Origin of the sequence: Pseudomonas sp. NPDC087358 (assembly GCF_044900785.1) — a bacterium.
Classification (GTDB): domain Bacteria; phylum Pseudomonadota; class Gammaproteobacteria; order Pseudomonadales; family Pseudomonadaceae; genus Aquipseudomonas.
On sequence record NZ_JBJDOA010000010.1, the window covers coordinates 179,073 to 221,131 of the forward strand.

Consider the following 42,059-nt stretch of genomic DNA (forward strand, 5'->3'; position numbering starts at 1 on the left):
GAGAAGTCACCGACGGCCTGCTGGTCATCGCCACAGGGGTGGTCTCGGCCAACGTCCCGGACGGCAACAGCATGATCGAGGCCGGGCGCATGGGTCCGGGCGAAGTCATGGGTGAGCAGAGTGTGTTGGCCGACACCCCTTCCGAGGCACGCTTCAGCGCCCTGACCTCTTGCGTGGTCTACCGGATCGAAAAGGCCGCCACACGCAAGGCCATGGAGCAACGCGCCGACATCACCAGCGCATTGAACAAACTGCAGGCCATACGTCAGCAAAGCGCGCAGCACACGTTGCTGCGCAAGCCGGTGGTGATCAAGAAAAACAACTTTCTGGGATGGTTGCAGAAGCGTTAAGTCTTTGCCCCGACAGACATTCACCGCTCTAACCTATCACCCCACGGGAACCGGCTTGCTGACGGAGCAAAGTGCTCATCGGCAAGCCGTTAAATCCAGTCGCTCTAACCCTCATGCCAGATAACGCTTAAAAACCGTGTTCGCAATAACCGGCCGGTTTTTAAAGCACGATGCGTATAAAAACCAGCTTGAGCACAGCCGCCGATTAACTAGCCTCTAATCATGGCCCTGCTCCAGTGAGCGGAAACGGGCACGCAGCACATACCGTGATCAGGGAAGATATTATGCAATCCGCTCCACTGCCTAATACATGGCTGGTTCAATTCAAGATCGAGCGCACCTCAGCCAGCGACTATCTGTATGCCAACACTCGTCAGCAGGCAGAGATCAGCCTGGTGGTGCAGGCCCGGGAAAACATGGCGCTGTCGGACACGGAGTTCGAGAGTCTGTGTATCGTTGAGCTGGACGACAGTGGCAACTATGTACCTGTTCCGCCCTCGCAACGCGGGGACTGGTGGTATTCGGCGCAGCGCAATGAATACGACTATTACTCGGCCGCCATTCAGCACGCTGATTCACCTGACGGCAATCAGACTTGCACCCGCGAACTGTTGCATAGCATTAGAAGCTGGCTCGAAGCAGTGGGCACTTCACTTCGAATGGGCGCGCCTCAAGCGCAACCGGTGCGGCGTAAAAGACTGTATATGATGACCGCCGCCCCAGGTGGCACCACAAAGAAACTCTTTGCCCGCATCACCCGGGACACCGGCGATATTTATGTGACCGATAACATCTTTGTGTCGGACGTCACCCTGGTAGCGGTGCAAGTGCCCCGTTACTCCGCCGCGCTGGATTATCTGATGGACAGGATTCTGGTCAGCGGCTCGGAAGCATCGGGCATCTTTCTCTACGAACTGCATCTGCAACACCGCCTTGCCAGGTTTCACTCCGCAGGCATGAATCCGATGGGCATGATCCAGTGGGATGACCGCGACCCCGCCGAAACCCATGCTTCCAACGTCGGGCACGCCGGGCCTGGAGAAGCCTCGGTCAAATACAACGAATCCATTGTCCTGGGTTCGGCGTTTCAAAGGGCAGAGTTGATCAGCAACATCAGCCCCGGCAAGCTCACGCTGGTGCTTCAGGGCGATCTCAACATCCCCTATCACAGCGCCAGCGCGCTTACCCACAACGGCCCCTGCACGATCAATGCGATTGACTTCAATGGCAATGAGCATGCGTTGCGGGTCGCATTCATGGGTGAGTCCGGCTTCGAGGAACGTACAACGCTCGTTCTGCTGGATGGCTGAGCGAGCACCACCAGCAGACCGATCATTTCCAAGGAGCGTGGATCGTGAGCAAGCAGAACCCGAATGCAACATCAGCCCAGCCAAGCGCCAACGGGCCACACACGGCCGGACCTGCTCTGCGTGGGAATACCTCCCCGGACGCTCGGCGTCCAGCCGCGATGGACGCAGAGCGCCCAGACCGGCATTTTCCACACGAAGCGTGGCAACGATCAGGCAAAAAAACGCCACGACTGGGCGTGGCGCTTTTTCTGTTGAAGGCTGCGACTCAACGAGTCAGCAGCACTTGGGCCCTGCCTTGCCGCCGTAGCGGGCGTCCTGGCGTTCGCGGAAGAACACCTCGTAGGACATCACCGGCAGGTCCGGGTGGGTCTTTTGCATGTGTTCGACATAGTTGTCGTAATCCGGCATGCCCACCATCAGGCGGGCCGCCTGGCCCAGGTATTTGCCCAGGCGACTCAGGTCATTGAACATCAGCGCGCGTCCGGCATGGCCTGGAACGGTGCTTCCTTGTCGCTGCGCTCCTTCTTGACCCATGCCGCACGGCCGACCTTGACTGCGTAGAACAGGATACTCAGGACCACGAACAGGAACAGCGTGGTCAGCGCGGCGTTGGTGTAGGCGTTGAAGATCACATGCTGCATCTGATCGACAGTCTTGGCCGGCGCCAGGATCTGACCGGCATCAGCGGCAGTGCTGTATTTCTTCGCCAGCGCCAGGAAACCCACCGCAGGGCTCGGGTCGAACAGCTTGATGAAGCCGGCGGTCACGGTGCAGATCAGCAGCCAGGAGGCTGGCAGGATGGTGACCCATACGTACTGCTGACGTTTCATCTTGATCAGCACCACGGTGGCCAGCATCAGTGCGATACCCGCCAGCATCTGGTTGGAGATGCCGAACAACGGCCACAGGGTGTTGATCCCGCCCAGTGGATCGATCACGCCCTGGTACAGCAGGTAACCCCACAGCGCCACGCAGCCACCGGTGCCAATGATGTTGGCGGTCCAGGACTCAGTACGCTTGAGTGCAGGCACAAAACTGCCGAGCAGATCCTGGAGCATGAAGCGACCGGCACGGGTACCGGCATCGACCGCGGTCAGGATGAACAGCGCCTCGAACAGAATCGCGAAGTGGTACCAGAACGCCATGGTGTTCTGGCCCGGCAGCACCTGATGCAGGATCTGCGCGATACCCACTGCCAACGTTGGAGCACCGCCGGCGCGAGCCAGCACGGTGTTCTCGCCGATGTCCTTGGCCACCGCCGTCAGGGTTTCAGGGGTAATCGCAAAACCCCAGCTGGTGATGGTCTGTGCCACGCTGACCACGTCACCGCCGACCACGGCTGCCGGGCTGTTCATGGCGAAGTAGACGCCCGGGTCGATGACCGATGCCGCGACCATGGCCATGATCGCCACGAACGATTCCATCAGCATGCCGCCGTAACCGATGTAACGCGCGTTCTTCTCGTTATCCAGCAGCTTGGGCGTAGTGCCCGAAGAGATCAGCGCGTGGAAACCCGACACCGCACCGCAGGCGATGGTGATGAACAGGAACGGGAACAGTGCGCCCTTCCAGACCGGGCCGGTGCCATCGGTGAACTGGGTCAGGGCCGGCATTTTCAGCTCGGGGGCCAGAATCAGGATGCCGATCGCCAGGGCGACGATGGTGCCGATTTTCAGGAAGGTCGACAGGTAGTCACGCGGTGCCAGCAGCAGCCACACCGGCAGCATGGCGGCAACGAAGCCATAACCGACCAGCATCCAGGTGATCTGCACACCCGTGAACGTGAAGGCGTGCGCCCATTCAGGGCTGGCTGCGACCTGACCACCGGCCCAGATCGACAGCAGCAACAACACCACGCCGACGATCGAGATCTCACCGATACGACCCGGGCGGATGTAGCGCATGTACACGCCCATGAACATCGCAATCGGGATGGTCGCCAGGACCGTGAACATGCCCCATGGGCTCTCGGCCAGGGCCTTGACCACGATCAGCGCCAGCACCGCTAGGATGATGATCATGATCAAGAAACAGCCGAACAGGGCGATGGTCCCGGGCACGCGGCCCATTTCCTCACGCACCATGTCGCCCAGTGAGCGACCATTACGGCGGGTGGACAGGAACAGGATCATGAAGTCCTGGACCGCACCGGCCAGGACCACACCGGCGATCAGCCAGAGGGTGCCGGGCAGGTAGCCCATTTGCGCGGCCAGCACCGGGCCGACCAGCGGGCCTGCCCCGGCGATGGCGGCGAAGTGGTGACCGAAAAGGATGTGTTTGTTGGTCGGAACGTAGTCCAGGCCGTCATTGTTGACCACCGCAGGGGTTGCCCGGGTCGGGTCCAGTTGCATGACGTGATTGGCGATGAACAGGCTGTAGTAGCGGTACGCAACCAGATAGATGGCGACCGCGGCGACCACGATCCAGAGTGCGTTGATGGCTTCACCGCGGCGCAGCGCGACGACACCCAGGGCGCATGCCCCGAGGGCTGCGACGGCGAACCAACCCAGATGTTTGGTCAGTCGGGTCATTGTGGGTCTCCTGCCCAAGCTCATGGCTTGTGGCGTAATTGTTATTGTGTGCGCCGGGGTAACGGAGCGTCGCCACTATCCACGCTGTTGTCAGCAAGAGAAATGGGTACTACTACGGTCACTGCTACGTAGAACTACGTAGCAGCAGGTATTGCCAACCCCTGTAGGAGTGAGCTTGCTCGCGATACGCCAGGCCGGACGCTGCAAACCGGGCAGATGCACCGCTATCGAGAGCAAGCTCGCGCCAACACGACCGATAAGGTTGGCCGGAGCAGCGCAAGACAGATACTGCAGTTAACGTGTCTAATACCGCCCACAACAGCACCCGCCCGCCGGACGCCACACACCATGCAACTCAAATACAAGATCGTCGCCCTGGGCATCCTGCCGCTGATTCTGGCCGTGTGCGTGATCTGTGCGCTGGTCATCGTGCAGAACCAGCGCCTGGGCGAGCAGCAGGCACAGCTGATCGAAGACAGCATTCTGGCCAGTAAACGCGCGGAGCTGAAAAACTACGTGGAAATGGCCATGAGCGCCCTGACCCCGATCTATGACAGCGGGCGCAACGACGAACAGACCAAGCAGCAGGTGCTCGAAGAACTGTCCAAGCTGAGCTTTGGCATCGATGGCTATTTCTTCGTCTACGACCAGAACGGCCGCAATCTGATGCACCCGCGTCAGGCCGCGCTGGTGGGCAAGGACTTGTGGAACATGACCGATCCCCAGGGCCTGCTGGTGATCCGCGCATTGCTGCAAAGCGCGCAATCGGGCGATGGGTTCCAGCATTACGCCTGGGAAAAACCGTCCACCGGTCAGGTCACCGACAAACTCGCCCATGTGGTCATGCTCAAGCGCTGGGGCTGGATGCTGGGGACCGGGATCTATCTGGAAGATGTGGAACGCGCGACCCAGCAGGCACGCCAGGAAGTTGCCCGGGGCATCTACGCGACCATGCTCGACATCGGCGCCGTGGCCCTGATTGCGGTGCTGCTGGTGTTCGTCTGCGGCCTGACCCTCAACGCCAGCGAACACCGCCTGGCCGATCGCAAGCTGCAGATGCTCAACCAGCGCATCATGAACCTGCAGGAAGAGGAGCGCTCACGCCTTTCCCGCGAACTGCATGACGGCATCAGCCAGGTGCTGGTGTCGATCAAATTCCAGTTCGAGCTGGCCGGGTTGCAACTGGAAGGCAACGACCAGCGCGGCCTGGATACCCTGCGCCAGGGCACCGAGCGCCTGGGAGAGGCCATCGGCGAAATCCGCACCATCTCCCATGATCTGCGCCCTTCGCTGCTCGACACCCTGGGCCTTGCCGCGGCAGTGACCCAGCTGGTGGCCGAGTTCGAACAGCAGACCGGCCTGAACATTCATTACACGCACAACCTGAGCAAGCTGAAACTGGCCGAAGGCGCACCCGTGGCACTGTTTCGCATTCTTCAGGAGGCGCTGACCAACATCGAGCGCCACGCTCACGCGCAGAACGTCTACATCGATCTGCAGGGCAGCAAGAAACAGGTGCAACTGACTGTTCGCGATGACGGTGTCGGCTTTCGGGTCAATATTGAGCGCTTGCAGGAGATACAGGGGGGCATCGGTTTGCGTAACATCCGCGAGCGCGTCGAGCATTTCCATGGTCAGCTCGATCTGTACTCGGCACCGGGGCACAGCGAATTGACCGTGACCATGCCGGTCAGCGTGGCCGCATGAGCACCCTCGCCCACACAGGAAGCTTCTACCGATCATGAGCGCCAGCCAGACTATCCGTATCGCCCTGGTCGACGACCATTCGCTGGTCCGCGACGGCGTGCGCGCCTTGCTCTCCACGCGACCGCTGTTCGAGGTGGTGGGCGAAGCCGAGAACGCCACTCAGGCATTGGCGATGTGCGAGCAGGTCGAGCCGGACATTCTGTTGGTGGACATCGGCCTGCAGGACATGAACGGACTGGAGTTGACCCAGCTGATTCGTCAGCGTTTTCCAGCGATCAAGATCGTCATGTTGAGCATGTACGACAATCAGGAATACGTCGTCACCTCGATCCGCGCTGGCGCCAGCGGCTATGTGCTCAAGAACGCGCCGTCGCGGGAAATCGTCGCCGCCATCGAGGCCATTGCCACTGGCGGTACCTTCTACAGCGCTGAAGTCACGCTCAAGCTGGTGTCGAAGAAGACCGACGAAAACGAACTCACGCCGCGCGAAGTGCAGGTGCTGGTCGGCCTGGCCAAGGGACTGGACAACAAGACCATTGCCCGTGACCTGGCAATCAGCGTCAGGACCGTGGAAACCCACCGTCTGAGCATCCGCCGCAAGCTCAAGGTGGACAAGCCGGCAGGGTTGGTCAAATACGCCATGGAGCACGGGTTGTTGTTGCCGTGAGGCGGATAAACACCACACATTTCTGTAGGTGAGCTGGCGATTTCCTCTGTAGGAGTGAGCGTGCTCGCGATGGCATTTTTTCAGTCACTGTTGAGGTGTCTGACACCACGCAATTGCGAGCAAGCTCACTCCTGCAAAGTCCTTACCCCTGCGGCAACGCCCGCTCCGCCGTCTCCTGATCAATGGGCAAGGCAAACCTGAAGGTCGCGCCCTGCCCTGGCACATCCAGCAGTTCGACCTTGTGCCCGTGTAACTGCAGGATCTGGTGCACGATGCGCAGCCCCAGCCCGCCATCGCGCCGTGCGCCGCCGATGTTGAAGGGGCGCAGGAACAGCCCTTCGCGCAACTCGGCGGCAATCCCCGGACCGCTGTCGCTGACCGTGACCTCGACAAAGTGGCCTCTGGGTGAAAGCGATACCTTGATCTCGCCGCCGCTGGGCGTGTGCCGCAGAGCGTTGTCCAGCAGGTTGGTGAGCACCCGTTCGATCAGTCCCAGGTCGGCGTGAACACCCGGAATCGACGGCGCGAAGCTCGGCGTCAGGCTCACCGCCTTGGCCTCGGCGCTCAACTCGAACTTCTGGAAAATATCCTGCACCAGGTCGGTCAGCGAAAAACGCTCCACCACCGGCACCACGAAGCCATGCTCCAGTCGCACCAGTTCCAGCAGGGACTGCGCCAGCCCGCCGACCTTGCGGCTCTGATCCAGCGCAATGCCCAGATAACGCCGGCGCTCCTCGGGACTGAGGCTGGCGTCCTTGACCGACAGCACTTCCAGATAGCCATGCAACGAGGCCAGCGGCGTACGCAGGTCGTGGGAGATATTGGCCACCAGCTCGCGGCGATCCTGACTCTGTCGAGTGAGGGTCTGCCATTGTTCGCTCAGACGGTTCTGCATCTGTTTGAAGGTCGCATCGAGCACGGCGATTTCGTCATCGCCATGACCTGCACGCTCAAGCCCCGCCGGCGCCAGAGCGACCGGTGCGGCATTGATATCGAACTGCCCGACCGATTCGGTCAAGCGACGCAACGGCCGGGTAATCCAGCCAAACGCAGCGAGTCCCGCCAGCAGGCAGAGCAAGGCGATCAGGCCGATCGACCACAGGGCAGTGTTCAACGCTTCGCTGGTCGCCCCACGTTCGGCAAAACGATCATGGGCTTCACCAAGCAGCACCACATAGAGAAACCCCGCCGGTTTGCCCATGACCATCAAGGGCGCGGCGCTGAACACCTTGCGCGCGTCCATGCTGCGTGGGTCGTCGCCGAGGATCGGCAAGGGTTCGCCCGCCAGCAGCCTGCGTACCGGCGCCAGGTCGATGCGATCACGCAGCACGCGGTCCCTGGGCGCGGCATCACCGACAATCCGCCCATCGCCATCGAGCAGGTACACCTCGACACTGGGATTGACGAGCATCAACTGGCTGAACAGTTCGCGAACCGCATCGGGCTTCAGGCCATTGGCGTCCATCAGTTGGGTGTCGCGGGCAATGTGCTGGGCAAGGTCTCGGGACAGACCCTGGACCACCTCCAGCTCATGCATCTTGTTGGAGCGCACCTGCAGCCATACCGAGGTGCCGCAACAGACCAACAGCAACAGGGCGAAGACCATCGACAAGCGTTGGCTAAGGGTCATTCTCACGACGGATCCCCCAGCGCCGCGCCGGGTTCGGCGAACTTATAACCCCGGCCCCAGACCGTGAGGATGCGCAAAGGCTGCGCGGGGTCTGCCTCGATCTTGGCGCGCAGGCGGTTGATATGGGTATTGACGGTGTGTTCGTAGCCTTCGTGGTTGTAACCCCAGACCGAGTTGAGCAGGTCCAGCCGGGAGAACACCTTGCCGGGCTGACGGGCAAAAAAGTACAGCAGGTCGAACTCCCGCGGCGTCAGGTCCAGCGCGCGCCCCTCAAGCGAGGCCTCGCGGGTCAGCGGGTCGATGAACAGTCCGGCGCTGGACAGGCTGCCGGCGTCCATCTTCAGATTGCGCGCCATGGCATCGACCCGGCGCAGCAACGCCTTGACCCGCGCCACCAACTCCATCATCGAGAACGGCTTGGCCAGGTAATCGTCGGCGCCCAGTTCCAGGCCCAGGATGCGGTGCATCTCGCTGGAACGCGCACTGGTGATGATGATCGGCGTGTAGCGGGTCATGGCCCTGGCCCGGCGGCAGATTTCCAGGCCATCGACGCCGGGCAGCATCAGATCGAGGATCAGCGCATCCCAGCCGCCCTGCTCGAGCAAGCGCAGGCCTTTTTCGCCATCGGCGCTGTGCACCACTTCAAAATGCTCATCGCGCAGGTGCAGGCAAATCAGGTCGGCGATATGGCTATCGTCCTCGACCACCAGAATGCGTTTGGGCTGATCCATTGAAAGCAAACCTTACGGGCGCATCGGTCGCGCAATGTGGCCATTGTGCCGACTTTGACGGCGGGCAGTTATCACGAATTGTTTAACTCTCGGTGAGGATTCGGGGAACAGCGCGCGCCTAGTCTTGCTTCATCGCATCACAGGCCGGCCTCGGCGCTGCCCCAGGAGATCGCTCATGCTTTCAAGAAGACAGTTCATGGTGCTCAGCGGCAGTGCCGGTGTGGCCGTCATCGCGCTCGGGGTTCTACCCAAGTTCGCCGATGGCCAGAGCATGACCCCGCAGGACGCGCCAATCGGCACCTTCGAGGTCAGCCACAGCGAGGCGCAGTGGCACACGCTGCTCAACGACGAGCAGTTTCAGGTGCTGCGCCGCGAAGCCACCGAACGTCCCTACAGCAGCCCGTTGAACGACGAACATCGCAGCGGCACCTTCGCTTGCGCCGGTTGCCAGTTGCAGCTGTTTTCATCGAGCACGAAATTCGACAGCCACACCGGCTGGCCGAGCTTCTGGGTGCCGCTGGACAACGCCACCGCGATCCGCACCGACACCTCGTTCGGTGTGCTGCGCAAGGAAGTCCACTGCCGTCGCTGCGGCGGGCACCTGGGGCACGTGTTCACCGACGGTCCGAAACCCACCGGCCTGCGCTATTGCATGAATGGCGTGGCGATGACCTTTTCAGAAACCACCGGCTGAACACTATAGGAGTGAGCTAGCTTGCGATCGCAATTTTTCCGTCGGCCCAGCTGTATCCGACTCACCGCCATCGCGAGCAAGCTCACGCCTAAAGGGATTGGCTGTCAGGCCTTACGTGCAACGTCCAGATATCTTGATCCATCTGAAGGGAATTAACCCATGCTCCTGATCATCCTCGCCTACCTGGGCGGCGTACTGACCATCGTCAGCCCATGCATCCTGCCGGTACTGCCATTTGTCTTCGCCCGCACCGGCCAGCCGTTCGTGCGCAGTGGCCTGCCGTTGCTGGTGGGTATGGCGCTGACCTTTGCCCTGGTCGCGACCCTCGCTGCGGTCGGTGGCGGCTGGGTGGTCCAGCTCAACCAGTATGGTCGCGGCCTGGCGCTGATCTTCGTCGCGCTGTTCGGCCTGACCCTGCTGCTGCCAAAGCTTGCCGAACGACTGACCCGTCCGCTGGTGGCCGCCGGCAGTCGCCTGTCGCAGAACGCAGGTGTGGACGCCCGCCCAAGCCCTTGGGCGTCCTTCATGATCGGGGTCGCTACAGGGTTGCTCTGGGCGCCTTGCGCAGGGCCGATATTAGGCCTGGTGTTGACCGGCGCCGCGCTGCAAGGCGCAAGCGTCGGCACTACGCTGTTGCTGTTGGCGTATGCCGCCGGTGCGGCGACTTCATTGGCATTGGCGCTGTTGCTGGGCGGCAAGGTGTTCAGCGCGATGAAGCGCTCGCTGGGTGCCGGTGAGTGGATTCGCCGAGGTCTGGGGGCCGCGATGCTGGCGGGTGTGGCCGCCATTGCACTGGGTCTGGACACCGGCATTCTTGCGCGGTTTTCCACAGCTTCCACCGGCGGTCTGGAACAGTCGCTGGTCGGACGGCTGACCGGCAAGGTGCAACCTGACAGCAATGTGATGCAAGGCGGCGCGATGATGGCGCAGAACACTGCCGGGCACGACGAAGCCGGCGCCAGCATGCAGGCATCGGGCGCGATGATGATGGCGGCGAAAAACACGACCTCCAGCCTGCCGGTCGAAGGCCAGTTGCCCTCGCTCAGCGGCGCGGTGCAGTGGCTCAACTCGGCGCCGCTGAGTGCCGAACAGCTCAAGGGCAAGGTGGTGCTGGTGGATTTCTGGACCTACTCGTGCATCAACTGCTTGCGTACCCTGCCCTACGTCAAGGCCTGGGCCGACAAGTACCGCGATCAGGGGCTGGTGGTGATTGGTGTGCATGCGCCGGAATTCGCCTTCGAACGCGACGTCAAGAACGTCAGCAAGGCTATTGGCGATCTGAGCATCAACTACCCGGTCGCCATCGACAACGATTACAAGATCTGGCGCGCCTTCGACAATCAGTACTGGCCCGCCCATTATTTCGCCGACGCCAAGGGCCAGATTCGCTATCACCACTTCGGTGAGGGCGCCTATGACGAATCCGAGCGGGTCATTCAGCAACTGCTGCGCGAGGCAGGCAACAGTCAGATCACCAGCGACCTGATCGATGCCAACGGCCACGGCGTGCAACAGGCGGCGGACATCAATGACGTCAAATCGCCGGAAACCTACCTGGGCTTCGAACGCGCCGAGAACTTCGTCTCCCCTGGCGGCGCCAAGGGTGATCGGGTAGCCAGTTACAGCACGCCGCAGCCCTTGGCGCTGAACAGCTGGGGACTGGACGGGCAATGGAACATCGGCGCCGAACGCGCCAGCCTCAATGCGCCCAACGGCCGGATCGTCTACCGCTTCCATGCCCGTGACCTGCATCTGGTGCTCGGCCCTGGCAGCGACGGCAAACCGGTGCGGTTCAAAGTCATGATCGACGGCCAGGCCCCCGGCGATGCGCACGGCATGGACGTCACAGCGGACGGTAGCGGCACCGTCACCGAACAGCGCCTGTATCAACTGGTGCGCCAGCCCGGTGATGTCGCCGATCACACCTTCAGCATCGAATTCAGCGACCCGGGCGTGTCCGCTTACGCCTTCACTTTTGGTTGATCGAGCCCAGGCTCAGGAGTGTCAGACATGAACATGCTCAGTTTCGGCCGCATCACCTTCGCCCTGCCTCTCTGGAGGCGCCATGGGCTGCGCCTGCTCCTGGGGGCCGCCGTGCTGCAAACCGCGGCCTGCTCGTTTGCCGGTGAGGACGCGGTGAGCATCGCTGCGCCGGTCAAAGACGAGGTGGTCAGCGCATCAGGCAGCGAAACAGCGGTGCTCGCCGGCGGCTGTTTCTGGGGTGTCCAAGGGGTTTTCCAGCATGTGCAGGGAGTGAAAAAGGTGGTATCCGGTTACACCGGTGGCAAGGCCGATACCGCGCAATACGAACGGGTCAGCGACGGCGATACCGGGCATGCCGAGTCGGTGGAGGTCACCTTCGACCCCGCTCAGGTGAGCTACGGCAAACTGCTGCAGATCTTTTTCTCGGTGGCGCATAACCCCACCGAGCTCAACCGTCAGGGCCCCGACCACGGCACCCAGTACCGTTCAGCGATCTTCCCGCGAAGCCATGAGCAACAAGCCGTGGCCCAGGCCTACATTGCTCAGCTGGATGCAGCGAAGTCGTTCAATGCGCCCATCGTGACAAAAATCGAGCAATACAACGGCTTCTATCCGGCCGAGGATTACCACCAGAACTTCCTCACCACCCACCCGACCTACCCGTACATCGTGATCAACGACCTGCCCAAGGTTGGCCAGTTGAAGCAACTGTTCGCCAATCGCTACAGCGAACAGCCGGTGCTGTTGAAGACCGCTCAATAACGGCTCGCTATAGGCCTTCGGCCAGAATCAGAGGCAGTCGGCACCAGCTCCTAGGGCCTTCGGTCAGAATCAGAGGCAGATCTGCAAACGCCTCTGGTTCCGGCGGACCGCCTTTCTGTAGGAGCGGGCTTGCCTCTGGGCCGCACTCGGACGAGCTGCCGGGCACCGACAGTCAAACCAGACGCCCTCGTCCTGTCAGATAGACCGCATCAGCGTCTGCGGGTCTGCCACTGTTCACTTGAAATCCCGGCTGCGCACATCAAGTCCGGTCAGCAGGGGCGTCAGGTCGAACAGCCTTTGCGCGATGATGTGGCGTACGCCCTTCTGGTATTCGAACTTGCCGAACACCTGCATCAATTGCGAGCCCACCAGCACCTTGCGCTGACGTTCGGCCAGGTCGCGCCAGACCACCACGTTGATCATGCCGTGCTCGTCTTCCAGGGTGACGAAGGTCACGCCACTTGCCGTACCGGGTCGCTGTCGCCCCACCACCAGGCCGGCCACGCTGAAGTTGCGCCCGTGCTCTTCGTGCAACAGATCCTTTGAGCTGCGAAAGCGCTTGGCCGCCAGCTTGTTGCGCAGCAACGCCAAGGGGTGCGGGCCCAGTGTGGTGCCGACGGTGTCGTAGTCAGCCATCAGATCCTGGGCCACGCTGGGAAGCGGCAGCGCCACTTGCGCTTCCTCGCCAAAACAATCATCACCAAACAGTGGACGCTGCATTTCGACCCCGGCAACCTCCCAGCGCGCCCGGTGACGATGCCCCACCAGCCCGCGCAAGGCGCCGGAATCGGCCAGCGATGCGCGGGCGCGGTTGTCCAGATCGGCACGCAGGCACAGGTCGGTGACGTCCTTGAACTCACGTTGAGCTCGTGCCTGTTCGATGCGCCGGGCATCCTCTTCACGAAACCCGCGGATCATGCGCAGGCCCATACGAATCGCCAGGTCCTGCGTGTACACCCGCCCTTCAACCGGCTCCAGCGAGCAATCCCAGTCGCTGAAGCGCACGTCCACCGGGTGCACATCGATCTGATGCCGACGGGCATCCTGGAGCAATTGGTCCGGGCTGTAGAAGCCCATGGGCCAGCTGTTGATCAACGCACAGGTGAAGGCCGCAGGCTCGTGGCATTTGAGCCAGCAACTGGCATAGGTCAGCAGCGCGAAACTGGCGGCATGGGATTCGGGAAAGCCATAGCTGCCAAAGCCCTTGATCTGTTCGAAGATGCGGTGAATGAATTCGTCCGGGTAACCCTTTTCCTTCATGCGCTCGCTCAGCCGGATGCGATGCGGCTCCAGCCCGCCATGACGTTTCCAGGCAGCCATGGAGCGGCGTAACTGGTCGGCTTCGCCGGGCGAATAATCAGCCGCGACAATCGCCAGTTGCATTACCTGCTCCTGGAACAGCGGCACCCCCAATGTGCGCTCGAAGACTTCCTTGAGTTCATCGGAGGGATAGGTCACCTCCTCTTCACCATTTCTGCGCCGCAGGTACGGATGCACCATGTCGCCCTGAATCGGCCCCGGTCGCACGATGGCGACCTCGATCACCAGATCGTAAAAGGTCTTGGGCTTGAGCCGCGGCAGCATCGACATCTGCGCGCGCGACTCGATCTGGAACACACCGATGGTGTCGGCGCGGCTGATCATGTCGTAGGTGGGCTTGTCTTCACTGGGAAGGGTGGCGATGGTCAGGTCGTAACCCCGATAGCGCCTGACCAGATCGAAGGTACGACGCAAGGCGCTCAGCATGCCCAGCGCCAGGATGTCGACCTTGAGCAGCCCGACCAGATCCAGATCGTCCTTGTCCCACTGAATGATGGTGCGCTCGGCCATGGCGGCGTTTTCCACCGGCACCAGGGTTTGCAACGGATGCTCGGAAATCACGAAACCGCCCGGGTGTTGCGACAGGTGCCGGGGAAAGCCGATCAATTCGCCGGTCAACGCCAATACCCGGCGCAACACCGGGCTGTCAGGCTCGAAGCCGCATTCGCGCAAGCGCTCGGCGGGCGGAATATTGTCGTTCCAGCGCCCGCAGCAGTCGGCCAGGGCGTTGATCTGGTCGGGCGGCAGACCGAGCACCCGCGCCACATCCCGAATCGCACCGGCGCCGTGATAAGTGCTGGCTACGGCGGTCAATGCCGCCCTGCCCCGACCATAACGGCGAAACACATACTGCAGGACTTCCTCACGCCGCTCGTGCTCGAAATCGACGTCGATGTCCGGCGGCTCGTCGCGCTCCTCGGAGATGAAACGTTCAAACAGCAGATTGCTTTTGGATGGGTCAAGTTCAGTGATGCCCAAGGCAAAGCACACTGACGAATTAGCAGCCGAACCACGGCCCTGACACAAAATACTCTGATCACGGGCGAAGCTGACGATGTCGTGCACGGTGAGGAAGTAACTCTCGTACTTTTTCACCGCGATGATTTTCAGCTCCTTCTCGATATTTGCCCTGGCCATGCCGGGCACACCTTCGGGCCAGCGCCGGCGTGCGCCCAGCTCGGTCAGGTGCCTCAACCAACTGCCGGGGGTGTGGTCGGCAGGCACCAGCTCGTGGGGATACTCGTAGCGCAACTGGCCCAGGTCAAAGGTGCAACGCCGGGCGATGTTCAGGGTTTGGGCCAGCAACGGCGCCGGATAAAGGTCAGCCAGCACAGCTTTTGGACGCAGATGCCGCTCGCCATTGGCAAACAGCCTATGCCCGGCCTCGGCCACGGTGGTGTGATGGCGGATGGCAGTCATGGTGTCCTGCAAGGCGCGGCGGCCTCGGGCATGCATGTGCACATCGCCAGTGGCGACGGCCGGGATGCCCAGAGCGCGGGCCAGGGCCAGCAACATCGTCATGCGCTTCTGGTCGTCCGGCCCGCAATGCAGCTCAACGCTCAGCCAGAGCGTCTGCGCAAAGATGCCGCGTAGCCATTGCCCGTGTTCCAGACGTACCTGGGCAGGTTGATCCAGGTCCGGCACCCATAGCGCCAACAGGCCTGCCACCGGGTGTAGAAAATCTTCACGCAACAACCGGTACTCGCCTTTCTTGCTGCGCCGCCGACCCTCGGTGATCAACCGGCACAAGGCCTGGTAGCCGGCGAGGTTCTCTACCAGCAGCACCACTTTCGGGCCGTTTTCGATGGTCATCTCGCTGCCGATGATCAAGGGCAGCTCAGACTCGCGGGCGGCCTGCCAGGCGCGAACGATGCCTGCCAGTGTGCATTCGTCGGTGATGGCCAAGGCCTGGTAGCCATGCAGCTTGGCCCGATCGAACAGCTCCTTGGCGCTGGACGCCCCGCGCTGAAAACTGAAGTTGGACAGGCAATGCAGTTCGGCATACTCGCAGCTCATGCGAACCAGCCATGCAGCGACAGGCCGCCGTCATCACCCACGCTGCGATAGGCCCAGCCGCGCTGGCCACTGCGGGTTTCGATGAGGTAGTAATCGCGGCGTACGTCACCACCGTCCCACCAGCCGGACTCGATCCGCTCAGGCCCGGCGAGCACCCGTACGCTGGACTGGCTGAGCGATTCGGGCTCAGGCAACAGCCAGCCCGGACGCGGCACAGGCCTGATACCCGACGCCACCTTGCTCACCGTGCCCGGCAGCCAGGCGCATTCGGGGCGATGATCGGCATGAAAGCTCAAGCCACTGACCGCCTCATCACCCAACCGCGCCCGTAGCCGTTCACGCAGTTGCTCCCAGGGCATGCTCTGTTGCGGGCGCTCATCGAACAGCTCGCGATGGGTTGGCACGAATGCCGGCAGGTCCCTGGCCTGCAATCTCAAGGCTCGCACCGGCGAGGGCACGACCACCTGCTCCAGCCGCCCGCGGGCCAGTTCGAACAGCATGTTGGCTTCACGCTCGGCACTGAGCAGACCCACCGGAATCTGCGTGTCCGGCGCCACACCGCCAACCCCGGGCACATGCTCAAGATGAATGATGAAGCGCTGTACGCCGCTGTCCCGCCCGCCCAGAAACAGCGCCAGGTCGGCGATCATGCGTTTGAGCGGGAACAGCAGCGCCTGATGGGATTCGACGTCGAAATTGAGCTCGATGCGCGTCTCGAAATGATCCGGCGGCACATAGCATTCCAGCGGCGCCGGCCTGCGTCCGGTCAAGGTATCCAGATGCGTCAGCACGTGAGCGGGAAAGCGCCGGGCCAGGGTATCGCGGGGCAAGGCCAATACCTGGCGCAGGCGATGCAGGCCCATGCGGGCAAATGCCGTCGACACCTCTTGCGGCAGACCGATGCGATTGACCGGCATCTGCTCCAGCACTTGGTTCAGGTTGTCGTTGCAGGTCAGCGCCATGCTGTCATGAGCATTGGCCAGCATACGCGCCGCCACAGGGTTGGGCGCCACGACGATACGATGGCTGAAACCCAATGCCGTCAGCTCCTGACGCAGGCGCGCCTCGAACACCGGCCACGGCCCGAACAAGCCAAGGCTGGATTCGACTTCCATCAGCAGCACGCGCGGATATTTCAGGCTGACCTGCGAGCTGAAGCGATAGGCCCATGCCGCCAGCAATCGGTGCCAGCGCTCGGTCTCGGCCGGGTCGTATTCAACCGTGGCGAATTCACGGGTCATGGCGTGGGCGGCTGTCAGCGATTGACCGGCACGCAAGCCCAGTTCGCGGGCAGCGGCATTGACCGTTTGCAGGACACGGCGCTGAGCCGTACCACTGATCAGCGCCAGCGGTTCTTCAGGATTGGCGCGACGACGCATGACGCCGTCCAGCGCCAGTTGTGGCAGCAGGACACAGGCCCAGAGCATGCAGACCTCAGGCGTCGGTGGTAAAGGGGATGGGTGAGGAAGGCGCAAGCCCGCCGCGGCATTTGAGCACCCGCAGTTGACTGGGTCGCACATCAATGGCGATGCGCAAGGCGGCCGGAGACGGATTGGCCGCCGCGTATTGCCCACGGCAGGCGAATGCCAGGGTCTCGCCGGTTTCCGCGGCGACCTGCAAGCGGCGCAAGGCGCGGTCGTCGACCTTGTTCGGCCAACACAACACCGCGCCGCAACTGCCGGAACGCAAACACTGCTCCACTGCCCACAGCGCGTCGCGCTCACTCGCCTGGATCACCGACAGTTGCCGCAAGTCGACCCCTGCCGCGTGCCAGGCCTGGGGGTAAGGCACGTAGGGCGGCGCCACCAGGACGATCCGCTCGCCACGCTCGGCCAGCCGCGCCAGGGTCGGCCACATCAGCCGTAGCTCGCCGCTGCCATTGGCGGCAATCAGGATTTCCGTGAGCGCCGCAGGTGGCCAGCCACCAATGGGCAGAGCCGCGTCCAGCAAGGCATGCCCCGTGGGTTGGGTGGCAACCGGCTGGACCTGCGCACGCCCTTTCCAGACCCGGCGCTCGTCCAGCAGCGCGTCGAGGCTGACCACTGCGCCCATCATTCGCGGCGCACCAGCCCGCAGAACACCCCTTCGATGGCGAAATCCTGATCGGGACGCACCACGATGGGCTGATAAGCCGGGTTGCGGGGCAGCAGACGAAGTTGGTTTTCAGCGCGCTCAAGGCGTTTGATGGTCACTTCGCCATCGAGCCGGGCGACGATGATCTGCCCGTCACGGGCCTCGGCACTTTGCAGGATGCCGACCAGGTCGCCGTCGAAAATTCCGTCTTCGATCATCGAGTCGCCCTTGACCCGCAACAGGTAGTCGGGGACGCGCAAGAAGGTGCGGCTGTCCAGGGTGAAGGTGTCATGGAGGTCGATGTCAGGGCCGATCGGGGCACCGGCGGCCACCCGGCCCAGAACCGGGATGTCGAGCATTTCGGCACGGCGTCCGGTCTGCACCAGTCGAATGCCCCGCGCCTGATTGGCAGTGACCTCGATATAGCCGGCCTCGGTCAGCGCCAGGATGTGCTTGCGGGCCACGCTGCGCGAGGCGAATCCGAAGGCTGCGGAAATTTCCGCGAGGCTCGGCGGCTGGTCATTTTGGGCGATGCGGTCACGGATGAAAGTGAGGATGGCAGCGCGTCGGGGGGATAGAGTCGTCATGGAGCACATTTGTACTCTTTTCGGATAATTCTGGCTAGCGCCGTTTATCAAGTGCTTGGAGAACGCTCAAAAGCCCGGGGTGGTGCAAGCGTGTGTAGCCGCACGGCTGGCCGGCGGTAGCGGTTTTCCGGACGCCAACGCCGGTAAGCCGGACTGCTACGCAGAGTTTGGATGATCCACCGCTCGACTGGGCGTCACCCGCAAGTCGTTTTTCGACACGACTTCACACAAACCACTTGCACGAACAATCTTATGGTATACCATCAGACCAAATACAAACCCGCATCAACAATCTGACCAAGAACCCGGGAGCCATTCATGAGTTTCGAAATTCGCAAGATCGTCAGCTACCTCGAAGAAACCCTGATCGAAGGCGGCAAGCCTACTGACACGCCGGTGACCATGGTCGGTCTGGCGGTGGTCATGAAGAATCCGTGGCTGGGTCGCGGTTTCGTCGAAGACCTCAAGCCTGAAATCCGCGCCAGCTGCTCTGACCTGGGCGCCATGATGGTGGAGCGCCTGACTGCCCTGATCGGCGGCGCAGACAAGATCCAGGCCTATGGCAAGGCTGCAGTGGTGGGCGCCGAGGGCGAGATCGAACACGCCTCGGCGGTCATTCACACCCTGCGTTTTGGCAACCACTACCGCGAAGCCGTTAAAGCCAAGAGCTACCTGAGCTTCACCAACAAGCGCGGTGGTCCGGGCACTTCGATCCAGATTCCGATGATGCACAAGGACGACGAAGGCCTGCGTTCGCACTACATCACTCTGGAAATGCAGATCGAAGACTCGCCGCGCGCCGATGAAATCATCGTTGTGCTGGGCGCTGCCAACGGCGGCCGTCTGCACCCGCGCATCGGCAACCGCTACATCGACCTGGAAGAACTGGCTGCTGAAAAAGCCCAGTAATGACACCGGCCAAAGCTGACGCGGTGTGGCACCGATCCAACCTCTGCAGCAGCACGGCTTGCCGGCGGCCGCGGTGGGTCATCCGACAAATGTGTTGCAGACCCACCGCAGCTGCCGGCAAGCCCGACGGCTACGCACGTGCGACGCTGCCAGACAGCGCGGATACTAATAAGGTTTGCAGGAGCGATTCACATGATTCGGCTCAGCGCTGAACGCACCCCGGCCGGCACCAGTTATCTGGCGACCGGCCAAGGCCAGCCCGTGGTATTGATCCACGGGGTTGGTCTGAACAAGGAGATGTGGGGAGGACAGATCGTCGGTCTGTCCCCGCACTATCGAGTCATTGCCTACGACATGCTCGGCCATGGCGCCAGCCCGCGCCCGGACCCCGAGACCGGGCTGCCCGGTTACGCCGAGCAACTGCGTGAGTTGCTGGAGCACTTGAACCTGCCCAGCGCCACGGTCATCGGCTTTTCCATGGGCGGTCTGGTGGCACGCGCGTTCGCCCTGCACTTCCCTGAGCACCTGTCGGGGATGGTGATCCTCAACAGCGTGTTCAACCGCAGCGCCGAGCAACGTGCAGGCGTCATCGCGCGCACCAGCCAGGCCGCCGAGCATGGCCCCGACGCCAACGCCGCCGAGGCGCTGACGCGCTGGTTCAGCCGTGAATACCAGGCGGCCAATCCGGCGCAGATCGCAGCGATCCGGCAGGTGCTGGGCAGCAATGATCCGCAGGGTTATCTGACCACCTACCAACTGTTTGCCACCCAGGACATGTACCGCGCTGACGATCTGGGCCAGATTCGTGCGCCGACACTGATCGCCACCGGTGAGCTGGACCCCGGTTCAACCCCGGACATGGCCCGGCAACTGGCAATGCGCATTCACGGTGCACAGGTGCAGATACTGGCCGAGCAGCGGCATATGATGCCGGTGGAATCGCCACGCCTGGTCAACCAGATGCTCCTGGATTTCCTCAAGCAGGCAGACGCGCAAAACACTTCGGCAAAGGGGATCGTTGCATGAGCCTTACCCGTTTCCAGATGTGCATCGACGGCCAATGGGTCGATGCGTTATCCGGCAAGACCTTCGAAAGCCTCAACCCGGCGCTGGCCCAGCCCTGGGCCGAACTGCCAGACGCCGATGAAGCCGATGTCGAGCGCGCCGTACAAGCGGCTCAAGCGGCTTTCGAGAACCCGGCCTGGCGCAAACTGAGCGCCACCGCGCGTGGCAAACTGCTGCGCCGGCTGGGCGATCTGATTGGCGAAAACAAGGAACACCTGGCGCAGCTGGAAAGCCGCGACAATGGCAAGCTGATTCGCGAGACCCGCGGCCAGGTCAGCTACCTGCCGGAGTTTTTCCATTACACCGCAGGCCTGGCCGACAAGCTCGAAGGCGGTACGCTGCCGCTGGACAAGCCCGATCTGTTTGCCTACACCGTGCACGAACCCATGGGCGTGGTGGCCGGGATCATTCCCTGGAACAGTCCGCTGTACCTGACCGCGATCAAACTGGCGCCTGCCCTGGCGGCCGGCAACACCATCGTCCTCAAGCCCTCCGAACATGCCTCGGCGACCATTCTGGAGCTGGCGCGCCTGGCCCTTGAAGCCGGCATTCCGCCGGGCGTGGTCAACGTGGTGACCGGCTATGGCCCGAGTACCGGCGCCGCCCTCACCCGCCATCCGCTGGTGCGCAAGATCGCCTTCACCGGCGGCGCGGCCACGGCCCGGCATGTGGTGCGCAGCAGCGCCGAGAACTTCGCCAGACTGTCGCTGGAACTGGGCGGCAAGTCACCGAACATCATCTTCGCCGATGCCGATCTGGAGAGCGCGATCAACGGCGCGGTTGCCGGGATCTACGCCGCCTCGGGCCAAAGCTGCGTATCCGGCTCGCGCTTGCTGGTGCAGGACGAAATCTACGACGAGTTCGTCGAACGCCTGGTGGCACGCGCCCAGCGTATTCGCATCGGCAATCCGCAGGATGAAGCCAGCGAAATGGGCCCGATGGCCACCGCCCAGCAACTGGCGGTAGTCGAAGGGCTGGTCGCTGATGCCCTGGCCGAAGGCGCGCGCCTGCGCACTGGCGGCAAACGTGCGCAACTCGATTGTGACGGCTGGTACTACGAGCCGACGCTGTTCGAGTGCGACAGCAATTCGATGAAGATCATGCAGGAAGAAGTCTTCGGCCCGGTCGCCTCGGTGATCCGCTTCAAGGATGAAGCCCAGGCGCTGGCCATCGCCAACGACTCGCAATTCGGCCTGGCCGCCGGGATCTGGACCCGTGATCTGGGGCGTGCCCATCGCCTGGCTCGGGACGTGCGCTCCGGCATCATCTGGGTCAACACCTATCGCGCCGTATCGGCCATGGCGCCTATCGGCGGTTTCAAGAACAGCGGCTATGGTCGCGAGAGCGGTATCGATTCGGTACTGGCCTACACCGAGCTTAAAACGGTGTGGATCAATCTCTCGCAGGAACCGATGCCCGACCCCTTCGTGATGCGTTAAGAGGTTTTCGACATGATCGAACCCGGGATCTACAAAGACGTCATGGCGTCCTTTCCCTCCGGTGTCACGGTGGTCACCACCCTAGGCCCGGATGGCGGCATCGTCGGCATCACCGCCAGTGCGTTCAGCGCCCTGTCGATCGATCCGGCGCTGGTGCTGTTCTGCCCCAACTACGCCTCGGACACCTACCCGATATTGCGTGACAGCAAGCAATTCGCGATTCACTTGCTGTCGGCCGAGCAGACCGCCGAAGCCTACGCCTTTGCCGGCAAAGGCAAGGACAAGGCCAAAGGCATCGAGTGGCATTTGAGCGAACTGGGCAATCCGCTGCTGGCCAAGGCCACGGCGATCATCGAGTGCGAACTGTGGCGCGAGTATGACGGCGGCGATCACGCCATCATCGTCGGCGCGGTCAAGCACCTGATCCTGCCGCAGGAGCCGGTCACGCCGATGGTCTACCACCGCGGCAAACTGGGGCCATTGCCGGTTCTGGCGTGATATTCGCTGATCAAGAGTAGAATTGCGGCCCATCCTGGCGATGGGCTTGCTGGTTGGCGGCACACAGCGTGATAAACTGCGCAACGTTTTGGCCCATTCGGCCACCCCAGTCAACTACATGGCTGCCTGAAATGACTGCGTGCTTGAGCATCGAGCCGCTTTTTTCGCACGGACAGCCATCTTCAGAGCGGACTCCATGAAACGCCTGCCACTCGACGACAGCTTCAAGGTCAATCGCAACCCCGTGACTCTTCGGGAAATCGTGCTGGATAAACTGCGCAGCGCGATCATGAATTTTCAATTGCTGCCCGGTGATCGCCTGGTCGAACGCGATCTGTGCGATCGCCTCGGCGTCAGCCGCACTTCTGTGCGTGAAGCCCTGCGCCATCTCGAATCCGAAGGCCTGGTGGAATTCGCCGATGCCAAGGGCCCACGCGTGGCTATCATCACCCTGGAAGACGCCTGCGACATCTATGAGCTGCGCTGCGTGCTCGAGGGTCTGATCGTCCAGCTGTTCACCCTGCGCGCCAAGGCCAAGGACATCCGTGCCCTGGAAAAAGCCCTCAACGAAAACACCAAGGCGCTGGAAGAAGGCGAGTTGCAACAGGTGCTGGACTCGGTACAGGGCTTCTACGACGTGTTGTTCGAGGGTTCCGGCAACCACGTTGCGGCCACCCAGCTACGCCAGTTGCAGGCCCGTATCAGCTATCTGCGTGCGACCTCGGTGTCTCAGGAAAACCGCCGCGGTGCGAGCAATCAGGAAATGGAAAAAATCGTCGCGGCGATCAAGAGCGGCGACCCGCTGGCAGCGCATCAGGCGTCGGTCGATCACGTGCGCAGCGCGGCCAGGGTGGCCCTCGATTACCTCAAATCCAAACAGGACGACGGCAGCAAAGTGCGCGCCATCGTCGAACCCGTGGTTCTGAAGGAACCGCGCATAGGACGCTGACATGCCCGCCCCGCGCTTTTGTCCGCAATGTGGCAGCTCTGACCTGGTGCAGCGCATTCCTGATGGAGACACACATGCGCGGCTGATGTGCGGGGCGTGTCAGCACATCCACTACGTCAACCCGAAGATCATCGCCGGCTGCATCATCGAGCGCGACGGCAAATACCTGTTGTGTCAGCGCGCGATTCCACCGCGCCCAGGCACCTGGACTTTGCCGGCAGGTTTCATGGAAGCCGGTGAAACCACCGAGCAGGCGGCATTGCGCGAGGTCTGGGAAGAAAGCGGCGTACGTGCCGAGATCATCTCGCCCTATTCGATCTTCAGCGTGCCGCAGATCAGCGAGGTGTACATCGTGTTCCGCGCCATCGCCCTGGACATCACCGGGCAGTTCGGCCCGGAAACCCTGGCCTGCCAGTTCTTCGCCCCCGAAGACATCCCGTGGGACAGCATCTACTACCCGGCCATCCGGCAGATCCTGGAGCGCTACATCACCGAGCGTCAGGCCGGGGTGTACGGGATTTACGTGGGCAATGACGATACCGGAAAGGTGCATTTCATTCGGTAAAAGTTCATCGCATCGCTGATTGATCGTCCCCCGCTCTGCGTGGGAATGCCTCCCCGACGCTGAGCGTGAGAACGATCAAAAGCGCATCGTATGACCACCGCTGCGCTGTTGGTCGTCGGCATTCCAGACTCCGACGCCCTGCGGGCAGAATCAAAAAGCACGGGCTACGCACCCTACCCCGCAAACGCCTCGACAATCACGATCTCGGCTTGGGCCACGTCCTGCCTGTAACTGATTGCTTGCTGATACTCGGGCGAGTGATAACAGGCCAGCGCCTGCTCGTAGGATTCGAACTCGATGACCACTGTGCGCTGCGGGGTCTTGCGGCCCTCCAGGGCTTCGGCGCGGCCCCCTCGTGCCAGAAACTTCCCTCCGTATCTGGCGAATGCCGCAGGCCCGCGCTGGGTGTACTCGGCGTATTGCGTCGGGTCAGTGATGTCTACATGGGCAATCCAGTAAGCCTTCATCGCACTCTCGCTCATTAATCCAGTTTGTGGTTTCAAACCGGTGGAAACTGTGAAATATTCTGTCTTATGGTATACCACTATTTTCCATCTTATAAAACAGAGATCCCGAGTATGGCGTTCGACCGCATCGAAGACATCATCGAAGACTACCGCCTGGGCAAGATGGTCCTGCTGGTCGATGATGAGGACCGGGAAAACGAGGGCGACCTGCTGCTCGCGGCCGACCGCTGCACGCCACAGGCCATCAGCTTCATGGCCAACCAGGCGCGCGGGCTGATCTGCCTGACCCTGACCGACGAGCATTGCCAGCGTCTGGGCCTTGAACAAATGGTGCCCAGCAACGGCAGTGTGTTCTCCACCGCTTTCACCGTATCCATCGAAGCGGCAACCGGAGTCACTACCGGCATTTCCGCCGCCGACCGGGCGCGCACCGTGCAGGCGGCTGTGGCTGCAGATGCCACCGCTGAAGACCTGGTGCAGCCTGGGCACATCTTCCCTTTGCGTGCTCGCGAAGGCGGCGTGCTGACTCGCGCCGGGCACACCGAAGCCGGTTGCGATCTGGCACGCCTGGCCGGTTTCACAGCCGCCTCGGTGATTGTCGAGGTGATGAATGACGATGGCAGCATGGCCCGGCGCCCGGATCTTGAGCGCTTCGCCGCCAGGCATGGGATTCGCATCGGCACCATCGCCGATCTGATCCACTACCGCCTCAGCACCGAGCACACCGTGGTGCGCATCGGCGAGCGCGAACTGCCCACCGTACACGGCACCTTCCGGCTGATCAGCTATGAAGACCGCATCGAAGGTGGCGTGCACATGGCCATGGTCATGGGCGACATTCGCCGTGAAGAATCAACCCTGGTGCGCGTGCATGTGGTCGACCCGCTGCGCGACCTGGTTGGCGCCCAATACCACGGACCGGCCAACTGGACCTTGTGGGCCGCCCTGCAAAAGGTCGCGCAGGAAGGTCGGGGCGTCGTCGTGGTGCTGGCCAATCATGAGTCCTCGCAAGCGTTGCTCGAACGCATACCGCAACTGACCCAGGCACCGCGCCAGTACACCCGTTCGCAGTCCAGAATCTACTCGGAAGTGGGCACCGGGGCGCAAATCCTGCAAGACATCGGCGTCGGCAAACTGCGTCATCTGGGCCCGCCACTGAAATACGCCGGGCTCACTGGCTATGATCTGGAAGTGGTTGAAAGCATTCCCTTTCCTGACCCTGCACAGACGCTCGCCAGCTGATTCGTTTCACCGGTGAATCGGCGTTTGGCCCTGTAAACACAGGGCCTGTGCTTACAAAAAAATCAAAAACAGGACGCTTTAATAACGGCAAAGTGCTTGCGGAAAGTTTGGAATACCATAATATGACATTCCGTAGGCCGCAGCTTTTTTCAGCCAGGGACGCCCGCAAGGGACAGCACAAACAACAGCCTCTGGCCGGCCCCGATTTTCAGATCCAGTGGATCCACTGTCCCGACAAGCGGGCGATGACAGCCCGCTCAAAACACAACAAATGAGGGCGTGAAAATGGTGTTGATTCAACGTGCAACAGCGGTCCTGACAGCAAGTGTGTTGGCGCTCTCGTGTCACGCAGCCATGGCTGCTGATAGCGTCAACTTCGTCAGTTGGGGCGGCTCTACCCAGGATGCGCAGAAACAGGCCTGGGCCAACTCGTTCAGCAAAAGCACCGGCACCGCGGTGGTTCAGGACGGGCCTACCGACTACGGCAAGCTCAAGGCCATGGTCGAAAGCGGCAACGTGCAGTGGGACGTGGTCGATGTCGAGGCCGACTTCGCGCTGCGGGCCGCCAGCGAAGGGTTGCTTGAGCCTCTGGACTTCTCGGTGATCAAAAAGGATCGCATCGATCCACGCTTTGTCTCCGAGCATGGCGTCGGTTCGTTCTACTTCTCCTTCGTACTGGGCTACAACGAAAGCAAACTGGGCAAAGCCAAGCCCGATGACTGGACGGCACTGTTCGACACCAAGACCTACCCCGGCAAACGCGCGCTGTACAAATGGCCAAGCCCGGGTGTGCTGGAACTGGCCCTGCTGGCCGACGGCGTTGCGCCAGACAAGCTCTACCCGCTGGACCTGGATCGCGCCTTCAAGAAACTCGACACCATCAAGAAAGACATCGTCTGGTGGGGCGGCGGTGCGCAGTCGCAACAGTTGCTGGCATCCGGTGAGGCCTCGCTGGGTCAGTTCTGGAACGGGCGCACCTATGCATTGCAACAGGATGGCGCGCCGGTGGGCGTGAGCTGGAAGCAGAACCTGGTCATGGCCGATTTCCTGGTGGTGCCAAAGGGCGCCAAGAACAAGGACGCGGCGATGAAGCTGATTGCCGAGGCCTCCAGCGCCAAGGGTCAGGCGGACTTCTCCAACCTCACCGCCTATGCGCCGGTCAACCTGGACAGCGTGCAGCGCCTGGACTCGACCCTCGCGCCAAACCTGCCGACCGCCTACGCTAAGGATCAAATCACTCTCGACTTCGCGTACTGGGCCAAGAACGGTCCGGCCATCGCGACACGGTGGAACGAATGGCTGGTCAAATAAAAATGACGGCCATCGCGTCCCGTCAATCCAACCCGGCCGGTGGTGCGTCCAGCACCGCCGGCGCGGCACCCGCCCAGGCCGTGACAATGAAACAATCGCAGCGCCTGTCACAACGCTGGAAAGGCAGCCGCAACCTGCTGCCTGCCCTGCTATTCCTCGGCCTGTTCTTCTTCGCGCCACTGATCGGCCTGTTGCTGCGCGGCGTGCTGGAGCCTACCCCCGGCTTTGGCAACTACGAGCAACTGTTCGCCAACTCAGCCTATGCCCGCGTGCTGTTCAACACCTTCTCGGTGGCGGGTCTGGTGACGTTGTTCAGCCTGCTGCTGGGCTTTCCGCTGGCCTGGGCCATTACCCTGGTGCCGCGTGGCTGGGGCCGCTGGATGCTCAACATCGTGCTGCTGTCGATGTGGACCAGCCTGTTGGCGCGCACCTACTCCTGGCTGGTGCTGCTGCAAGCCTCCGGGGTCATCAACAAGGCGCTGATGGCCATGGGCGTCATCGATCAGCCGCTGGAAATGGTGCATAACCTGACCGGTGTGGTGATCGGCATGAGCTACATCATGATCCCGTTCATCGTGCTGCCGTTGCAGGCAACCATGGCCGCCATCGATCCGATGGTGTTGCAGGCCGGTTCCATCTGCGGCGCCAGCCCCTGGACCAACTTCTTCAAGGTCTTCCTGCCACTGTGTCGCTCGGGGCTGTTCTCGGGCGGGCTGATGGTGTTCGTGATGTCCCTGGGGTACTACGTGACCCCCGCGCTGCTCGGTGGCGCCCAGGACATGATGTTGCCGGAGTTCATCGTGCAGCAGGTGCAGTCGTTCCTCAATTGGGGCCTGGCCAGTGCGGCCGCCGCGTTGCTGATCGTGATCACCCTGGTGCTGTTCTATTTCTACCTCAAGCTGCAGCCGGAATCCCCGGTCGGCTCCAATCACGCGAGGTAATCCGCCATGCTCCTGACACCCAATGCCATGGGCCCACGCCTGCGCTGGGGGCTGTATTCGGTCACTGGCCTGATTGCGCTGTTTCTGCTGCTGCCGATCGTGTTCATCGTGCTGCTGTCGTTCGGTTCGTCCCAGTGGCTGGTGTTTCCACCGCCCGGCTGGACCCTGAAGTGGTACCAGCAGTTCTTCAGCAACCCGGAATGGATGGCCGCGGCATTCGCCAGCCTGAAGGTCGCCGTGCTGACCACGATTTTTGCCGTGGCCCTGGGGCTGCCGACCGCGTTCGCCCTGGTGCGCGGGCGCTTTCCCGGCCGCGACATGCTCTACGGCATCTTCACCCTGCCGATGATCGTGCCGCTGGTGATCATCGCGGTGGCGGTCTATGCGCTGTTTCTCAAGCTCGGCTACACCGGCACGCTGTTTTCCTTTGTGGTCAGCCACGTGATCGTCGCCCTGCCGTTTACCATCATCTCGATCATCAACTCGCTCAAGCTGTTCGATCAATCGATCGAGGATGCTGCGGTGATCTGCGGTGCGTCGCGGATCCAGGCAGTGATCAAGGTGACCTTCCCGGCCATCCGCCCGGGCATGGTCGCCGGCGGCCTGTTCGCGTTTCTGGTGTCGTGGGATGAGGTGGTGCTCAGCGTGATGATGGCCAGCCCCAACCTGCAGACCCTGCCCGTCAAGATGTGGACCACCCTGCGCCAGGACCTGACCCCGGTGATCGCCGTCGCCTCGACGCTGCTGATCGCCCTGTCGGTGCTGGTCATGTTTATCGCCGCGACCCTGCGTCGCCGCAACGAAGCGAGGATGCCTTCATGAGTGCCGTGATCAAAGACGCTGCACAACCGCAACAAACCCTGGTCAGCCTGCGCAACCTGAACAAGCACTACGGCGACTTCGCTGCCGTGGACGATATCTCCCTGGACATTCAGGACGGTGAGTTCCTGACCTTCCTGGGCTCCAGCGGCTCGGGCAAGAGCACCACGCTGTCGATGCTGGCGGGCTTTGAAACGCCAAGCTCCGGCGAGATTCTGGTGTCCGGCAAGTCGCTGGTGAACGTGCCGCCACACAAGCGCGACATCGGCATGGTGTTCCAGCGGTACTCGCTGTTTCCGCATCTGTCGGTGCGCGACAACATCGCCTTCCCGCTGGCCATCCGCAAACTGGCCGCGGCCGAACGCAACAAGCGCGTCGATGCCATGCTCAAGCTGGTGCAGCTGGATCAATTCGCCCATCGCCGCCCTTCGCAACTGTCCGGCGGCCAGCAGCAACGGGTGGCCATCGCCCGGGCGCTGGTCTACGAGCCGCGCATTCTGCTGATGGACGAGCCGCTCGGCGCACTGGACAAAAAGCTGCGTGAAGACCTGCAGGACGAACTGCGTCAATTGCATCGGCGCCTGGGCATCACCATCGTCTACGTGACCCACGATCAGGAAGAAGCCATGCGCCTGTCCCAGCGCATCGCGATTTTCAGCCACGGCAAGATCGTCGGGTTGGGCAGTGGTTATGACCTCTATCAGAACCCGCCGAACGCGTTCGTGGCTTCGTTTTTGGGGAATTCCAACTTTCTCAAGCTCAAGGCGCAGGGCAATGGTGTGGCGACGTTCGAAGGCCAGTCGCTGTCGATCCGCCTGACAGCGGGGCTTACCCGCGATCAGGACGTGCTGCTGATGATTCGTCCGGAGAAAGCCCAGGCACTGAGCGTTGATCAGGCCGCTGCGCAACCGCTGCAGAGTGGCTGGAACGAAGTCAGCGCCAGGGTCGGGGAAGTGCTGTTCCTCGGTGAAAGCCAGACCTGCACCGTCGCCACTCAAGGCGGCACCAGCATGACGGTCAAGGCGCTGTCTGCCGCCGGCATGCCGCTCAAGACCGGTGATCAGGTGCGTGTGCGCTGGGCCACGGCGGATGCCTGTGTGTATACGCAATGGGCGGAGAGTGATTTGAACAAGGCGGCCGGGGCGCATTGAGTTTGGGGTGGAGTCGTTACGTCAATAGTATTTGAACTGCTCAATCGGTGGTGCGGGTGGAGGCTCTGGCCGACGCCAGACCTGTTTCGCCTTCGGCGAGTTACTTGAAAAGACACCCAGTAACCCAGTGTCCTGGCTCCTGGTTTGGCCTGCACCCATGTCGCATTTTGTGGTGCATGGACGATCGCGTTAAACCAACAAAAGCCAAATCAGAAGCAAAAACCCCGGATCAGCGCTCTGCTGTTGATACACATGCGCGATCGTTCCCACGCTCTGCGTGGGAATGCCTTACAGGACGCTCCGCGTCCCAATGACGCGGAGCGTCATGCGCTGCGTTACCACGCAGAGCGTGGGAACGATCATGCCGAGATGTGTGAACGACACAAATTGCGACTTTGGGAGGCCGCGCGCAGGTATTGCGCAGGGGGGCAGCGCCGGAGGGAGGGGACTCGACGAAGTCGGGGCCGGACACGCAGCCCGAACCCTGGTTACTTGAGGTCAGCAAGTAACTCACCGGAGGCGAAACAGTCCTGCCGCCAGGCACGATCAGAAACCCAGCGCCTATACGCACACCAGATCGACCCCGTAACCCGGCGCCAACGCACAACGCCCCACCAAACTCACCTATGCTCATACGACTCGCGCCCCGCCCACGTGCAGTCCAGGAGCTCTCCTCATGAAAACACTGCCCGGTCTGTGCGCTGTACTGCTGACTGTTTTTTCTACCTGCTCGATTGCCCGGGACTGGCAGTTGGCCAAGGACGAAGACGGCATCAAGGTTTACCTCAATCGCGTCCCCCACTCGCAATACCAGAGCTTTCGCGGCGTCGCGCTGATCAAGGCTGATGTACCGACCCTGAGCCATCTGCAGGAGAACCTGACCATCGCCTGCAAGTGGCTGTACGCCTGCGCCGACATGCGTCTGCTGAAGATCGAGGGCGACAGTACCTTCGTCTACCTGACCACCGAATTGCCATGGCCGGCCAACACCCGGGACATGGTATTGCGGGTGCGGACCGAACAGACCGACGACGGCGGCGTGGTGCGCCATTTGAGCGCGGTCAACGGCATGCAGCCAGAAGTACCTGGGGTGATTCGCGTCGAGCAGCTCGAAGGCGTCTGGCAGATGGTGCCCAAGGGTGAGCGGGAAACCGAGGTGACCTATCAACTGCAGGCCGAGCCCGCCGGAGATATTCCATCGTGGCTGGCCAACCGTTTCGTGATCGATGCGCCGATGGTAACGCTCAAGACATTACGCGCGGTGGCCGAGCATCAGGGTGGACACTCGGCAGATGTAGAGGGAGGCGGTCGTACACCGTGAAGCCGGACTGGAGGCGCAACCTGTGGGAGTGAGCTTGCTCGCGATACGTTTGGCCAATCAACGTTGAATTGACAGGTCTGACGTTATCGCGAGCAAGCTCACGCCTACAAGTCTTGATATCGGTTCGCAGCCTCACTTATTCAGCAAACCTCAACCGGGCCACCCGGTCCTGCGCTACCCGCCCCCGCGTCGCCAGACAGTAATACAACGGGCAGGTCACCAGCAGCCCCACCAGCCACGACAGATCCACCCCTTCCAGGTAGTTGGCGTACGGTCCGACATACAGCGAGGTATTGGCAAACGGCAGTTGCACGATGATGCCGATGAAGTAGGCGATGATCGCGTGCGGGTTGAAGCGTCCGTAGATCCCGCCGTCGCTGCTGAAGATCGAGGCGATGTCGTAGCTGCCGCGTTTGATCAGGTAAAAGTCGATCAGATTGATCGAAGCCCACGGCACCAGCACGATCAACAGGGTCAGGATCAGCCCGATGAACTGACCGATGAAACCACTGGAGGCGCCCACCGCGGTGATGCAGCAACCGGTCAGAATCACGGTCGCCAACATCACGCGCACCTTGATGCTCGGCGTCCAGTTCCCGGCGAAGGTCTGGATCGAGGTGACGATCGAGAGCACCGCGCCGTACAGGTTCAGGGCGTTGTGGCTGATGATGTTGAGCAGGAACAGCAGCATCAGGATCGGGCCGAGCACGCCGGTCGCCTGCTTGACCGCCACCATTGCCTCGGTGCCTTCAGGCGTCGCCAGTACCGCTACTGCGCCGAAGCTGAACGACAGAATGGTGCCCAGCGTCGCGCCAAAATAAGTCGCCCAGAACGGTTTGGCAAAACCGATATCGCATGGCAGGTACCGCGAATAATCGGAGACGTAGGGCGAGAAACTGATCTGCCAGATGATCCCCAGGCAAATCGTCGCCAGCCAGCCGGAGAGGTTGAAACTGCCCCGGCTGAAGAAGTCCAGCGGCAATTGGCTGCTGAAGATCATGATGAAACCGGCCAACAGGGCTGCGCCCATCACCCAGGTGCCGATGCGGTTGAGGGTGTGGATGAAGCGATAGCCGATCACGCCAATGGCCGTTGCGCTCAAGGCGCCGATGACCACACCGGCCGGCAACGGAACCGACGGCAGCATGCCATGGATCGACTGGCCGGCCAGGACGATGTTGGAGATGAAAAACCCGACGTAGATCAGCGCCGCGAAAAACACGATCAGCAGCGCGCCGAAACGTCCGAACTGACCACGGCTCTGGACCATTTGCGGGATGCCCATGCGCGGCCCCTGAGCCGAGGCAAGGGCAATCACCACCCCGCCAATCATGTGGCCCAGGGCAATGGCGACAAGGCCCCACAACAGGTTCAAGTGGAACACCTGAACCACCATCGCCCCGGTGACGATGGGCAGTGGCGCAATGTTGGTACTGAACCACAGCGTGAACAGATCCCGTGCCTTGCCGTGGCGTTCAGCCAGCGGCACGTAGTCAACGGTGTGGTTTTCAATCAATGGAGCGGCATGGCTGCCGTGGGAATCGGAAGTAGTCATCGTCTCGCCTGAGTGCTTGTCTTTGTTCTTGTGTTCTTGCCGAGCTGAAACCAACAAGCGGCTCGCTGGCCCACAGGCTCTGGCGGCACGCTTGAACATCGTAAACACTTCCCTGCACTCACGAACGACGCCACCATATTATGGTATGCCAACAATTTACAACCGTCAGATGTCGTTTTTCTGATGCGCCGCAAGGCTCAGATAGCGCTTGAAAAAACGGTTCAGCAGCGTCTGGAATGCCCCTCTGCGCCAGTCAAAGTCCCCCCACTGATATTTCAAAAGCACGCCGCTCATGAGAAAAACTGCTTGCACGAAGAGTATTACGGTATACCATCAGACACACAAAACTCATCACCTTCGGCAGTGACCGCAGAGGTAGCAAAATGATCGACGCAAACGCTTATAAGAACGTCATGGGCTCCTTCCCTTCCGGCGTCACGGTGATCACCACCCTCAATGACGACGGTGAAGTGGTCGGCCTGACTGCCAGCGCTTTCAGCTCGCTGTCGATGGACCCGCCGCTGGTGCTGTTCTGCCCCAACTACAGCTCCGATTCATACCCGACGCTGATCAAGAACAAGCGTTTCGCGATTCATCTTCTGTCCGGCACCCAGCAGAGCGAAGCCTACGCTTTCGCCCGCAAAGGCAAGGACAAGGCCGCCGGCATCGAGTGGACCCTGAGCGAGCTGGGCAACCCGCTGCTGGCCAACGCTAGCGCGATCATCGAGTGTGAGCTGTGGCGCGAATACGAAGGTGGCGACCACGCGATCATGGTCGGTGCGGTGAAAAACCTGATCCTGCCCGAGCAACCCTGCAGCCCGCTGGTGTATTGCCGCGGCAAAATGGGCGCCCTGCCCGCCTTCGCTTGAGCGTGGTGTATCTGCACACCGATCGCTTGAACAGCAGCGGCACTAAGTATTACGGTATACCTAAAAAACGCCCGACGGCTCTTCACTGAGCGCTAAGAAAAATCCGAGGTAAGCGTCATGAAATTTTCATTGTTCGTACACATGGAACGCTGGGATGAGTCTGTCAGCCACCGGCAGCTGTTCGAGGACCTCACCGAGCTGACGCTGATGGCCGAACAAGGCGGTTTCAGCACCGTGTGGATTGGCGAACACCACGCCATGGAATACACCATCTCGCCAAGCCCGATGCCGTTGCTCGCGTACCTGGCAGGCAAGACCAGCACCATTCACCTGGGCGCCGGCACCATCATCGCGCCGTTCTGGCACCCTTTGCGCGTGGCCGGTGAATGCGCGCTGCTGGATGTGATCAGCAACGGCCGCATGGAAGTCGGTCTGGCCCGTGGCGCCTATCAGGTCGAGTTCGATCGCATGGCCGGCGGCATGCCAGCCTCCTCAGGTGGCCAGGCATTGCGCGAGATGGTCCCGGTGGTCAAGGCACTCTGGCAAGGCGACTACGCCCACGACGGCGACATCTGGAAATTCCCGACATCGACCAGCGTGCCCAAGCCGGTGAAGACGCCACCGATGTGGATCGCCGCGCGCGACCCGGATTCGCACAACTTCGCCGTAGCCAATGGCTGCAACGTGATGGTCACGCCGCTGATGAAAGGCGATGAGGAAGTCGTCGATCTGAAGAACAAATTCGAAGCCGCGCTGGCCAACAACCCTGAGGTGCCACGCCCGCAATTGATGGTCCTGCGCCACACCCATGTGCATGCCGAAAACGACCCTCAAGGCTGGGAAGTCGGCGCTCGGGCAATTTCCAGGTTCTATCGCACGTTCGATGCCTGGTTCGGCAACAAGACCACGCCGGTCAACGGCTTTCTTGCGCCAAGCCCGGAAGAGAAGTTCGCCGAGCGCCCCGAGTTCGCGCTTGAAAGCATCCACAAGACTGCAATGATCGGCACACCGGAAGAGATCATCCCGCGCATCAAGTACTACCAGGAACTGGGCGTGGACGAATTCAGCTTCTGGTGCGACAACAGCCTGCCCCATGCCGAGAAAAAGAAGTCGCTGGAGTTGTTCATCAAGCACGTGGTGCCAGCGTTTCGATAGATGCGGGTGAGCGCAATCGAGGTAGCATACTGACCCGACGCATCCCCTGTAGCAGCTTAGCCGCACACAGTGCATGACCAGGCACTGATCCTCTGGCAGTCCGGCTTGCCGGCGGTGGCGATTTCAAATAGGCCACCGCCGGCAAGCCGGGCTGCTACAGGGACAAGGCTGTTGCCCGCAAACACCCATCAGTGGTTATAAGCACTCTCATTGTGCTCAGCCAGATCCAGGCCCATTTCCTCGACATGTTCGTCGGCGCGCAAGCCGATGACGGCCTTGATCACTTTGAGAATGATCCAGCTCACCGCAAAGCAATAGACCGTGGTGAACAACACCCCTTTGAGTTGCGCCACCACCTGACCGCCCAGGGTTACGCCTTCGACCAGGCCACCCATGGACGGCACGCAGAACACGCCGGTCAGCACCGCACCGATCATCCCGCCAATGCCATGCAGCCCGAACACATCCAGGGTGTCGTCATAACCAAAGCGCTGCTTGAGCACTGTGACGCTGAGGAAGCAGAACACGCCGCACAGCAGACCGATCGCCAGGGCACCGCCGACACCGACGTAGGCACAGGCAGGCGTGATACCCACCAGCCCCGCCAATGCACCGCTGGCCAGACCCAGCGCACTGGGCTTGCCGACCTTGAACCACTCGGTGAACATCCAGCCCAGGATGCCCGCACAGGCGCCCAGCTGAGTGTTGAGCATGACAATGCCGGACAGGCCGTTCAAACCGCCGCCCGAGCCGATGTTGAAGCCGAACCAGCCGACCCAGAGCATCGCCGCGCCGGCCATGGTCAGGCTCAGGTTATGCGCAGGCATCGGGGCGTTGGCGTAACCCTTGCGTTTGCCCAGCATCAGGCAGGCTGCCAGCGCCGCCACGCCTGCGTTGATGTGCACCGCAGTGCCACCGGCGAAATCCAGCACGCCCCAGTTATGCATCAAGGCACCCGCCCCGCCCCAGACCATGTGCGCCACCGGCGCGTACACCAGGGTGAACCACACCGCCATGAACAGCAGCGCGGCGGAGAACTTCATGCGCTCGGCAAAGGCACCGGCAATCAGTGCCGGAGTAATGATGGCGAAGGTCATCTGGAAGGTCACGAACACCCCTTCCGGGATGTCGCCAACCAGGCTGTCAGGCGTCATGCCTGCCAGAAACGCCCGGCTCAGCCCCCCGACGAAGCTGTTGAAGCTGACCTGGCCTTCGACCATGTTGCTGGTATCGACCACCATGCTGTAGCCATAGACCACCCACAACACCCCCACCACCCCGGCAACGCCGAAGCATTGGGTGAACAGCGACAGCATGTTCTTGGCGCGCACCAGGCCACCATAAAACAGGGCAAGCCCGGGCAGGCACATGAACAGCACCAGCACCGCCGCCGTGATCATCCAGGCGGTACTGCCGGTATTGAGCGTCGGGGCGTCGGCCGCCTGGGCCAGAGGAACGCAAGCGCCAAGCGCCACGAAGGTCAAGAGAGACGCGGGAAGGGATTTGCCGGGTAGACGGTTAACCATTTTCGAAGCTCCTGCAATGAATGGAAAAGTGTCTGGCAGAAAGCGAGGTGATGAAGCGCCGGGCCTTGCTGGCCTCTTTGAATGGTGCAAAAAGCAGATACGCCGTATGAGCTCCCTGCAGACCGCAAAAACCAGTAGGCGTGAGCTTGCTCGCGATCGCCTTGCGTCGGTCAACACACGTGCTGAAGGCAGAATGCAATCGCGAGCAAGCTCACGCCTACCGGGCTGTGATGCCGGTTAGTACTGCAACCCCGGAATCCACGAGGTGCCTGCCAGGGGCACCCGCGCCATGGCCGCCGATTCCACGGTCAAGGCCACCAGATCCTCGGGATCAAGGTTGTGCAGGTGCGACTTGCCGCAGGCGCGGGCCATGGTCTGTGCTTCGAGCACCAGCACACGCAAATAATTGGCCAACCGGCGCCCGCCCTCGACCGGGTCCAGGCGTTTGGACAGCTCCGGGTCCTGGGTGGTGATGCCCGCCGGATCACGGCCGTTCTGCCAGTCGTCATAAAAACCGGCGGCCGAGCCGATTTTCTTCAGCTCTTCATCCAGGCGCGGATGGTTGTCGCCCAGGGCGATCAATGCCGCCGTACCGATGGCCACTGCGTCCGCACCCAGGGCCATGGCCTTGGCCACATCGGCGCCGTTGCGGATGCCGCCGGAAACGATCAACTGCACCTTGCGATGCATGCCCATTTCCTGCAGCGCCTGAACCGCCTGCGGGATGGCCGGCAGAATCGGGATGCCGACGTGCTCGATGAACACCTCCTGCGTCGCTGCCGTGCCGCCTTGCATGCCGTCGAGCACGATGACGTCGGCACCGGCCTTGACCGCCAGCTTGACGTCGTAGTACGGGCGACTGGCGCCGATCTTCACGTAAATCGGTTTTTCCCAATCGGTGATCTCGCGGATCTCGGCGATCTTGATCGCCAGGTCATCCGGCCCGGTCCAGTCCGGGTGACGACACGCCGAGCGCTGATCGACGCCGATTGGCAGCGTGCGCATGCCCGCCACACGCTCGGTGACCTTCATCCCCAGCAGCATGCCGCCACCGCCGGGTTTGGCACCCTGGCCCAGGACGATCTCGATGGCGTCGGCCTTGCGCAGGTCATCGGGGTTCATGCCGTAGCGCGACGGCAGATACTGATAGACCAGATGCTGCGACTGACCGCGTTCTTCCGGGGTCATGCCGCCGTCACCGGTGGTGGTGCTGGTGCCGGCGATGGTTGCGCCACGGCCCAGGGCTTCCTTGGCATTGGCTGACAGCGCGCCGAAGCTCATGCCGGCAATGGTCACGGGAATCTTCAGGTGAATCGGCTTCTTGGCGAAGCGATTGCCAAGGATCACGTCCGTGCCGCACTTCTCGCGATAGCCTTCCAGCGGGTAACGCGAAACGCTGGCGCCGAGCAATAGCAGATCGTCGAAATGCGGCAGCTTGCGCTTGGTGCCACCGCCACGGATGTCATAAATGCCGGTCTCCGCCGCGCGCTGGATTTCCTGGATGGTCAGGCGATCGAAGGTGGCCGATTCGCGCAGCACCGGAGGGGCTTTTGGAGTATTGGAGTCGCTCATGTTCTTGCTCCTGGATCAGTACGCGGAGGCGTTATCGACTTTGAAGTTGTACAGCTGACGGGCCGAGCCATAGCGCTTGAAATCTGCGGCTTTCTCGTTGAAGCCTGCGCGATTGAGCAGCTCTTGCAGCTCTTCGATGTGCTCGGCGCGCATCTCTTTGGCGATGCAGTCGGAGCCCAGCGACTCGACCGTGCCTTTGACATAGATGCGCGTTTCATAGAGCGAATCGCCCAGCGCATCGCCCGCGTCGCCGCAGACCACCAGACGCCCGGCCTGGCCCATGAAGCAGCTCATGTGACCGATGCTGCCGCCGACCACGATGTCGATGCCTTTCATGGAGATCCCGCATCGGGCGCCAGCATCGCCTTCGATGACCAATAGCCCGCCATGTGCCGTGGCACCGGCCGCCTGCGAGGCGCTGCCCTTGACCCGCACATAACCGGACATCATGTTTTCGGCGCAGCCCACGCCGACATTGCCGTGCACGGTGACCGAGGCTTTCTGGTTCATGCCGGCGCAGTAGTAGCCGGCGTGGCCCTGGATATCCACCGACACCGCCTGGTTGACGCCGACGGCCAGGTTATGGGCGCCGTTGGGATGAGTGACCAGCCATTCGCGGTCCTGGAGGTCGTTGACTTGATCGTGCAGGGCCTGATTCAGATCGCGCACAGTGCTGGTGGAAAGATCGATGGTTTTCATGTGCGTGCTCCTTAAGCCGACTCGCGTTCCCAGATGTACATGGTGGCGGGAACGGGTTCCCAGACCTTGGCCTTCTCGATGCCCGGCAGACTCGACAAGGCCTGGTATTCCGAAGCCATGGCGACGTAATCGTCGGTCTCGGCGAGGATCGCCGGCTTGCAGGCGATAGGGTCGCGAATCACTGCAAAGCCATTGCGCGTGCCGATGGCGAAGGTGAAGAAGCCGTCCAGCGCCTCAAGCGAACTGTCCAGTGCGGTCTTCAACGAGTCGCCTTGCTGCAGACGCCAGGCCAGGTATCCGGCAGCGACTTCGGTGTCGTTCTCGGTATCGAAATGGATCCCTTCGCGACGCAGTTCCTGACGCAGACGGAAGTGGTTGGACAGCGATCCGTTGTGCACCAGGCACAAGTCGGCACCGGTGGAAAACGGGTGGCTGCCTTCCATGGTCACCGCGCTTTCGGTGGCCATGCGGGTATGGCCGATAATGTGGCTGCCCTTCATGCTGGCCAGGCCAAAACGCTCGGAGATTTCCCTGGGCAGGCCCATGCCCTTGAGGATTTCAATGCTCTTGCCGGCACTCATGATGCGCACGGAGGGTGCCAGTTCGCCCAGGGCGGCGCGCACGGCGGCCTCTTCGGCCTGGATTTTCAACACAATGGCGCTGGCGTTCTGGAACCAGTCCAGCGCTGCACCGAGCTTGCCTTGCAGCACTGCGATCAACGCCTTGAAGTCATAGCCATCAGTGGTCGCCTGCAGGGTCAGCTTGACCCAGCCATCGGCCACTTCGTCGCCATAGATGGCAAAACCTGCGCTGTCCGGGCCGCGGTCGGTCATGGCTTCGAGCATCGGCTCGAAGAGCTTGCCGAGCTGGGATTCCAGCGCCGGGTTTTTCAGGTAGAGACCCACGATCCCACACATATTTCATACTCCTGGGCAGACGATGCCCAACCCACTGGCTGGGCATCAGAAACGGTTGGTGATGACGAACAGCTAGCTCTGTAGCCGTCCGGCTTGCCGGCGCTCGCACAGTGACTGCAACAAATTCGTCGACTGATCCCGCGCAGCCATCGGCAAGCCGGACGGCTACAGGGGTCAGCGACAGCGCCGGAAAATCAGAAGAATTCGGTGTAGCGTTTGATCTCCCAATCGCTCACATGGCGGCTGTATTCCACCCACTCCATGCGCTTGAGCTTGATGAATTCGCCGACGATCTCGTTGCCCAGCACTTCGGCAAACAGCGGATCGGCTTCCAGCGCGTCGCAGGCTTCCTTGAGCGACTGCGGCAAGGTCTTGATGCCGCGCGCGGCGATTTCTTCCAGGCTCAGCTTGTAGAGGTTCTCGTTGCAGACGTTGTCGATTTCCAGCTTGCGGTCGATGCCATCCAGGCCGGCGGCGATGATCGCGGCGCTGACCAGGTATGGGTTGCAACCGGCGTCCGGCAGACGAAATTCCAGACGGCCGTAAGGCACGCGCACCATGGCCGAGCGGTTGTTGGAACCGAAGGCGATAAAGGCTGGCGCCCAGGTGGCGCCGGACAACGAATTTCCCACCACCAGACGCTTGTAGGAATTGACCGTCGGTGCGGCAAACGCACACAGTGCCGGCCCATGTGCGAGCAGACCGGCGGCGAAGTGGTAGGCCATTTTTGACAGGCCCATGCCGCTCGGATCGCTGGCATCATGGAACAGGTTCTTGTTGCTGGCGCTGGCGATCGACAGGTGGAAGTGCATGCCATTGCCCGCGCGTTTGGGGTCCGGCTTGGGCATGAACGAGCAGATCATGCCCATGTCGTTGGCGATCTCGCCGGCCGCCATGCGAAAGAACGTGAAACGGTCCGCGGACTCCATCGCATCGCTGTAGGTGTAATTGATCTCGAACTGGCCGTTGGCGTCTTCGTGGTCGATCTGATAGATGTCAAAACCCACCGGTTGCAAGGCTTCGGTCAGACGCTCGAGAAACTCGCGGGAGCGCGACAGGCCCTTGTAGTCGTAGCACGGCTTGTCCAGCGAATCGCTGGCGTCGACCAGTTGCAGCGCGCCTGTTGCATCGCGCTTGAACAGGCTGAATTCAGGCTCAAGGCCGGTGTTCAGGGTCCAGCCACGGTCGCTCAGACGCTCGACCTGTTTGTGCAACACATAGCGGCTGTCGTAGGGCCATGGCTTGCCCTCGACATGCCCGATGCACACCACCCGGCCATAACCCTTCTGCCAGGGCACCGGGGTCAACGACGCCAGATCACCCTTGGCCATGAAGTCCGGCCCGTGAGGCTCCATGCCCATGCCGCAGATGGCAAAACCGGCAAAGCCCGCGCCCGCTTCTGCGACCATTTCCAGGCCCGATACCGGCACCGATTTGGTCTTGGATGAGCCGTGGATGTCGACGAATTGAGCCAGCACGTATTTGATCCCGTGCTCCTCGATCAGCCGCTGTGTTTCGGGTGGCAACATGAGTGTTCACTCCTGGCGGAAGGCAAAACGTTGAGGTTTGGAACCTGAGTTCGTGGTCCTGACGGAGGGTTATTCCATTCAAGAAACTTACTTTCCCATGAGGAATGCAAGTGCCTTGCCAGTTTGGTATGCCAACACTCCAATTCACGGCGAAGCGGCATTTCTGCTCTATATATGGGAAACTCTTTTTCACTGTGGGAATAATCCGCGGCCAAGCGATCAGCCGGATGCCCGACTCGCACATTCCTGGTGCGAATTTAAAATTATTGAACGGAAACTGTGCAGAGCCCATGAATACCCATGAAGAACACCAGCCGAAGTTGAAGCTCGAGCAGTACCTGGGCATCCAGATCAAACGTCAGCGACAGGCGCAGGAGTTGAAGCTGGCCGATGTGGCCCGCATTGCCGGGATCAGCCAGGGCATGTTGAGCAAGATCGAGAACGCTCAGGTCTCCACCAGCCTGGATAACCTCAGCCGGCTGTGCGACGTGCTGGGGATGCCGATGTCCAAGCTGTTCAGCCAGTACGACCAGCAAGGCAGCAGCGCGTTACTGGTCAAGCGTGACGAGGGGCTGGAGGTGGTGCGTCGCGGCACGGAGAAGGGCCACACCTATCACCTGCTCAACCACACCCGCGGGCCGAAGAAGAGTTTTGAGGCCTACATGGTCAGCATGGATGACGCCAGCGAGGAGTTCCCGACCTTCTCCCACCCCGGCACCGAGTTTCTGCATTTGCTGGAGGGCGAATTGGTGTATCGCCACGGTAATCAGCTGTACCGCATGGAAGCCGGCGACAGCCTGACCTTCGACGGTGACATTCCTCATGGCCCAGAAGAATTGGTGCAGGTGCCGATTCGCTTGTTGTCGATCATGAATTACGGGGCTCAGGGGGAGTAAATCTGCGCTTGGGCGGGATCTGTGTGGCAGATTGACGGCACGGCGGGTCAGGTACATCGCGTCAACAGGCTTTGCTGGCGCTTCGCGCCAGATCGTCGGCAAGCCAACTCCCACGCCCTCCGGGCAGAAGCGGGTGGACAATCTGACGGCCTGTGGTTGGAAGCTCTCGACCTCTGACGTCCTGCGGGCAGAAGCGATAGACCGCTACTGCGCCGCCTGCTTTTGATTCTGGCCGCAGGCCGTGGGAGCTTGGCTTGCCAGCGATCTGCCGGGCACCGGCAGTAGAGTCAGACGGCGCGGCGG

The 42,059-nt window shown here is 61.7% G+C and carries 38 protein-coding genes (1 of these 38 only partly in view); 22 read left to right on the forward strand and 16 right to left on the reverse strand.

The features are described from left to right. A protein-coding gene (locus ACI2KS_RS22130; protein ID WP_404623139.1) for a mechanosensitive ion channel domain-containing protein crosses the window boundary here: on the forward strand, nt 1-350 show its 3' portion. 1,081 nt of this gene lie to the left of the window's left edge; only the last 350 of its 1,431 coding nucleotides appear in the window; its start codon lies beyond the left edge, outside the window; its stop codon occupies nt 348-350. Nucleotides 351-586: 236 nt separating this feature from the next. Continuing rightward, nucleotides 587-1,660, forward strand: coding sequence for a hypothetical protein (locus ACI2KS_RS22135; RefSeq protein ID WP_404623140.1), 1,074 nt, complete (start codon nt 587-589; stop codon nt 1,658-1,660). A 273-nt stretch (nt 1,661-1,933) separates the two neighbouring features. Here ACI2KS_RS22135 and ACI2KS_RS22140 read toward each other — a convergent pair whose 3' ends face one another. Beyond that, complete coding sequence (locus ACI2KS_RS22140) at nt 1,934-2,131, reverse strand: YbdD/YjiX family protein (RefSeq protein WP_404623141.1); 198 nt, start codon at nt 2,129-2,131, stop codon at nt 1,934-1,936. Beyond that, on the reverse strand, nt 2,131-4,191 hold the full coding sequence (locus ACI2KS_RS22145) for a carbon starvation CstA family protein (RefSeq protein WP_404623142.1): 2,061 nt from the start codon (nt 4,189-4,191) through the stop codon (nt 2,131-2,133). The genes ACI2KS_RS22140 and ACI2KS_RS22145 overlap by 1 nt, the downstream gene beginning before the upstream one ends. A 348-nt stretch (nt 4,192-4,539) precedes the next feature. Here ACI2KS_RS22145 and ACI2KS_RS22150 point away from each other — a divergent pair, with 348 nt between their 5' ends. Together ACI2KS_RS22150 and ACI2KS_RS22155 are read left to right on the forward strand one after the other, a co-directional pair. Further along, a complete protein-coding gene (locus ACI2KS_RS22150) occupies nt 4,540-5,898 on the forward strand; it encodes a cache domain-containing protein (protein ID WP_404623143.1) in 1,359 nt (452 codons plus the stop codon). A gap of 34 nt (nt 5,899-5,932) precedes the next feature. Then, a complete protein-coding gene (locus ACI2KS_RS22155; RefSeq protein WP_404623144.1) occupies nt 5,933-6,565 on the forward strand; it encodes a response regulator in 633 nt (210 codons plus the stop codon). Between the two features lie 142 nt (nt 6,566-6,707). Here the strand turns inward: ACI2KS_RS22155 and ACI2KS_RS22160 are convergent, their stop codons facing one another. Then, nucleotides 6,708-8,201, reverse strand: coding sequence for a sensor histidine kinase (locus tag ACI2KS_RS22160; protein ID WP_404623145.1), 1,494 nt, complete (start codon nt 8,199-8,201; stop codon nt 6,708-6,710). Continuing rightward, a complete protein-coding gene (locus tag ACI2KS_RS22165) occupies nt 8,198-8,926 on the reverse strand; it encodes a response regulator transcription factor (RefSeq protein ID WP_404623146.1) in 729 nt (242 codons plus the stop codon). Before ACI2KS_RS22165 ends, ACI2KS_RS22160 begins: the two co-directional genes overlap by 4 nt. A gap of 175 nt (nt 8,927-9,101) precedes the next feature. On the opposite strand from ACI2KS_RS22165, the gene msrB reads away from it, so the two are divergent. From msrB to msrA, 3 genes are all read left to right on the forward strand, one after another. Next, complete coding sequence (gene msrB / locus ACI2KS_RS22170; protein ID WP_404623147.1) at nt 9,102-9,620, forward strand: peptide-methionine (R)-S-oxide reductase MsrB; 519 nt, start codon at nt 9,102-9,104, stop codon at nt 9,618-9,620. Nucleotides 9,621-9,779: 159 nt separating this feature from the next. Beyond that, nucleotides 9,780-11,603, forward strand: a complete 1,824-nt coding sequence (locus tag ACI2KS_RS22175) for a cytochrome c biogenesis protein DipZ (RefSeq protein WP_404623148.1) — start codon at nt 9,780-9,782, stop codon at nt 11,601-11,603. 27 nt (nt 11,604-11,630) lie between these two features. After that, on the forward strand, nt 11,631-12,365 hold the full coding sequence (msrA, locus tag ACI2KS_RS22180; RefSeq protein ID WP_404623149.1) for a peptide-methionine (S)-S-oxide reductase MsrA: 735 nt from the start codon (nt 11,631-11,633) through the stop codon (nt 12,363-12,365). Nucleotides 12,366-12,599: 234 nt separating this feature from the next. Here msrA and ACI2KS_RS22185 read toward each other — a convergent pair whose 3' ends face one another. The 4 genes from ACI2KS_RS22185 to lexA are packed head-to-tail and all read right to left on the reverse strand — an operon-like array spanning nt 12,600 to nt 18,370. Continuing rightward, nucleotides 12,600-15,701, reverse strand: coding sequence for an error-prone DNA polymerase (locus ACI2KS_RS22185; RefSeq protein ID WP_404623150.1), 3,102 nt, complete (start codon nt 15,699-15,701; stop codon nt 12,600-12,602). Continuing rightward, nucleotides 15,698-17,128: a Y-family DNA polymerase gene (locus tag ACI2KS_RS22190; RefSeq protein WP_404623151.1), complete on the reverse strand. Its 1,431-nt coding sequence runs from the start codon at nt 17,126-17,128 to the stop codon at nt 15,698-15,700. The genes ACI2KS_RS22185 and ACI2KS_RS22190 overlap by 4 nt, the downstream gene beginning before the upstream one ends. Nucleotides 17,129-17,135: 7 nt before the next feature. After that, entirely contained in the window at nt 17,136-17,753 is a 618-nt protein-coding gene (gene imuA / locus ACI2KS_RS22195) for a translesion DNA synthesis-associated protein ImuA (RefSeq protein WP_404623183.1), read from the reverse strand. Further along, the gene (gene lexA, locus ACI2KS_RS22200; RefSeq protein ID WP_404623152.1) at nt 17,753-18,370 is read right to left on the reverse strand and encodes a transcriptional repressor LexA; all 618 of its coding nucleotides are present in this window, start codon (nt 18,368-18,370) and stop codon (nt 17,753-17,755) included. The genes imuA and lexA overlap by 1 nt, the downstream gene beginning before the upstream one ends. A 309-nt stretch (nt 18,371-18,679) precedes the next feature. Between lexA and ACI2KS_RS22205 the strand changes: the two genes are divergently transcribed. From ACI2KS_RS22205 to ACI2KS_RS22230, 6 genes are all read left to right on the forward strand, one after another. Then, a complete protein-coding gene (locus ACI2KS_RS22205; RefSeq protein WP_404623153.1) occupies nt 18,680-19,270 on the forward strand; it encodes an amino acid synthesis family protein in 591 nt (196 codons plus the stop codon). Nucleotides 19,271-19,462: 192 nt separating this feature from the next. Beyond that, on the forward strand, nt 19,463-20,296 hold the full coding sequence (locus ACI2KS_RS22210) for an alpha/beta fold hydrolase (RefSeq protein ID WP_404623154.1): 834 nt from the start codon (nt 19,463-19,465) through the stop codon (nt 20,294-20,296). Then, complete coding sequence (locus ACI2KS_RS22215) at nt 20,293-21,774, forward strand: aldehyde dehydrogenase (protein WP_404623155.1); 1,482 nt, start codon at nt 20,293-20,295, stop codon at nt 21,772-21,774. Before ACI2KS_RS22210 ends, ACI2KS_RS22215 begins: the two co-directional genes overlap by 4 nt. Nucleotides 21,775-21,786: 12 nt before the next feature. After that, nucleotides 21,787-22,272 (forward strand): flavin reductase family protein, encoded by a 486-nt coding sequence (locus ACI2KS_RS22220; RefSeq protein WP_404623156.1) that lies wholly within the window; start codon nt 21,787-21,789, stop codon nt 22,270-22,272. 196 nt (nt 22,273-22,468) lie between these two features. Next, nucleotides 22,469-23,221: a GntR family transcriptional regulator gene (locus ACI2KS_RS22225; protein ID WP_404623157.1), complete on the forward strand. Its 753-nt coding sequence runs from the start codon at nt 22,469-22,471 to the stop codon at nt 23,219-23,221. A 1-nt stretch (nt 23,222) separates the two neighbouring features. Next, a complete protein-coding gene (locus ACI2KS_RS22230) occupies nt 23,223-23,786 on the forward strand; it encodes an NUDIX hydrolase (RefSeq protein WP_404623158.1) in 564 nt (187 codons plus the stop codon). Nucleotides 23,787-23,959: 173 nt separating this feature from the next. On the opposite strand, the gene ACI2KS_RS22235 is transcribed toward ACI2KS_RS22230, so the two are convergent. Continuing rightward, the gene (locus ACI2KS_RS22235; protein WP_404623159.1) at nt 23,960-24,253 is read right to left on the reverse strand and encodes a DUF1330 domain-containing protein; all 294 of its coding nucleotides are present in this window, start codon (nt 24,251-24,253) and stop codon (nt 23,960-23,962) included. A gap of 111 nt (nt 24,254-24,364) precedes the next feature. Here ACI2KS_RS22235 and ribBA point away from each other — a divergent pair, with 111 nt between their 5' ends. From ribBA to ACI2KS_RS22265, 6 genes are all read left to right on the forward strand, one after another. After that, nucleotides 24,365-25,495: a bifunctional 3,4-dihydroxy-2-butanone-4-phosphate synthase/GTP cyclohydrolase II gene (gene ribBA / locus ACI2KS_RS22240; RefSeq protein WP_404623160.1), complete on the forward strand. Its 1,131-nt coding sequence runs from the start codon at nt 24,365-24,367 to the stop codon at nt 25,493-25,495. Nucleotides 25,496-25,780: 285 nt separating this feature from the next. After that, on the forward strand, nt 25,781-26,806 hold the full coding sequence (locus ACI2KS_RS22245; RefSeq protein WP_404623161.1) for an ABC transporter substrate-binding protein: 1,026 nt from the start codon (nt 25,781-25,783) through the stop codon (nt 26,804-26,806). Further along, nucleotides 26,791-27,747: an ABC transporter permease gene (locus ACI2KS_RS22250; RefSeq protein WP_404623162.1), complete on the forward strand. Its 957-nt coding sequence runs from the start codon at nt 26,791-26,793 to the stop codon at nt 27,745-27,747. The genes ACI2KS_RS22245 and ACI2KS_RS22250 overlap by 16 nt, the downstream gene beginning before the upstream one ends. Nucleotides 27,748-27,753: 6 nt before the next feature. Further along, nucleotides 27,754-28,569, forward strand: a complete 816-nt coding sequence (locus ACI2KS_RS22255) for an ABC transporter permease (RefSeq protein WP_404623163.1) — start codon at nt 27,754-27,756, stop codon at nt 28,567-28,569. Beyond that, nucleotides 28,566-29,717 carry an ABC transporter ATP-binding protein gene (locus ACI2KS_RS22260; protein WP_404623164.1) on the forward strand — a complete coding sequence of 384 codons (1,152 nt, stop codon included), beginning with the start codon at nt 28,566-28,568 and terminating at the stop codon, nt 29,715-29,717. The genes ACI2KS_RS22255 and ACI2KS_RS22260 overlap by 4 nt, the downstream gene beginning before the upstream one ends. Before the next feature lie 676 nt (nt 29,718-30,393). Further along, nucleotides 30,394-31,038 (forward strand): START domain-containing protein, encoded by a 645-nt coding sequence (locus ACI2KS_RS22265; protein ID WP_404623165.1) that lies wholly within the window; start codon nt 30,394-30,396, stop codon nt 31,036-31,038. A gap of 136 nt (nt 31,039-31,174) precedes the next feature. Here ACI2KS_RS22265 and ACI2KS_RS22270 read toward each other — a convergent pair whose 3' ends face one another. Together ACI2KS_RS22270 and ACI2KS_RS22275 are read right to left on the reverse strand one after the other, a co-directional pair. Beyond that, entirely contained in the window at nt 31,175-32,593 is a 1,419-nt protein-coding gene (locus ACI2KS_RS22270; RefSeq protein WP_404623167.1) for a purine-cytosine permease family protein, read from the reverse strand. Nucleotides 32,594-32,758: 165 nt separating this feature from the next. Beyond that, the gene (locus ACI2KS_RS22275) at nt 32,759-32,887 is read right to left on the reverse strand and encodes a hypothetical protein (protein ID WP_404623168.1); all 129 of its coding nucleotides are present in this window, start codon (nt 32,885-32,887) and stop codon (nt 32,759-32,761) included. A gap of 89 nt (nt 32,888-32,976) precedes the next feature. Here ACI2KS_RS22275 and ACI2KS_RS22280 point away from each other — a divergent pair, with 89 nt between their 5' ends. Then, nucleotides 32,977-33,462, forward strand: coding sequence for a flavin reductase family protein (locus ACI2KS_RS22280; RefSeq protein ID WP_404623170.1), 486 nt, complete (start codon nt 32,977-32,979; stop codon nt 33,460-33,462). 117 nt (nt 33,463-33,579) lie between these two features. Further along, nucleotides 33,580-34,617: an LLM class flavin-dependent oxidoreductase gene (locus ACI2KS_RS22285; protein WP_404623171.1), complete on the forward strand. Its 1,038-nt coding sequence runs from the start codon at nt 33,580-33,582 to the stop codon at nt 34,615-34,617. A 188-nt stretch (nt 34,618-34,805) separates the two neighbouring features. Here the strand turns inward: ACI2KS_RS22285 and ACI2KS_RS22290 are convergent, their stop codons facing one another. From ACI2KS_RS22290 to glnT, 5 genes are all read right to left on the reverse strand, one after another. Continuing rightward, the gene (locus ACI2KS_RS22290; RefSeq protein WP_404623172.1) at nt 34,806-36,143 is read right to left on the reverse strand and encodes an ammonium transporter; all 1,338 of its coding nucleotides are present in this window, start codon (nt 36,141-36,143) and stop codon (nt 34,806-34,808) included. 237 nt (nt 36,144-36,380) lie between these two features. Beyond that, nucleotides 36,381-37,715 carry an FMN-binding glutamate synthase family protein gene (locus ACI2KS_RS22295; RefSeq protein ID WP_404623173.1) on the reverse strand — a complete coding sequence of 445 codons (1,335 nt, stop codon included), beginning with the start codon at nt 37,713-37,715 and terminating at the stop codon, nt 36,381-36,383. A gap of 15 nt (nt 37,716-37,730) precedes the next feature. After that, nucleotides 37,731-38,414 (reverse strand): protein glxC, encoded by a 684-nt coding sequence (locus ACI2KS_RS22300; protein WP_404623174.1) that lies wholly within the window; start codon nt 38,412-38,414, stop codon nt 37,731-37,733. Nucleotides 38,415-38,425: 11 nt separating this feature from the next. After that, on the reverse strand, nt 38,426-39,331 hold the full coding sequence (locus ACI2KS_RS22305; protein WP_404623175.1) for a glutamine amidotransferase family protein: 906 nt from the start codon (nt 39,329-39,331) through the stop codon (nt 38,426-38,428). Between the two features lie 194 nt (nt 39,332-39,525). Beyond that, entirely contained in the window at nt 39,526-40,860 is a 1,335-nt protein-coding gene (gene glnT, locus ACI2KS_RS22310; RefSeq protein WP_404623176.1) for a type III glutamate--ammonia ligase, read from the reverse strand. A gap of 290 nt (nt 40,861-41,150) precedes the next feature. Between glnT and ACI2KS_RS22315 the strand changes: the two genes are divergently transcribed. Further along, nucleotides 41,151-41,756: a helix-turn-helix domain-containing protein gene (locus ACI2KS_RS22315; protein ID WP_404623177.1), complete on the forward strand. Its 606-nt coding sequence runs from the start codon at nt 41,151-41,153 to the stop codon at nt 41,754-41,756. The last annotated feature ends 303 nt before the right edge of the window (nt 41,757-42,059 follow it).

What these genes read in the sequence shown, in the direction of transcription:
- ribBA (WP_404623160.1), top strand. Translation starts at nt 24,365, where the DNA reads ATGGCGTTCGACCGCATCGAAGACATCATCGAAGACTACCGCCTGGGC.
- ACI2KS_RS22165 (WP_404623146.1), bottom strand. Translation starts at nt 8,926, where the DNA reads ATGGATCAGCCCAAACGCATTCTGGTGGTCGAGGACGATAGCCATATC.
- ACI2KS_RS22225 (WP_404623157.1), top strand. Translation starts at nt 22,469, where the DNA reads ATGAAACGCCTGCCACTCGACGACAGCTTCAAGGTCAATCGCAACCCC.
- ACI2KS_RS22235 (WP_404623159.1), bottom strand. Translation starts at nt 24,253, where the DNA reads ATGAAGGCTTACTGGATTGCCCATGTAGACATCACTGACCCGACGCAA.
- ACI2KS_RS22155 (WP_404623144.1), top strand. Translation starts at nt 5,933, where the DNA reads ATGAGCGCCAGCCAGACTATCCGTATCGCCCTGGTCGACGACCATTCG.
- ACI2KS_RS22290 (WP_404623172.1), bottom strand. Translation starts at nt 36,143, where the DNA reads ATGGTTAACCGTCTACCCGGCAAATCCCTTCCCGCGTCTCTCTTGACC.
- glnT (WP_404623176.1), bottom strand. Translation starts at nt 40,860, where the DNA reads ATGTTGCCACCCGAAACACAGCGGCTGATCGAGGAGCACGGGATCAAA.
- ACI2KS_RS22300 (WP_404623174.1), bottom strand. Translation starts at nt 38,414, where the DNA reads ATGAAAACCATCGATCTTTCCACCAGCACTGTGCGCGATCTGAATCAG.
- ACI2KS_RS22185 (WP_404623150.1), bottom strand. Translation starts at nt 15,701, where the DNA reads ATGAGCTGCGAGTATGCCGAACTGCATTGCCTGTCCAACTTCAGTTTT.
- ACI2KS_RS22305 (WP_404623175.1), bottom strand. Translation starts at nt 39,331, where the DNA reads ATGTGTGGGATCGTGGGTCTCTACCTGAAAAACCCGGCGCTGGAATCC.
- ACI2KS_RS22295 (WP_404623173.1), bottom strand. Translation starts at nt 37,715, where the DNA reads ATGAGCGACTCCAATACTCCAAAAGCCCCTCCGGTGCTGCGCGAATCG.
- ACI2KS_RS22140 (WP_404623141.1), bottom strand. Translation starts at nt 2,131, where the DNA reads ATGTTCAATGACCTGAGTCGCCTGGGCAAATACCTGGGCCAGGCGGCC.
- ACI2KS_RS22220 (WP_404623156.1), top strand. Translation starts at nt 21,787, where the DNA reads ATGATCGAACCCGGGATCTACAAAGACGTCATGGCGTCCTTTCCCTCC.
- ACI2KS_RS22210 (WP_404623154.1), top strand. Translation starts at nt 19,463, where the DNA reads ATGATTCGGCTCAGCGCTGAACGCACCCCGGCCGGCACCAGTTATCTG.
- ACI2KS_RS22215 (WP_404623155.1), top strand. Translation starts at nt 20,293, where the DNA reads ATGAGCCTTACCCGTTTCCAGATGTGCATCGACGGCCAATGGGTCGAT.
- ACI2KS_RS22255 (WP_404623163.1), top strand. Translation starts at nt 27,754, where the DNA reads ATGCTCCTGACACCCAATGCCATGGGCCCACGCCTGCGCTGGGGGCTG.
- ACI2KS_RS22150 (WP_404623143.1), top strand. Translation starts at nt 4,540, where the DNA reads ATGCAACTCAAATACAAGATCGTCGCCCTGGGCATCCTGCCGCTGATT.
- ACI2KS_RS22205 (WP_404623153.1), top strand. Translation starts at nt 18,680, where the DNA reads ATGAGTTTCGAAATTCGCAAGATCGTCAGCTACCTCGAAGAAACCCTG.
- ACI2KS_RS22280 (WP_404623170.1), top strand. Translation starts at nt 32,977, where the DNA reads ATGATCGACGCAAACGCTTATAAGAACGTCATGGGCTCCTTCCCTTCC.
- lexA (WP_404623152.1), bottom strand. Translation starts at nt 18,370, where the DNA reads ATGTGCTCCATGACGACTCTATCCCCCCGACGCGCTGCCATCCTCACT.
- ACI2KS_RS22175 (WP_404623148.1), top strand. Translation starts at nt 9,780, where the DNA reads ATGCTCCTGATCATCCTCGCCTACCTGGGCGGCGTACTGACCATCGTC.
- ACI2KS_RS22275 (WP_404623168.1), bottom strand. Translation starts at nt 32,887, where the DNA reads ATGAGCGGCGTGCTTTTGAAATATCAGTGGGGGGACTTTGACTGGCGC.
- ACI2KS_RS22145 (WP_404623142.1), bottom strand. Translation starts at nt 4,191, where the DNA reads ATGACCCGACTGACCAAACATCTGGGTTGGTTCGCCGTCGCAGCCCTC.
- ACI2KS_RS22315 (WP_404623177.1), top strand. Translation starts at nt 41,151, where the DNA reads ATGAATACCCATGAAGAACACCAGCCGAAGTTGAAGCTCGAGCAGTAC.
- imuA (WP_404623183.1), bottom strand. Translation starts at nt 17,753, where the DNA reads ATGGGCGCAGTGGTCAGCCTCGACGCGCTGCTGGACGAGCGCCGGGTC.
- msrB (WP_404623147.1), top strand. Translation starts at nt 9,102, where the DNA reads ATGCTTTCAAGAAGACAGTTCATGGTGCTCAGCGGCAGTGCCGGTGTG.
- ACI2KS_RS22230 (WP_404623158.1), top strand. Translation starts at nt 23,223, where the DNA reads ATGCCCGCCCCGCGCTTTTGTCCGCAATGTGGCAGCTCTGACCTGGTG.
- ACI2KS_RS22250 (WP_404623162.1), top strand. Translation starts at nt 26,791, where the DNA reads ATGGCTGGTCAAATAAAAATGACGGCCATCGCGTCCCGTCAATCCAAC.
- ACI2KS_RS22270 (WP_404623167.1), bottom strand. Translation starts at nt 32,593, where the DNA reads ATGACTACTTCCGATTCCCACGGCAGCCATGCCGCTCCATTGATTGAA.
- ACI2KS_RS22245 (WP_404623161.1), top strand. Translation starts at nt 25,781, where the DNA reads ATGGTGTTGATTCAACGTGCAACAGCGGTCCTGACAGCAAGTGTGTTG.
- ACI2KS_RS22190 (WP_404623151.1), bottom strand. Translation starts at nt 17,128, where the DNA reads ATGCTCTGGGCCTGTGTCCTGCTGCCACAACTGGCGCTGGACGGCGTC.
- ACI2KS_RS22260 (WP_404623164.1), top strand. Translation starts at nt 28,566, where the DNA reads ATGAGTGCCGTGATCAAAGACGCTGCACAACCGCAACAAACCCTGGTC.
- msrA (WP_404623149.1), top strand. Translation starts at nt 11,631, where the DNA reads ATGAACATGCTCAGTTTCGGCCGCATCACCTTCGCCCTGCCTCTCTGG.
- ACI2KS_RS22285 (WP_404623171.1), top strand. Translation starts at nt 33,580, where the DNA reads ATGAAATTTTCATTGTTCGTACACATGGAACGCTGGGATGAGTCTGTC.
- ACI2KS_RS22265 (WP_404623165.1), top strand. Translation starts at nt 30,394, where the DNA reads ATGAAAACACTGCCCGGTCTGTGCGCTGTACTGCTGACTGTTTTTTCT.